This is a genomic window from Vibrio sp. Isolate24 (genome assembly GCF_022398215.1).
GTDB lineage: Bacteria > Pseudomonadota > Gammaproteobacteria > Enterobacterales > Vibrionaceae > Vibrio > Vibrio coralliilyticus_A.
The window spans coordinates 1-55,721 of sequence record NZ_JAKEUU010000010.1 but is presented as its reverse complement, the minus strand read 5'-3'; the positions used below and the strand labels follow the sequence as shown (position 1 = coordinate 55,721).

The following is a 55,721-nucleotide window of genomic DNA, read 5'->3' as shown; positions in this document are numbered from 1 at the left end:
TGCTGCCAGTAATTTTGAAATAAGAGAGATAGAAAGATGACAGTTAAAGTCGGAATTAACGGTTTTGGTCGTATTGGACGTTTAGCGCTACGGGCGGCGTTTGATTGGGAAGAGCTGGAGTTTGTCCAAATCAATGATGTGGCGGGTGATGCCGCAACACTCGCACACCTGCTGGAGTTTGATTCAGTTCAAGGACGTTGGAATCACGAAGTCAAAGCGGAAGGCGATAACATTTTGATTAACGGTCAGGTTATCAAAACGACGCAAGAGAAAGACATCGATGCTATCGACTGGTCTGGTTGTGACGTCGTGATCGAAGCGACCGGCAAACACCGTAAAACCTCGCTTCTTAACAAGTATCTAGCTCAAGGTGTGAAACGAGTCGTGGTTTCTGCGCCGGTTAAAGAGGAAGGTGTGGCGAACATTGTGGTGGGTGTGAATGATCATATTTTTGACCCAGCAGTGCATCAGATTGTTACGGCAGCGTCTTGTACGACTAACTGTATTGCGCCAGTGGTTAAAGTGATTCATGAGAAATTAGGTATCGCGCAGTCTTCTTTTACCACTATCCATGACCTGACCAACACGCAAACTATTCTTGATGCGCCACATAAAGATTTGCGCCGTGCGCGTGCGTGTGGCATGAGCCTTATCCCGACAACGACCGGCAGTGCAACAGCGATTGTGGAGATCTTCCCAGATCTGAAAGGCAAGATTAACGGCCATGCGGTGCGCGTTCCTCTGGCTAACGCGTCACTCACAGACATCATCTTTGATGTGAAACGTGATACCACAGCGGAAGAAGTGAATGCGTTGCTTAAAGAGGCATCACAAGGTGAATTGAACGGTATTCTTGGTTTTGAAGAGCGTCCATTGGTTTCGATTGACTATAAAGGCGACCAACGTTCAACCATCGTTGATGCCCAGTCGACTATGGTGGTAGGTAACCGCATGGTGAAAATCTACGCTTGGTACGACAATGAAATGGGCTACGCAACACGTACCGCTGAGTTGGTACGTAAAGTGGGCTTGGCATAAGGAGTAATTGAGATGACACATCCGACTTGGCAATTGGACCTTGAGCAAGGTGCGTTAGTACTTACTCCTTGTCCGGGTACTAAAGGTATTGATCTGAAAGCTTCGCTTGTGCAGCTAAAAGAGCAAGGTGTTGAAGCGATAGTGACGGCGCTGGATAACACAGAATTGGAGAACAAAAGTGTCGCTCAGCTTGGTGAAGCGACAGAAAAACTAGGTATGCAGTGGTTTCAGATTGAAATTGAAGATGACTGCGCACCGGGTGATGACTTTGCCGTGAAATGGCAGCAAGCCAGCTCTGCGCTGCATCAGGTTGTCGATAATGGCGGTAAAGTTGCGATGCATTGCATGGGCGGGTCAGGTCGTACGGGCCTGCTGGCCGCACATCTACTGTTAGAAAAACAGTGGCCGTTGAGCGACATTGTCAAAGAGGTGCAGGCGCTACGTCCGGGTGCTTTTACCAAACCTGTTCAGGTCGATTACATCAACGCAGTCGCGGCGAAATAATCCCTTGAGGGGCTTTTGGATCATAGGTGTCCAAAAGCTCTCATCGCTGTACATAAGAGAAAATTGGGTACTCTATGATCGCAAATCTGAGTAAGAGTGTACGTCAATATATGCTGGTGACGTTCAATTACTGGAACTTCACCATTACTGACGGCGCATTGAGAATGCTGGTGGTGCTGTATTTCCATGATCTGGGCTACAGTACATTAGAAATCGCATCCTTGTTCTTGTTCTACGAGTTCTTTGGCGTGGTAACCAACCTGATTGGTGGTTGGCTTGGCGCGAGGCTTGGCTTAAACAAAACCATGAACCTTGGACTGGCGATGCAGATAGTGGCACTGGCGATGCTCGCAGTTCCCAATATCTGGCTGACCATACCTTGGGTGATGCTGGCTCAGGCGTTGTCTGGTATTGCCAAAGACCTTAATAAGATGAGTGCCAAAAGTTCCATTAAGGCACTGGTGCCTGATGAGCAGCAAGGCGCACTGTATAAGTGGGTTGCGATTCTGACGGGGTCAAAAAATGCCCTTAAAGGTGTCGGCTTCTTCATCGGTGGCCTATTGCTGTCTCTGATTGGCTTTAAGTACGCGGTGCTGCTGATGGCGGGTGTATTAACACTGGTTCTGACCGGCAGCTTAATCGGCCTTGAAAGTGATTTGGGGAAAGCCAAAAACAAGCCTAAATTCAGCCAAATCTTTTCTAAGTCGAGTTCAATCAATATCTTGTCTGCGGCACGTATGTTCCTGTTTGGGGCACGAGATGTTTGGTTTGTTGTCGCTCTACCTATCTATCTGGGCAGCGTGTTTGGCTGGGATCATCTTTGGGTTGGTGGCTTCTTAGCGACATGGGTGATTGCTTATGGTTTTGTCCAAGGCTTTGCCCCTAAGATCACCGGTAAAGCACAAGGTAAAGTCCCTGACGGCAGTGCAGCGCTGATGTGGGCTGGCTTGTTGGCGGTGATCACCTCGGGAATTGCTTACGCAGTGCAAATTGGCTGGCAACCTCAGTTGGTTATCGTGGTTGGACTCTTGATTTTTGGCGCGGTGTTTGCGGTGAATTCGTCCCTGCATTCCTATCTAATCGTCAGCTATGCCAAAGGGGATGGCGTATCACTGGATGTCGGCTTCTATTATATGGCGAATGCCATGGGGCGCTTAATTGGTACAGTGCTGTCAGGTTGGATATTCCAGGTTGCAGGTTTGGCTGCGTGCCTATGGGTTTCCTTCGCATTTCTTGCGCTGACTACCCTGATTTCCATCAAGCTACCTAAGGTGAACCAGACAGCAGCTGCTTAAATTAAGAACAATTCTATGGCTAAAAGTTGGCCAAGGTTACACCTTGGTCAACTTTTTTATTGCTACCTTTGCTCAACCAGTGTTGAGCAAAGGTAGTGGTATGAGAGATAGAGTGCTCATGTTCTTGCCTCTCGTTGTCAGCTAATCTCCACTGATTGGTGCTTGTCTGTGTTTCCAAACCGTAACCGATTAAATTAAAAAGGTTTATGTCTAAAACATGGCATGAATCTGCCTCAATCATCAGGTTAATTGTTATATTGAATACTTAATCGCTGTGAGGTGAGCGGTAATACTAGTTCAGGAAGGGAATATGAACAGAAAATGGTTAGCGAGCTTAATGTTGTCAGTAGCCCCATTTGCCTACGGGTATGACGGCGGTTTTAATGATGCCGAGATCCATTATGTTGATTTTTTTCAGCGTACCGATGGCATCAAATATCTGGTGCATAAGATGGATCAAAGCAACATTGAACATGCGTTTGTAATGGGTCTGCCGATTATGAAAAAGTGGAATGCTCACGATCCTGTCGCGCCACGTTATGAATTTGGCGATGACTCACCCGTCTATTACTACTCACGTACCGATGAGATTCTCTACCGAGCGTTGAAAGACTCGCCGCATCAAGAGCGACTGTTTCCTTTTATTACTGGCTTTAACCCTACGGATATGTTCGCAGCGGAACAAGTCGAACAGATGATTGAAAGCGACCCCGGTTTCTGGAAAGGAATTGGTGAGATTCTGACTCGTCATGATGGCTTGTCTGCGCTGACATTAGGCGAACAAGCCAGAGCCAATCATCCTGCTTTGATGAAGGTGTATCAGGTTGCGGCGAAGCACAAAATGCCGGTGATTCTACACACCAATATCACGTCTGAGCGAGAAACGCACCCGTTGTACAAGCATGAGCTGGTGGAGGCGTTAGAAGAAAACAGCAAAACCAACTTTATCTGGGCGCACGCGGGGACGAGTTCGACACTGCTACGACGTCAGAATTTGTCTTTTCTCATCGATGAAGTCAGCGAGCTGCTGGATGATTACGATAATCTCTACATCTTGGCATCTTGGAGCTTACGTGATGTGATACTGGCGAGCCCTGAATCAAAGAAAGAGTGGGTGGCGTTGATTAAAGAGTATCCCGATCGTTTCATGATTGGCTCTGATGTTGTAGGTCGCTTTAAAATTACGGGTGAATTGTTATCTCGTTGGGATGAAGTATTGGAAGCGCTGCCGGATGACGTGGCCGAAAGCATGGCGAAAAACAATATGCTCAAGATGGTGAAGCGCTAGGTTAGCGCTTCATGGCAAAATGGATAAATTTATCACCTTGGTAGGTCAGTGTGCCTTTATCACCAGGGTTTAAAGCGTGGAAATAATGAATGCCAACCTGAAACTCACGCTTTGGCCCTAAACGCCCTTTCTGTACGTAGATCCAATACTCCTGATCCTCTTGGCCTGGTTGAGTATCCTGAATATCTATAGACTGTTTATCCAGTACAGTCACATCTGCGGTTTGTTCTGGCGCATCTTCTCCTTGAATATGTCGACGATAGAATCGACTAAACGCCCAGCCGCTGGCTATAACAAACACGATAATAGCGATAAATAACGTTAATGGCATTGTCGCTCTCCCCAAAAAGCCGATGGGTTATTTTAGTGCTAATTTGGACTCAGGTTGGGGCTTTGAACACAACTGTGAGCCTCTGTTGTTGTCCTTTGTATCATTCTTCGAGACACATCACACGCTAGTAGTAATTTTGTCATTATGCTGATAAGGCTAGTCGTTGATTCCTTTACATTAATTTACTTGCAAAGGACAGTGAAAATGGGGCTATATAGTAGGTAATGAGACAGATTGTTATTGACTAAACTACTGGTTGGAAGAAGCCAGTTTCACCCCTTAGACTTACTAGTGATGGAGGGAAGCCATGTCTGATATCGAACAAGTGGTGACAAGGACACGTAAAATTGAAAAGCTGCTTCGCACGCAATATCACGCTGAAGGAAAGGGATTGCATCAGTTGATCACCAGCTGTGAAGAGCGATTACCGCATGATGTGATCGATAAGCTGCGCTATATCGCTACCATCCGAAATAAAATTGTACATGAAGAAGATTATAAATTAGAAAGCAGTCATGACTTTCTCTCTGTGTGTGATCAGTGTGAAAAAGAGCTCACGCCACGTAGTAGTCGCTTTATTTGGCGAGCTGCGATCACACTCATGACGCTGATTACCTTGGCTGCGCTATTTTTCTATTATGCGCACTGGGATATTTTGTCTAAACACTTATAACAAAAGCCTTAAAAGATAAGGTTTTAGCTAAATAGTTAAACTTATAAATCCGTTGGATTTATAAGCGGGTTTTGTGTGAAAAATCTGCTGGATAACAAAAAGGGACGCTAAAGCGTCCCTTTTTGTTTTTGTATGTATGACTTAGTACATCATCGGCAGTGTCATGAGTCCAACAACAACCGCGATCATTACAAGTCCTTGTTTTTGTGAAGAAGTAATCATAACTCTGCTCCTATTTAGTGATGCTTAACTGTATGTAATTTAGAATAGCAGTATTTTTGTGCTTTGATCAAGTTTTTATTTTTCTAAGCCTTAAAAGTTCAATTTGTAAATCGATAAAATGACGGTTTTTAGTGGTTTTTTTACTGTGATTTCTATGCTTTTCACTCTGATTTAAAAGTGTTCTATTCGTCGTTTTTTTGTTTTAAGTTATTGATTTTGAAGTGTTTAATTATTGTTTGTTGTTTGTTAATTTAAAGAGATTGTTGTTTTTACAATAAAATTGTATTGTAAGTGTCATTGTCGGGTTAAATTGATAGTTATAGGCTTGGTTTTTCTTAAGATGAGAGTGATTCTCTATTGGGCTAAGTCTTAGTCCCCTTTTATAGACCAAAACTTTTAAGCTTTAAATGGTTAACCTTATGGTTTTGTTTTTATCTGTTTGATTTTTTTGTGTTTTTTGTCTTTCTTTAAAGTGCTCTGTTAGTTTTTTTAGGTTTGTTGTTGGCTAGGTGTTCAATTTACTAAAAAGTCGGATTTCTATAACCTGAATGAGCAGCGAAGGCATAGAAGAATGGAGTGGTAGGTTTAAACCGCTAGTTTAATACTGGCAAAGTCAGTATTTCAGAAGCCAATCAAGATCCAAGTTTTGCTTTCCATTTCTGGACATCTTTATCTGCCTGCCTACACTGGCGACTCAGTTTAAAAGAGGTGGACCCATGTGGAGCTGGCTTTCAGTCGCGCTATCAGGATTTATTAGTATTTCTGCTAATGAAAGCAACCAGAACAAACAAGCGGTCGTGTTTAAAACATTGTCGTTAGCTATGCTCGTCGTCATGCTCTGGAGTCAGAGTGATGCGATTGGTATATCGGTCTGGTGGGTGACCCTGGGGTTGTTGGTATCCATGTTGGCTGATGGCCTTTATATCTATAAGCGACATCAAAAGCTGTGCTTTGCTGCGTTTGTCGGGGCTCAGCTTTGCTATAGCACCTCTTTTTGGCTCCAATTATCCGGTGAGATAGTCTGGTGGCTTCCTGCTATGCTTCTGGCGATTGGTATAGTGGTATTTTTCCTAATGCTACCTAAAATTGATCGTCTGATCTTTCCGGTTGTGATAATGGGCATGATGCTGTTGCAGCTCAACTGGGCTGCGGGTGAAGTCTGGTTATTGACTGGTACCTTGGCTAGCCTATTAGGTTTCTTTGGAACTCTGACACTTACTTTATCAGCAGGGCTTCTTGCCGTGCATGATTACAAACACTCCATTCACTATGGTCGGTATCTTATTTCGGGTAGCTATCTGTTGGCGCACTCACTGGTTACCGCTTCGTTGATTATTTGAAATCAAAGTTGACTTGATAGTCTCAGGTTATGCTCATTCCACTGATCATAAGTGGAGAAAGTTATGTCTAATGAAATACACGCACATCAAGTTCTAAACTTACTGCATGAACGACCAATGGCAATGCAGGAATTACGCGAGGCTGTTTGCGCTGCATTTGGTGAGCAAGCAAAGTTCCACACTTGTAAGCTGGATGGATTGGATCTGGACGCATTGATGGCCTTTTTTATCGAGCGAGAGAAAATTGTTGCGGTGGGTGATAAGTGGGCGTTGAACTTAGAGCGTGTTTGCAGCCATTAAAAACTCTGCTTTTGGCCTCCAAATTGTCCAACGGTGTTGATATACTTCGCCGACTTTTTGCTCTGCTGTTGAGAATCTTTGGCTTTGGAGGCTAATTCATGGAAATTCTTTCTGCCGCAACCATGTTGTTCCTTATCATGGATCCGCTTGGCAATCTTCCTATCGTCCTTTCTATTCTCAAGCATCTTGACCCAAAACGCAGACGTAAGGTGCTTGTTCGTGAGCTGTGTTTTGCGTTGATCATTCTCATGCTATTCCTATTTGCAGGTAAGGCGATTCTGAGCTTCCTTCATGTTGAACCAGAAACGCTGAGTATCTCTGGTGGCATCATTCTGTTCATCATTGCGATTAAGATGATCTTCCCAAGTGCGGGCAGCATTACAGGCCTTGCGGCGGGTGAAGAGCCATTTATTGTCCCTATGGCCATTCCTATGATCGCTGGACCATCGGTGATTGCTGCATTGCTACTTCTGTCGACCCAGCACCCGGACAAATTGCTTGAGCTGTCTGGCGCTGTCTTGCTGGCGTGGGGAGCGACCTTCTTTATTTTGATGTTTTATAACTTTTTCCATCGTATTTTAGGTGAGCGTGGTCTGAAGGCGATAGAACGCTTGATGGGGCTGCTGCTAGTGATGATTTCCACCCAGATGTTCCTAAACGGAGTTAAGGGTTACCTGAGTTAAAACAAGAACGCCGCTTATTATGAGCGGCGTTCTTATATTAGAGATGGTGATCTTACATCATGTACTTGCGACGAATATCGAGCAGGGCGAAAATGCCGAAAATTAGAATCGACCATTTTTCCCAACTGGTCATCTTAATCTTGTCACCAAACGCGCCGATAAAGATGGCTGATTGCAGGCCATGCATGATGAACAGGAAAGCCGTCATGATGTAAAGCGCAATCGCCGCTTTGCCCGGAAAGGGCATAAAGAAGTTCAGGATCAGGATGAACCACACAAAGCCAATCGCGGCTTTGGCCAGTAAAAGTAGAGCTTTCATGAGACTTCCTTTTTAGTCTTGTTGTCTTTCAAATAATCGGTAACTGACTTGACCTGCCGTTTTTTCTCGGTGTAGGTGCCAGTTGGTTGGAATGCCTTCCAACTCAAGTTCTTTCTCAGTTTCAATGTAAATCATGGCATCGTTGCCCAACCAGCCATTACTTTCCAGCAAAGTGACGGTTTGTTCCAGCAAGCCTTTACGAAATGGTGGATCGATAAATACCACATGATGCGGTGTCCCAGCTTGTTGGAGAAAGCTTAACGCATCGCTGTTAATCGCGGTCAGGTTATCTGAATTAAGAGCCGCAATGTTTTTTTCTAACTGCTTGAATGCATTTGGGTTGAGCTCAATCATGGTGACACTATCAGCCTGACGCGAAGCCGCTTCAAAGCCTAATCCGCCGGAACCGGCAAACAAGTCGAGGCATTTTGCTTGAGGCACATCCTGAGCCAACCAGTTGAAAAGGGTTTCTTTTACACGATCGGTTGTCGGGCGCAGCCCTTCTGCATCATGAACAGGCAGTTTTCTCCCTCTCCATAAGCCGCTAATAATTCGAACAAAGCCTGTTGAAGGCTTTTTTTGTGATGTGTTTTGCTGGCGACGCCGTACCATAGATTTTTTGACCGCTAATAAAGTGATACTATACCCAGTCGCTCAGTGAGTTCATCCTGAGTACAGCCCAAATTTTGTTGATGACAAAGTGTATACCATCGTTATAACGCTGGAAACTTTTCACTCTGTTGTCATGTTTCTTTTCTTAACCGGGGCAATACCTCGGCGAAAAGTGTCAGAATAAATTAAGACAATCTAGGATATCCCCAGATGACGGAAAAAAAGAAGCGCGGATTACTTTCTTGGCTTGGCTTCGGTGACGAGGAGCAACAGGCTAAGCAAGCTGCTGAAGAAACCCAATCGGACATTGTTGAGGAAGTCGCAGCAGAGGCGCAAACCGTTGACGAAGCACAGTCAGAACCTCAGGCTGACCTAGCAGAAGCAGAAGCAGAAGCAGAAGCAGAAGCAGAAGCAGAAGCAGAAGCAGAAGCAGAAGCAGAACCGCCACAAGAACCTCGTGTGAGTGAGCAAGACAAGCCAAGCGAAAGCTTTTTTGCTCGCTTAAAGCGCAGCTTGGCGCGCACCAAAGCGAATATTGGGGCGGGCTTCTTTGGTCTATTCAAAGGCAAACAAATTGATGATGAGCTGTTCGAAGAACTGGAAGAGCAGTTATTGATTGCGGATGTCGGTATGGATACCACGATGAAAATCATCGACAGCCTGACTGAAAAAGCTTCGCGTCAGGATTTGAAAGACGGTGAAGCACTGTATGGCCTGTTAAAAGAGGAGATGGCAGGCATTCTCTCGACCGTTGAAAAACCGCTTGAAATTGATACCAATAAAACCCCTTACGTTATCCTGATGGTTGGCGTGAATGGTGTTGGTAAAACGACAACGATCGGTAAGCTGGCTAAGCAATTCCAATCACAAGGTAAAAAAGTCATGCTGGCTGCAGGTGATACCTTCCGTGCTGCGGCTGTCGAACAGCTTCAAGTATGGGGTGATCGCAACCAGGTACCTGTTGTGGCGCAGCATACAGGTGCAGACAGTGCATCGGTTATTTATGACGCCATTGAGTCTGCAAAAGCCAAAGGTGTTGATGTGGTGATTGCCGATACTGCGGGGCGCCTACAAAACAAAGCCAACCTGATGGAAGAGCTGCGCAAGATTGTCCGTGTTATGAAGAAAGTGGATGACTCAGCACCGCATGAAATCATGCTGACACTGGATGCGGGCACTGGCCAAAATGCGATTAGTCAGGCAAAACTGTTCAGTGACGTAGCGCCACTGACTGGCATTACCTTAACCAAGCTTGATGGTACCGCAAAAGGTGGCGTTATCTTTGCCTTGGCCGATCAGTTCCAGATCCCAATCCGTTATATTGGGGTGGGTGAAGGTATTGACGATCTGCGCCCATTTGAAACTCAGGAATTTATTGACGCATTATTCAGCCGCGAAGACTAATCAGTAGCTCAGGTAAGAGGAACGACGAGTGATAAAGTTTCAGCAAGTAAGTAAAGCGTACCGCGGCGGCAAGCAGGCGCTGCAAAAGGTGGACTTCCACCTACGTCGAGGAGAGATGGCCTTTCTCGGTGGCCACTCTGGGGCGGGGAAAAGTACTTTGCTCAAGTTGATTTGTGCTATTGAGCGTCCGACGGATGGCAAAATCAGCTTCAACGATCACGATATCACTCGTATTCCAAATAAAGACATTCCTTTTTTGCGTCGCAACATAGGCATTGTTTTTCAGGACCACCGCTTACTTATGGATCGCTCGGTATTTGATAATGTCGCGTTGCCAATGCGCATTGAATCCATCTCTGAGAATGAAATTAAACGACGTGTATCTGCGGCACTGGACAAGACAGGGTTATTGGACAAAGCAAAGTGTTTACCGAGTCAGCTATCTGGTGGTGAGCAGCAACGTGTTGGCATTGCTCGAGCCGTAGTGAACCGGCCAACGCTGCTGTTGGCGGATGAACCCACGGGTAACTTGGATCCGGATCTATCAAACCGAGTGATTAAATTATTTGAAGAGTTTAACCGAGCGGGTGTCACCATTTTACTGGCAACGCACGATATTGGGTTGGTTAATACTCGCCCGCAATATCGTCATCTAGAGCTGAACCAAGGCTTCCTGAGCGAGGTAGAAGATTATGGCTGCTAACGTGCGTAATAAGAAGGCGACTAAAAGTCGTCCCCAGAATCGAGTGAAGCGCGATAGTTTTTTTACCGTGCATTTCAAACAGGCGAAAGCTTCGTTCTCGATGATGTGGTCTCGTCCTTTAGGGAATATTCTTACTTTAGCAGTGATCTCCATGGCATTAGCTATGCCAGCGGTCATGTATTTGCTGGGAAAAAATTTGGCCGTGGCTTCTACTAATGTTACCAGTCCATCAAAAGTGAGTGGCTATATTGAGGAGCAAACGCCGGAAGCACGCGTTATGGTGCTCAAAGACCAGCTAGAAAGTATGGATGAGGTGGCCAAGGTGGAATACATTTCTCCCCAGCAAGGTCTGGAAGATTTAAGCCAATACTCAGGATTTAACCATGCCCTTTCACTCTTAGACGACTATGCGCTACCGGGTGTGTTGATCATCACGCCAAGTGTTGAAGATAACGAGAAGATCAAGCAATTGGCGGCGACGATTGCCAAGGAAGAAGAAGTGACGGACGTTCGTCTTGATGAAGATTGGTTAACCCGCTTAGATGCAATCAAGAATTTAGTCAGTGGTATTGTGATCACTCTGTCTGTACTGATGCTGGGATCGGTGTTTCTCATTGTGGGCAACACGTTGCGCTTTAACGTGCTTGCGAATAAAGAAGAAATTCAGACCATGAAACTGATCGGTGCGACTAACCGCTTTATTTTACGCCCTTATCTTTATTCTGGGATGTGGTTTGGCTTATTGGGCGCATTCACTGCTTGGGTCATGACCGCTATTATTACCGTAGTTCTGAACAGTAGCGTCGAACAACTGGCTCTGCTGTACGATAGTCGTTTCCGCCTGATTGGACTAAGCTGGGATGAAAGTTTGTTGCTATTGATGCTTGGTACATTCCTTGGATGCTTGGCTGCGAAAGTGTCAGCGCAGCGCCACTTGAAAGAAATTGAACCTGTCTAAATAGCAAATGTCTTACTCTTACTTGAAAAAGTACACGCTACCGTGTACTTTTTTACTTGTATAGCTGAAAGGTTTATGCATAATAACTTTCCCTGCTTGAATCTTGTTCATTTTAGGTTCAAGATTGTTGGGTTAAAACTTACTCCAGATCAGATATTGATGAGGAATTGAATGACTAACCAAGCGTATCCAATGGCTGTAGTGACACAAGATAGCTTAGATAGCTATATCCGCACAGTGAATGGCTATCCAATGCTAACCGCTGAAGAGGAACGTGAACTGGCTGAGCGACTACACTATGATGGCGAAATTGAAGCGGCAAAAGGCCTGATTCTTTCGCATTTACGTTTTGTAGTGCACGTAGCTCGTGGTTACTCTGGCTATGGTCTGCCCATGGCGGATCTGGTACAGGAAGGTAATATCGGCTTGATGAAAGCAGTAAAACGCTTTAATCCAGAAGTCGGCGTACGTTTGGTCTCATTTGCAGTGCACTGGATTAAGGCTGAAATTCATGAATACGTACTGCGTAACTGGCGTATTGTGAAAATAGCGACCACCAAAGCGCAACGTAAATTGTTCTTCAATCTACGTAAGTCTAAAAAGCGTCTTGGTTGGTTCAATAACGGTGAAGTGGAAACTGTTGCAAAAGAGCTGGGTGTGGAGCCATCTGAAGTGCGCGAGATGGAATCTCGTCTAGCCGCTCAAGATGCCGCTTTCGAAATGCAGAACGATGATGATGATTCAGGCGTATCTTACTCGGCACCTATGCTATACCTCGAAGATAAAGCCTCGGATGTGGCTGACAATGTTGAGGCAGCTAACTGGGAAGCTCATACCAATAACCGTTTAAGCTTAGCATTATCTAGCCTTGACGAACGCAGCCAGCATATTGTTCGTTCTCGTTGGCTGGAAGATAACAAGTCTACGTTACAGGAGTTGGCAGAAACCTACAGTGTGTCAGCAGAACGTATCCGCCAGTTAGAAAAGAATGCCATGAAAAAACTCAAAGCGGCAGTCGGCGACTTCTAACTTTTAGTTAAAGCAAAAATTCAAAAAGCCGAGATCGAATGATCTCGGCTTTTTCTGTCTCTGGGATCCAGAAATTATCTATTTCTCTCTTTTTATGGATCGAATTTTGCCGTGTTGCCTGTGGGTAACTCTGTGATAAATTTCTTTGCTATATGTCAGAAAGGCGGGTGAATAAAGGTGTCAGGAGTAATGAGCCTATGGGGATACTTCTACTTTTACACACAAAAAAATAAGGATCATCACTACATATTGTGGATCCAGAATTGTAAAACTACTTTATCAACGTAATTCACAGCTTTATCCACAAACGGTGAATAAATGATCGCAAGTGGATAACCCTACAGCTGCGGTGTACTTGTTAACCACTGGATAGGTTACAATGACAATCAACAATGATTCTTTTCAAGAGACAGCAAATGGACCAGTTTCAACACATTGATGTCACAGGGGCGCAGGCATTGCTGGAGCAAGGTGACGCTCGCCTTGTCGACATTCGCGATCCGCAGTCTTTCGCTGTGGCTCACCCACAGGCTGCATACCATCTAACGAATGACACGATTGTTCAACTTATGGATGAAGTGAAGTTTGAGCAACCTATTCTAGTGATGTGCTACCACGGCATTAGCAGCCAAGGCGCAGCACAATATTTGGTTAACCAAGGCTTTGAGCAGGTGTATAGTGTGGATGGAGGCTTTGAAGCTTGGCAACGCGCTGATTTGCCTATTGAATCTCACATGCCATAGGAGCCGCTATGATAAGACTGATTTCGATTTCCAATCCGCGCATGGCACAAGCGTTCATTGATTATATGGCCTCGCGCCGTATTGATGTGAAAATGATGCCGGAAGGAAGTGGTCAGTTTGCACTGTGGCTCAGCGACTCTCAACATCAGGTGGAAGTCGAGGCTGAGCTACAGCACTTCCTCGATAATCCAAGTGATAGCAAATATCAAGCTGCTTCGTGGGAGATGGCAGAGACGCGCACCAGCCAATTTAGCTACCAGTCGCCGAGTATGTTGTCGATGGTCAAAGCCAAAGCAGGTCCGATAACATTAGCAGTTATGTTGATCAGTGTTGTGATTTTTACCTTGCAGCAGTTTGGCGCAGGGCAAGCAGTGTTTTCAGCGTTGCACTTTCCCGCACTCGCTGGACAAGAATGGCAGTTATGGCGCTGGGTCAGTCATGCGGTTTTGCATTTTTCTGTCGTACACATAGCGTTTAACTTGTTATGGTGGTGGCAGCTTGGCGGTGATATTGAACAACGCCTAGGAGCGAAAAAGCTTTTACAGCTATTTTTGGTGTCGGCAGCGCTTTCTGGAGCGGGGCAATACTGGGTTGAAGGTGCAAACTTTGGTGGATTATCAGGTGTCGTGTATGCCTTGGTTGGGTATTTATGGATGCTCGGATACAAAGCTCCTCAGCTTGGCTTGAACATACCTAAACCGGTTATTGGTTTCATGTTAGTGTGGCTGGTGTTGGGGTTTGTTCAGCCGTTTATGGCAATTGCTAATACCGCTCACCTGGTGGGGTTACTTTCTGGAGTTGTATTGGGCTTGGTTGATGCCAGCCGAGCCAGAACATAAAAAAGCGGCTTCGGCCGCTTTTTTGCTCGTCAGGTTATTGATAGAGGTACTTGGTAAACAACAAGTCAGCAATAATGGTGCGCCCTGTTTCGGGTAGTAGAATCGAGTTCAATTGCTCGACTAAGTTTTTACGTAAGTCTTCACGACCAGCTAAAGAGGTGATCGTATCTGAAGACTGCTTGCCAAGTAGCTCGATCACCGCATCTCGAATCAAAGGCTGGTGAAGCTCGATGATTGCTAAGTCACTTTCGTTGGCCACCATGATATCAATACGAACCTGAATGTAGCCCAGCTTTTTGCCTTGGGTATAGAAATTAGTGGTGAGATCTGGCTCAAGAGTAAAGTACGCCAGTTTCGGCTCTCCGCTTTCTTCTGCCATGGATGGAAAACTGGTCAAGACGCACAAGGCGACAAATATTTGGACTAAGTAACGTTTAATCATATTTCTGTCTTTTCTTTCTTCTAATCACGATACTCGAATCGCCTGAGTCTTGTTACAATAGAGCATCTATTTGTAATAATTATGCGTTAAACACTCGATGAGTGGTTAACAACAAAGATCAAAGCTTTATTGTACGATGATAAGGCTACTTATTGAATACTAGTATGAATCAATCTACTTCGCTTTATTTATCTGCCCTTCGTCAGGTTGAATGGCAAGATCCTGATAAGTTTAGCTTTCCTACACAGAGTGCGGAAAATTGGTTGTTAGAACAGGGCTCATTGTCACGTTTATTGGAGTCCCACTGCCAAACGTTAAGTGTCGACTTATTGCACAACAAAGTGGTTAAAGCTAAGAAGCTCACGCCACAGGAGATTCAGTTACTGGCAAAAGAAGAATGTTTGCTGCGTAAAGTGGTCTTGAAAGGCGATAAGCAACCTTGGGTGTTGGGCAGAACCTTGATCCCACAGTCATCAATGGATGGTCAACAGTATGATCTGACCCGTCAGGGAGAGATCCCTCTGGGGCTCACGGTGTTTAATGCCGAAAATGTCCAGCGTGATGCACTCCAAGTGGGCTGGGCAAAAACGCCCGATGGTGAGTTTCTTGCTCGTCGCTCTCGTTTATGGATGAACCACAAACCTATGTTAGTGGCAGAGCTGTTTTTGCCTACTGCACCAATGTACTCAAAGGAGAGCGTGTAAATGACGACGGCCACTAAAGCTCAGGCGTATTGGCAGTTGATGCGCATGGATAAGCCAATTGGCACCTTGCTGCTACTTTGGCCAACCATGTGGTCGTTAGTGATCGCGGCACAAGGCGTGCCTGATCCCATCGTGCTGGTTGTGTTTGCCCTTGGAGTGTTGTTTATGCGTTCAGCGGGGTGTGTGATCAATGACTTTGCGGATCGTAAAGTGGATGGCCACGTTAAGCGTACCAGTGCGCGACCTCTGCCTTCTGGGCGTGTAACATCAAAAGAGGCTCTCGGCTTGTTTTTGGTGTTATCGGTGGCGTCGTTCTTATTAGTGCTGACGATGAACGCATTGACCATTCAGCTCTCTTTTGTTGGGTTATTTCTCGCCTTTATTTATCCTTTTATGAAGCGTTATACGCACTTACCTCAGTTGTTCTTGGGGTTAGCTTTTAGTTGGTCGATTCCGATGGCTTGGGCTGCTCAAGCGAATGAACTACCTACGATGGTGTGGTTTATCTTCGCGATCAATGCGTTGTGGACGATAGCCTATGACACGCAATATGCGATGGTTGATCGAGATGATGATTTGAAAATTGGTGTTAAATCGACAGCGATTCTATTTGGCCGCTACGACAAAATGATCATAGGAGCATTGCAGCTGGTGACGATGGCGATGTTAATTACGCTGGGTAATTGGTATCAACTGGGAGCGAGTTACTACTGGAGCCTATTGGTTGCGGGCGCTTTGTTTGTTTTTCAGCAGCACCTTATCCGTCATCGTCAGCGAGATTTGTGCTTCCAGGCATTTCTCAACAATAACTACGTTGGGATGGTTATTACTATCGGATTGTTGACGGCATTCTGGTAAGCAAAAAGGAAGGGCATCCAATGAGGATGCCCTTTTTATGTGTCTTACTCAGTGATCACACGGCTTCACTTACCTGACAAATACTTTCTTTTATTGTCAACCGCACTTCGGGATAAAGCATCGAATAAAGAAGATCGGCAAGTATCTGACTTTTATCCTGATCGCAATTGCCTTCATTGTCCAAATACGCTTGCTGTTTGAGAGTGGTAAACATGGACGAGAAGACACCTTTATCGAAAAACTCAGGTGCGTTGATACCATGCAAACGTCCCAAACGTTGTGCGATTTCTTGGCTCTTTTGCTCTAGATCCGCTTTACCCAACTCAGGGTTGGCTGTCAGCAAGTTGAGAGTGATTGAGTAACGTTGCAAAGTTTCTGTGATCGTGCGGCCTAGCAGCATCAGCACCTGAGTATTCCCCTGCTTAAGTGACACGTTTTGCTCCGTATCAATCACCACCAAACCAAGACGAGCAATCTCTTCGATGTAGGCTTCGGTAACATCGCCAAGCTGCTCTTCTTCAATACTCAGGAACAACTCTTGTTTTAAGAATGGGTAAACCAAGGCCACATTGGCTTTGATTTTTTCCAGATTCAGTTGCTGATGACGGATCAGCATTTGTGCGATGAGAGATGGAATTGCGAACAAATGAATAATGTTGTTGCGATAGTAAGTCATCAGAATGGACTGATTGCGATCAAGAGAGACAATGTCGCCCATGGTATCTGACTCAATCACAAACTTATCGAGTGACTCGGCATGTTTGACTAGCGCTTCTGCATCCTCACTTGGCACTGTATACGTGGATGAATATGGCACGTTCTTGAGTAAAGAGAGGTAACATTCGATTTGTTTCACTAAGCTGTCGCGAGACAACGCGCGTTGACGTGAAGCCAGCAGCGCGGTAGCACACAAAGTTAATGCGTTAGTTGCAGCGGCATCATTGATGTGCGTCATCATCTTAATCGCAAGGTCATTGACCACAGGGTTTAGCCATTGTGGCTTAGTTGTGCCCATTGGGTCTATGTCTTGTGTCCATTCTGGCGCGTTCTCATTGAGATATTGATTCAGAGGGATAGGTTCACCAAAGTTCACGTAGCCCTGGCCGAAGTTACGTAGCTTACGAATTGTTCGTAGGACCAGCCCAGCGTTTTCTTTTTCTTTACGCTTACCACGCAGTTCCTTGGCGTAGGTGCTGACTTCCATTACGTGTTCATAACCAATGTATACTGGCACCAGTGTCACTGGGCGGTTGAGACCACGTAACATGGCTTGAATAGTCATCGCCAGCATGCCAGTTTTTGCCTGCAGCAGTCGGCCAGTACGTGAGCGTCCGCCTTCACTGAAGTACTCTACCGAGTAACCTTTTGAGAACAGTTCTGCGAGGTATTCACGGAAAATGGTCGAATAGAGTTTATTGCCTTTAAAGCTCCGGCGAATAAAGAACGCCCCACCGCGACGGAATAGTGGTCCGGCTGGGAAGAAATTGAGGTTAATACCTGCTGCGATATGCGGAGGTACCATGCCTTCATGGTACAAGACGTAAGACAGCAGTAAGTAATCCATATGACTGCGATGACATGGAACATAAACAATCTCGTGGCCGTCTTGAGCTAGCTTACGCACGGTTGAGGCATTGTTTATGTTTAAGCCCTGATAGATACGGTTCCACAGCCAGCTTAGTAGTCGATCGCCATTTCTGACCAAAGAGTAGGAAAAATCAGCAGCAATTTCATCCATGATGTTGTGAGCTTCTTGGCGCGCTTTATCAAGAGATATTCCCTTCGCTTTCGCCTCATCTTCAATTACTTTCTCAATCGCTTTGGACTTCATAAGACGATTAAATAGCGCTTGACGATTGGGTAAGTTAGGGCCAGAGGCCGCAAGCTTTTGCCGCGAGAAATGGATACGTGCGACGCGGGCTAACTTGTGCGCTATCGCCGTGTCGGTGCCGTGTGAGTCTGCCATATAACGTAAAGACACTACGGGGCTGATACGTACCAAGCAATCTCGACCTGATCTTAATACAGCTAACGCTTTTTCGGGGCCATTGAGTGACTGCAAGTAAGGCGTTTGCTGTGACTCTTTTCCTGGTTTCCGACCCCATAACACGGTGGTAGGAAGGACTTGAACGTCCAGTTCACGGTCAAATTTGTGCTGTTCTAGTAAATCAGAGAAGAGCGCAATGGATTCGTTAGGAACACCTTGGTCGCTATTCATCACAGTTTGACGTGAAGAGGTAAAGACATAACGCTGGAACGACTTACCATTGATCTCGACGGGTTCAAGTGGATCTGGTAAGCCTAAGCGAATGACCTGCATTTGTAGCGTGATTAAATCGACACTTGAGCGATAAGGCAGGGCATAGATAATGGGTTTGTTTACATCAATGCTATGATCTTCAATAGGATTTGAAGGAATCGCGGTTCCTTTGACCATCACCGACAAAGGCAGCTTTAGTAAGGAACTCGATAGTGGTTGTCCGGAAGACATAAGGTTCTTGGCCTCAAAAAAACAGATAAATCGCAAAAGCCGTGTTCCATCTTCTTTATTGTAGAAGCAGACGCTGTACTTAAGCTGATATTTTCAAGGCTGCAAGGATATCAGAAACTGGTCGAACCTTTTACTGTAAATTGAACACGAAAACGCCAGTTTCACCAAACTCAAATCATCTATTTAATAATTCAAGAGAAAATGCTGTGCCGCAAAAAACACTTCATGGTTTTAAACGTATTAAAAATGCCACCCGTTACTCATGCCAAGGCTTAAAGGCCGCGTTTCAAAATGAACCTGCATTTCGAGAGGAAGTGGTACTTGCCGCGGTGATGATTCCCACGGCATTTTGGCTAGATGTCTCTCAAAGTGAACGCATATTGCTGATTGCGACTGTGATGCTGGTTTTGATTGCTGAGTTATTTAATAGTGCGATTGAAGCTGTTGTTGATCGTATAGGTCAAGAGCAGCATGAGTTGGCTGGTAGAGCGAAAGATATTGGATCAGCTGCGGTTATGATCACTATGCTATTGACTGGTTACGTGTGGGTGGAAGTATTGTTTTTCTAGTCAAAAGTTTAACTCTATCAAAAAACCAGCAATTGGCTTTTCATTTAAACCATTACTGGATATACTCACAGTTAACTGTATAAAAAGACAGGTGACTTATGAAGCCGCTAACGCCACGCCAGCAACAAGTATTTGATCTGATAAAGAGTAAAATTGATGACACAGGCATGCCTCCAACGCGTGCCGAAATTGCCCGCGAGTTGGGTTTCCGCTCTGCGAATGCTGCTGAAGAGCATCTGAAAGCTCTCGCGCGTAAGCAAGCCATTGAGATTATCCCTGGTGCCTCCCGTGGGATTCGTATCTTGCTAGAAGAGGCGGCTAATGATGGCTTGCCTTTGATTGGTCAGGTTGCCGCAGGTGAACCCATTTTGGCTCAGGAACATGTCGAGGCGCACTATCAGGTTGACCCTGCTATGTTCAAACCACAAGCAGACTTTCTACTGCGTGTGAACGGCGAAAGTATGAAAGATATTGGCATTATGGACGGGGACTTGCTTGCCGTGCATAAGACACAAGATGTTCATGACGGACAGGTTGTGGTCGCTCGGGTAGATGAAGATGTGACAGTGAAGCGATTGGAGCGTAAAGGTTCAACCGTGTTGCTGCATGCTGAAAATGAAGAGTTTGAGCCGATTAAAGTTGACCTAACTTGTCAGCACCTTGCAATTGAGGGCTTGGCGGTAGGTATTATCCGCAATACAGATTGGATGTAATACCCGTTAGTTATTGGCCGTAACGGTAGTTGTTTTCAACGTTAGTAATTAGAGTTACTGACGTTGAACGACTGATGACAGAAAAAATATCACAGTGACTCAGCCTTTTAGACTGAATTGAGATCAATTCTCAATATCTTGCCTTTGTAATTGATATTCATTATCATCTTTATTCTGGTATGGAAGGAAGATGATCATGACTGCTAAGCAAAAAGCATCAACTCATCGCTATCAAATCCCGGCCAATCTGCTGCAGCCTCTCTGGTTTCGCAGCAGAGAAAGCTTGGTAGATGATGGCTTAGTATACGACCCGATCGCGGCAAGTGCATGTCAGCGCTGTCAGCTTGCGCCGGAATGTTTATCCGGTGACGTCGATCAGAAACAACTCCTTCACGCTACCCTGACTCAAATTTGTGATGAGCAGGTCAACCATTTTATCTCTCGTAATCCTGATGGTTGGATAATTAACGTTGGTGCTGGATTGGATACACGCTTTTACCGTGTTGATAACGGACGCTGCCACTGGCTTGAACTGGACGTGACGGAGAATTTACTCTGGCGGCAAAAACTCTTCCATAAAAGTGAGCGTTACCAGCATATGTGTGGCAACGTTGACGACTTATCTTGGCTAGATAATTTACCTGTCCCAGAAAAATCCCCTGTTTTGATCGTTTGTGAGCATGCTTTGCTTGATTGCACCGAAAAGCAGGTAGGCAAATTCATACAGGCGTTGGGTTGCCACTTCGATTCAGCCAGAGCGTGTGTAGTGCTTGCTGGTGATTTAACGGCCAGTAAGTTAGGCCAAAAGACGGGAGCAGGCCGTTACAACCATGGCTACGTTTCTCCCGGAGATGTAACACTGAATTATCTGCCTTGGGCTCGCTGGGCGAAAACCTTCTCACCGCTTGATAAACACTGTGGGCGCTGGAAATTGTGGCAACGCTGGCTGACTAAATTCACTTCTCTGAAGCACAGACTCACTCCCGTAGTAGTTCAGCTTCGTTGGTAATCCGGTTACACTTTGCACTCTTCTTTTATGACGAGTGCAAACGTGCCATTACTTCAAACTCTTTCCGATAAAGCACTGCATAAGCAGGTTCTCCTGCTGGCGATTCCTATGGTGCTCTCCAACATTACCGTCCCTTTACTTGGGCTTGTTGACGCCGCGGTGATAGGGCACCTCGAACATGCTTGGTACTTGGGTGGCGTTGCCCTTGGCAGTACCATGATCAGCGTGACTTTTTGGGTGCTTGGTTTTTTGCGAATGTCGACAACAGGTTTGGCGGCGCAGGCCTACGGTGCTAAGGACGACAAGCAGCTCGGCTTAGTATTTGCTCAAGGCGTTGTGATGGCGCTAGGTTTTGCCTTAGTTTTTCTTATTTTTCACAAACTGATTGCTGATGTGGTATTTGGGTTAAGTCATGCCAGTGATGAAGTTAAGCATTATGGAGATCTGTACTTTTCTGTCAGAGCTTGGAGTGCCCCTGCCGCGCTGGTGAATTTTGTTTTACTCGGATGGTTGTTGGGTACACAGAATGCACGAGATCCCATGTGGATGGTGATCATTGCTAACGTCACGAACATCTTTCTTGATGTCTTATTAGTGATAGGCTTTGGTTGGAAAGTTGAAGGCGCAGCCTTGGCGTCGGTGATTGCCGATTACAGTGGTATGAGTTTTGGCCTTTGGTGTGTATGGCGTACTTGGCATAAGCGTCAGCTACCGTCACTGGTCTCATTGTTGAAGGAAACTACCCACGGATTAAGTCGTTTTGTCAAACTCAACCGAGACATCTTTCTTCGTTCATTGTGTTTGCAAGCTACCTTTACGTTTATGACCTTTCAAGGGGCAAGCTTTGGTGATGATATTGTTGCGGCTAATGCGGTATTAATGAGCTTTTTGATGATCATTTCCTATGGCATGGATGGTTTTGCTTATGCGATGGAGGCTATGGTTGGCAAAGCCATTGGGGCTAGGGACAAACATCAGCTTAGTGCATCACTGGTAGGGACTTTTTTCTGGAGCTTGATCATTTGTTTGGGATTAACCCTTATATTTGGCTTTGCTGGATCAACCCTGATCGGCATGATCACTGATATTCCTAGCGTCCATTATACTGCATTGGAGTTTCTGCCGTGGCTGATGGCAATGCCATTGGTCTCGATGTGGTGCTTCTTGTTGGATGGGATATTCATCGGGGCCACGAAGGGCAGGGAAATGCGCAACAGCATGTTTTTCGCCATGTGTGTGTTCTTTGGTGTTTTTTTCGCGCTAGCTAGCTTAGGTAACCATGCATTGTGGTTGGCGATGTTGAGCTTTATGGGGATGAGAGGTGTGACACTGGCGTTAATTTTTTATCAGCAGTGGCGCAGCGAACGTTTCTTTACCGCTTGAGATAAAGCCGCAGCGAAACTGCGGCTTTAGTCATATCTCGAATTAGAACAATCGGTTGAGACCATTCAGTGCTGCGACACGATATGCTTCGGCCATGGTTGGATAGTTAAAGGTCGTATTAACGAAGTACTCAATCGTATTGGCTTCGCCTTTTTGCTCCATGATCGCTTGCCCGATATGGATGATTTCCGCGGCACGTTCGCCAAAGCAGTGAATACCGAGAATTTCTTTGGTTTCGCGGTGGAAGAGAATTTTTAAGCTGCCGATATCTTTGCCTGCAATCTGCGCACGTGCCAGATGTTTGAAAGAAGAACGACCGACTTCATAAGGGATTTTCGCCGCCGTCAGCTCTTGCTCTGTTTTACCTACTGAGCTGATTTCTGGGATGGTATAAATACCCGTTGGAATATCTTCAATCAAACGGCCGTCAGCTTGACCCTTGTTGATCGCTTGGGCAACAAATCGACCCTGGTCATAAGCTGCGCTCGCTAGACTAGGGTAACCGATCACATCACCAACCGCGTAGATATGTTCAACTTCTGTTTGGTAATTACTGTCGACTTTTAACTGGCCTCGAGAATCCGCATTGAGCCCCAACGCAGATAAGTTGAGCTTGTCGGTGTTACCAGTACGCCCATTGGCGTAAAGAATACAGTCAGCACGCATTTTTTTGCCCGACTCTAGGTGGATGATCACTCCATCTTCAGTGCCTTCAATTTTCTCATAAGTTTCGTCGTTGCGGATCACGACACCACTGTTCCAGAAGTGGTAGGAAAGCGCATCGGATACTTCGTTATCGAGAAAAGACAGCAATCGATCTCGGGTGTTGATAAGGTCAGTTTTCACACCTAAGCCACGGAAAATCGATGCATACTCACAGCCGATAACACCGGCACCATAAATGATGATATGACGAGGATCGTGCTTCAGGCTCAAGATAGAATCGCTGTCGTAGATGCGTTCATGCATAAAGTCGACATCTGCTGGCTGGTATGGGCGTGAGCCCGTTGCAATCACAAATCGATCAGCGCTGTAGAGTTCTTCGGTGCCATCTGCTTGAGTGACGGCAATGGTGTATTTGTCCGTAAAGCGTGCAGTACCGAAAATCAATGAACACTGATTACGGTCATAGAAGCCTTGTCGTAGACGAGTCTGTTTATCAATCACAGACTTTGCGTGGCCCAGTATATTAGAAAAGGTCGAATGTAGGCTGGTGTTGTTATGGCAAAACAGCGGGTTGTTATTGAATTCGATAATCCGACTAACTGCATGACGCAGTGCTTTTGAAGGGATAGTTCCCCAGTGAGTGCATCCGCCACCGACGCTGCTCTCTTTTTCCACTATGGCGACATTGAGTCCCGCTTTGGTTAGCCCCATTGCTGCCCCTTCACCACCAGGGCCACTACCAATAACGATCACGTCAAAGTGGTTACTTTCCGCCATAACTTTTCCTTTGTTATATTGTCTTAACATTGCTTTAGCGAGATTTTAACTGATTTCACGATAGAGCACACGGTTGGCATACTAGAGAGTGGAAGTGATCACGCAGAAACTTACCAATCTGACTTTGGTGCGGTGGTATGTCTCTAAACCAATGTTAAGTGGTTGAAAAAGATAGCAGGCTGAGTTTAATTGTCACGCGGTAGTCAAAGGTGACGATTTTGGCTTATGTCCTTAAGGCAATCGTTGTATATTAACTGCTATAAACAAATAAGTAGAAAACAGATGAAATCCATGGGAATCCGTGCACAGCAAAAAGAAAAAACGCGCCGTTCATTAATTGATGCTGCGTTTAGCCAGCTTAGCGCTGATCGAAGCTTTTCGAATTTAAGCCTGCGAGAAGTGGCTCGGGAAGCAGGGATTGCCCCGACCTCATTCTATCGTCATTTTAAGGACATGGATGAATTAGGGCTGACCATGGTTGACGAGGGAGGTTTACTGCTTCGTCAGTTGATGCGCCAAGCGCGGCAACGAATAGTCAAAGAGGGCAGTGTGATCCGCACGTCTATTGAGACGTTTATGGAGTTCATTGACAACAACCCCAATGTGTTTCGTCTATTATTGCGAGAGCGTTCGGGAACATCGTTTGACTTTCGTACTGCGGTTGCGAGAGAAATTCAGCATTTTGCCGCTGAACTGACCGAGTATTTGATCAGCACCGGAATGTCGCGTGATGAAGCCTATACTCAGGCAGAAGCGTCAGTAACTCTGGTATTTAGCTCGGGCGCTGAAGCATTAGATTTGAATCGACGTGAGCGCGATGAGCTTGCGGAACGATTGATTATGCAATTGCGAATGATAGCCAAAGGGGCTTTATGGTATCGCAAAGAACGTGAACGTAACCGATTAAAAGGTGGGATTGATTAATGTCGAATGAAGTAAACCAAATTAATCGTGGTTCAGAGAAGAAAACCCTAGTATTGGCCTTAGTTGCTGGTATGTGTGGTGACGCTTTATTGTCTTGGCTGACAATGAGCGAAGTGTCTTTCTCTATTTTTCCACTGATTGCGCTTGTGCTGTCTGTGCAGGCGTTGTACCAAGAGTATCTACGTAACCCGGTCTCCGAAGACATTCCGCTGGTTGGCTTAGCGTGTTTCTTCGTTGGCGCATTTGGCCATTCTGCTTTTGTTAAAGCGCAGCATCCGGATGCGGGGTCTAACTTCTTTGCCATTATAGTATCGCTACTACTGCTGCTATGGATTGGTAAGAAGCTCGGCTTTATGGGCCGTTCCGCTAGCGCTGAGTAGTGCTACTTCGAATACAAAAAACGAGCCAAATGGCTCGTTTTTTGTATTTGCTTATCAAGCTACGCTTTGCGTTCCAGTAGCACACCTGCTTCCATATGGTGGGTAAATAGAGTCTTTAGTCCGCCAAAGTCTACAGAGTTATATTCTTTAGCTGTAAGGCTATGATTTATAGTATTTTTTGTGAGCTTATTGTCCGTTGAAGTCCAAAGTCGTACAATAGAAACTCGATGTTTCCCGTACCCCACGCCGTACCCAGAGCCGTACCCAAAAATGCAGAGGTTTTCCAACGATGACGAAACGAATCAGTACCAATGCCACGTTGCAAGCATTGAAGCCACAGGATAAGGAATACTCGATCCCTGATAAGAAGGTCGAAGGATTGAACATTCGAGTTCGTCCAACAGGCACAATGACTTGGACCTTTCGTTTTCAAATAGGTAAGAAACACGAAAAAATCTCTATGGGTCGATACATTAAGATCAAACCAGAGCGTGGGATGACATTGGATCAGGCGCGAAAGGAAGCTGGCCGTTATCGAAGTTGGTTGGAGAATGGTAAGAACCCAAAGGTTGAATTGGATATAGAGAAACGAGCGCAAGATGAAGCGAAGACCTTTGATGATGCGTTTATTAGCTTCGATGAGAAACGGCTTTCAAAACAGCTACGGGGTGACCAGTCGAGGACCATTTACAATCGAGATATCAAGCCAATTCTCGGTAACATCAAATTGGCAAATTTAAGCATATATGACCTCAATAAGGTTTTTGATGCGAAGGTTGATAAAGACGGTAAGCGTATGGCGGGGGCTATTGGGGTTTGCCATAAAATCATTAATCAAGTGATTAACCATGCCCTAGCACTAAATATGCTTGATACTCATCCTGCACCACAACTGAAAGCAAAAGACGTTGGTGGCGGCTTTAAAGTCACAAAACGTAATTTAAGCTTTTCAGAGTTAAAGATTTTGTTAACGAGTATGCCGTCATGGCGTACAGATTCCTCGAATATCCGTTTAATGCAGTTCTTACTTGGTTGTGGACAGCGTATAAGTGCCGTACTTGAAATGCGTTGGAGTGAGTTAGATTTTGATGAGGGAATTTGGCTATTGCCAGCCAGCTCAGAAGAGCGACACACTAAAAGCCAAGATGCACGTAAAGTGCCTTTAAGTGGCTACTTGCTTGCACTTCTAAAAGAGCAGCGTGAAAGTGTGCCAAGTAAGTGGAAGTTGGTATGGCCTCAGCTAACAGTCGATAAAGTGCAAGAGCCTGCGGCAGTACGGGCATTGATAAAACGTAATTTACCTACCGATTTTGAGCGATTTTCACCTCATGACTTGCGCCGTACCTTTATCAGCCGTTGCAGTGAAATGGGTTTAGATATCGTAGCGATTGAAAAGGCAGTCGGTCACCAGCTGCCAGGTATGCTCAGAGTCTATAACCATCATGATTATATCGATGAGCAGTTGAAGGTTCTGGAGGCATGGGGCAATAAGTTGCAATCGCTAATGGAAGCGAACGTCCACCCATTACCCTCTGCTAAGATGGCTTAACTTGCATACCATAGAGTAAGTGTTGTGTTTCAGTAATAGTGCGTGTCCTTTTAATTCGTTGGCATGGATAACCGTTTGTGTGGATTTGTTCTGTAGATTAGCAGTAGTGGTTACTATTGCTATCAGTAGGAGGATCCTAATCCCTCATGTGCGGGTAGTGTTATTCCTTGTCTTGGCTAGTTGAGTTCTGTCCAGTGTCGTCACAGTGGCTTCGTAACTCATTCCGAGTTATCAATGCATCACGCACTGTGCGTGATGCAACTTACTCAATGAACTCATTAATTTGTCCATTGTTTGTTGAATCGCCAAGTACAATAAAAGGCTTTCAAGGTCTTCTATCAGATAGCACTCATGTGAGAGGTCAATCATACTAGCTATCAATATGAACTTTTGATAGAGGAACTTCGGAGCGGTCATATGAACATGCTCAAAATTATTCATAAAGAGAAATGCTCATGGTCAACCTAACTGAAATCCATGGCAGGATACTGGCTTTCACTCCAACGCTAGAGGTTCCTGAAGTTAATCTTCAGGCCAATATGTTTTAGTCCTCTGCTACAGAAATATAGATTCTGTCAGCATTCCATAATTCTATTATCTTTCTAGTCTTCTGAGCATTCCAGAAGCATTTCCCGAATAGGATCAATCCAGCACCTTCCAGATCTCGTTTCTCTGCGATATTGAATTGTTTAAGAATCGAATTCTTGTGGCGTTTGATAGGAATACCAACATCGCCACAATCAGCGGGATTCAACCATTCTATCTCTGTATCTGAGTGAGAAAGCGTTCCCCAATACATTTTTGGTTTTGCTTCTTTTGGTGAGTCAGCCGCTTCAGCATCAGAGAATTTAACAAATAGATTCTTTGCTTTGTATTTGTATCCTTCATCTATCTCAATCAACGATTCTGATTCTGCTAGATTGCTTCCACGCAATAAACTATTTAAAGCCTTTTCAAACCCAAGAACTTTCTTTCGGACTTGGGTCGGGCTTTGTGAGTGCGACTTAGTAGTGCCTGATGAGACAGGTTTATCTTTCTTAAGGCGAGATGTATCATTAGAGTCGGATACCTTTGATTCTTTAGCAAAGAAATCGAAAACGACCTCATGTTGTTCTGAAAGAATTTGGTTAACTTCTACAGCATGCCTTACTTCTCGTTCTTTTTGGGGAGATGAGCGACCTTCGTTACATCCTTCAGCATGGTAACGTGAGCCAAAACAAGCCGCTTTACCATCTACGCTTCTCTTACGATAGTAGGCTTGTCCACCACATTCAGGGCATTCGAGATGCTGCCTATACTTTTCGATCTCTGAGTCAGAAAGGTTCTGAAAAACGAGAATTGAATACGTTTTTCTAGTATTCGCGTAGGTGCATATGGCATCAATCATTCCGATAACCTCAGAGTTAGTGTAACCTATTGCTTTTTCTCTTATTCGCAGAATTGATGCAATCGATTTGTACCATGAATGATACAAAAACTTGAACTAAATCAATTGACAGACAAAAAGAGGTCATATTCAGTTGCGCTCAGTGCTTTCGGTAGCATAGATTCACAAGTGATTGGAGTATTATCGTGATTAGTTTGAACAAAGATCAAAATCTTGCTTGGTGTCATGCCGCATTGATTCTTACAAAAAAAGTGTCGGCAGGTAGTGTCACATCCAACAAAAAATTGAGGGAAATGCTGACGAATATAGGGTCTTTAGAAGACATCTATAATCAGCACTTCGGGATGATTCCGATAGAGGAAAAAATCGAATCTCAATTGGATAAGGCATACAGCAAAATCGATTTTGATTTTAAAGTCATTACGATTAATGATCCCGAATATCCAGAGAAGTTGAAGTCTGTCGAGGGTGCAACACCAGTACTTTACTGCCGTGGTGATACGAGCCTATTACATTTGGATAAAACCATTTCGTTTGTAGGCACTCGTGAACTATATAACCCAGAACATGTACGCCATGGTGATGCGGTAATAGCAAGAATGCTTAGCGCTGGCTATCAGGCAATTGTCAGTGGCCTTGCTGCTGGCTCTGATACATTAGGGCACCAAGCGGCAATCAAGCATGGCGGTAGAACAATTGCCGTTCTAGGTACGCCTTTAGACCAATACTTTCCTAAAGATAATAAGGAACTCCAAGACGAAATTGCCAAGAATCATCTTTTGGTTTCTGAGTATCCGATAGGAATTCGCAGTTTTGGTTCTTTCTTTGCAAACAGGAATAGAACCACCGTAGGGCTATCGAGCGAAGGTGTGGTTGTTGCTCGTGCTGGTGACAGAAGTGGAACTCAATACGCAATAAGGCATTGCGTAGAACAAGGGAAACAACTGTATGCACTAGAAAACAACATCTATGAGCCTGAGTATCAATGGGTTCACAAATACAAAGATAATCTAAAAGTGATCAGGTAATAGGTTCATTGTTTTTGCAGAGGTCTGCACATGAAACTATTGATTTTTGATCTGGACTTTACACTGGTTAATACTACCACTTGCCAAGATTACTTAAAAACTCGAGCCGGAAGAGAAGCCATTGTAGAAAAGCTGGATTCTGGCGAAGTCGTCACTGAACTTTATTTCGCTGATACGGTTGAGTACGTCAATTCACTTGTTGAGCGCTTCAATTCTGGTGAGTCTGATACTCTACCTATTATCCTTTCTGATTCCCCTCATTTGTACTGTGAGAAAGTCCTAGAGAAGCAGGGCTTTAAGATTCAACCTGATTTCATTTACGGTAATGCGCACAAGCCTTGTACTGATTGGGAAACATTGATCGAAGATGTCAAACGATATGAGTTGGTTGAAGAGAACGTTGTATCAGATTTCCTTGTTGTAGGCGATAGCCCACGAGATATCTTTTTTGGTCATGAAAGTGAAAGCCCTTCAGTATGGGCAAAATGGGGCTATAATGCTGACGATCATATGTTTCCTTTCCATACATGTAAGCCTACTAGAACAGCCACCACACTAGACGAACTAAAGGGTTATGTTGAGGAATTCATTGAAGGTGGAGAAGAGGCTTTTGATTATGAAAAGCCAAACTTTCAAGACGATTGGGATATTCAAACGATTGATCTTGAGAACTACCAAGTTCATGAAGTAGAAGCCATTGGCCACGCTCGTGAGTACGTACCGGAATTCCATGAGTTCGATAATCCTAACTATACCGCTAACTTCTTTGAAGTTAACTGGATGCTGAAGCCAGCAAAGGATGTTCCTGAAAGTGACTTGTGGAAGAAAGTTCCACAACGTTTCTATAAGCAAGGCGGAGGTTTTGCTGAAGCGAAGCATTTGATTCAGAAGGCTGGTGGCTACAAGTTTTTCTTTAAACGTTGGCTGGAAGAACAGGGTGTCACAGGTAAAGTATTGTTAGTGCCAGTACCTAGCAGTGTTCCCGCAGAGTGCAATAAAACTCACACTGTGAAGTTAATAGCAACATGGTGGGAGCAATGGCTTAACAAAGAAAAAGATATCAACTTTAAATTGATTCATGAAAATCTTCTGATTGAACGATTCCAACCGAAAATGCCTACCCATGCTCAGAAAGGTAAGCGTTGTATTGAAGACCAATTAAAGACTATGGGATTGTTTAGAGGCGTATTAGGACATTTACCTGATGATATCTCAGCGGTAGTGTTCTTGGATGATGTAACGACTTCTGGACAGAGTATTAATGCTATGGCAACAATCTTCAGAGAGTTGGAAGTAGTACCTGAGCATATACCATTATATGGTTACGTCTGGTTCAAGACGCATCATCCAGAACCAGACTTCGATTTTGACAAGTTGATTGAACTTGCTGATAACGTAGCGGCAGACAATTAGTAACCGTAGTTGCATCTAAAGTACTCCATTTGCTGTGAATTACAGTCGCTAGGAGTGGCACAATGTTGATCAAAACATTCAATCTATAATGCTATAAATAATTGAATATTATGATTATTATTTATTGGCATTAGACTGGCGTGTATCGAGAGTGCGAATCTAAAAAAGGAGGTCGATATGATCTCCTTTTTTATTTTTATCAGAGTTGCCTCTAACTCATAAATGTCCAAAATCGGTTTGAGGCATACTATAGAAGATGTGATAACCAAGTGATTCTGTCGAATCATCTCGTAACATTAATGGCTTAGGATATGTTTCTGATTGCTCCCACTAGGCACGTTAACTCGTTTCATAAGTGCGCCACCTTCCGTTGAATAAGCATCAGCAGACACTTTCCATAGGACGTGTGTGGTGATGTAATAGGTGCCATCCGGGATATTGCCAAATTCAAATTCGCCTTGAGCGTCACACACTGTTTCACGAATGTAGCCATAAAAACGAGGGTCAGGATTTGCAATGGTCTTGTTAGAAAACAGTGAAGATTGATTGAATCCACGCACCAAGTTGCCATACAAATATTGAATGCGTTCAGCTGAATAGGAGGAGTGTGGTATCAGACGGACTGGATTACCAGCACACGTTTTTACGTCGCCAGCAACGGTCTTTAAGAATGCTTGACCAGAAAGTACTCCCGCCCCGGATGCATCAGCCCACTCTAACTCACTCGGATTAAATCGTTTTGTTGGAGTAAAAGGTTTGGAAGCGCATCCTGTTAAGCTCAAAGTAACCAATAGAACTGTTGTTATTTTTAACATTACCCACACCATCATTTTCAAAGAAACATACAATGAGTGTGGTTCATATTCCTAATGTGGCAATAACAATAATTGCCTATTGATGCTCCACGTCAATTGTGGTTCTGGGACATTATATTAATATCTTGATTTTTTTTAATTTTTGTTGGGAGGCAATAGTTTGAGCTGTTACATGTAACGTGATCTTGATAAAGGTTGAACATTTTTGGTGAAATCAAGTCAATCGGGGGGAATGGATAAGGTAAATTGGCCACTACATTGAAAGCTTTACAATATCTCAGATATTCCGTTAGATGCTAATATAGCGAAGAACGTAACACTCTTTTGTTCAGCAACATTTCTAGCCCAAGCTGAACATTGCTTAGTTGCGTTGTGAACACTATGATGAGTACTCTTCTTGCTGCTCTAGATTACATTCACTCTAAAACCTTAAAGATCTGCTGTAAAACTACTGGTGGTATTGGTTCCTCGCTATTTACGATGAAGCTCTTTAAGTCCAGTCGTAGATTGCTCAAACTTTGCAAAAATTGGAAATAGCGCTTCTCAGGAGGCTCTTGCGATTGATACTCAGAACTCTGTTTTTGCTTTTTCTCTGACTTTTCCTCGAGCTCTTTAGGGGGCAAAAATTGTGACGAAAAAGCCTCTGTTACCTGTATAAAAGTGCCAAGACTTAACTTCCCTCGTCTGGCTTTTTCTGTGTGTCGTACCGCATAACCGAGTTGCTCAAGTCGTTTTAAAGTATCCGATACTCGGCGAACACTCATTCCCAATACGATCGCAATCTTGGTTTGGCTTATCCCTAAACCATGGGTATTGCGATCAATATTTTTGGCTAAAAACGAGCAAACCAGAATCAATGCTTCCGCAACATCATAATGCAGTTCGGGTTCGCTTTTCCAAAAGGTGTTGATGATGTTTGTTCGATTAATCTCTCTTTCAGAATAGGTTTCTGTCGGCACATGGCTTCTTGAAATTGAAGAATACGGTAGCAGAATAATCCGCTTTTGGTTTTTTAGAAATGGGTGCTCTTTGAATAGGCGAGTCTCATTGAGTTGCTTCATGGTTTGAGCTTCTGCTAACTCTTTCATGAGATTGACTCTCTTTCTATCATCTGGCCGAAGAAGTGTCGAAACCAGTTTTTCTTCTCCTTCATGGTAAAGATAACAGTTCCCTTTAACATCGAAAGAGTTAATGAAATTGATGATTTCCACTTTAGCGTTCGGATCGAGTGTTGGTTTTTCCTTCATGGTTGCTACTTCTGATGAATTGACTTCATCTTTGTCAGTATGTGTCATGTTTTCACTTGTCTCTAATTTTAAATGGTCGTAATCCGATGATATATAGTTATTTTATTTTCACTTTTTATGTGAGTAAACTCCAGAAGAAAAAATGCATGAACCATGATTTTTGATAAAAAATGAAGGTTGCTGGATGGATTTTGCCGATGTGAAGGTTTAGTAATCACCTAAAAACAGTGGGGGAGTAAATCGAGGTGGATCGGTAATTAATAATATATATACCTACCCATCTACTAACCTAATCCCACACCTCAACCAACGACCTCATCACTTGATATCTTGGTAGGGAAACCCATCCCCTACCCGAAAAATAACGTCACTCTCAGTACCTATGTCAGAAGCAAAACATAGGTCATCATCATGTCTAAGAATCTAACCATCACACACGAATCCACTTTCAACGGAAACAAGATATACATCGACAAGGAGGGCTTGGTCGTTGAATACCTAGAAGGGATAGAGTCAGCCCTTGAGAAAGCTCTAGAGCAATATGCGAGACTTTTTATCGTTCGAGTGGACCTCAACTTACCAGCAGACTTTAGAGGGGATGATTCAGCAGTAATTACGCGTTTCTTTCGATCTCTGAAATCTCAGATAGCGGCATATCGAAGACGTAGTGCTCGGTTAAATGGCAAACCCTATCGTGAAACCACCATTCGGTATGTGTGGGCGAAAGAGTGTGATACCTCAACAAGCAACCACTACCATGTTGCACTTATCTTTGACAGAAACGTCTTTCGTTCCCTAGGGGATTTTGGTGAATATCAGCAAAGTTTGGCTAACCGTATCCGTAATGCTTGGAAGCGCTCTGTGAATGCTATCTACTCAGGCAAAGAGAAACCCGCTATCCATTTCTCCAAACAAGGCCAGTATCACTTACTACGTAACTCTGAGGAATTTGAGGAGGTGTTTCAGTCCGTCTTTTATCGACTAAGCTATCTAGCGAAGAGAAGAACGAAGCACTTTGGAAAACGAATGAACAATTTCGACCATAGCCGTAAATAGCTTAATAATTACGGTAGTCACAGTTCCTGTGGGATTAACAACAAACTACAGGAACTCATCATGCCAAATCACCCTAACGTTGCTCACACGCCTAACCACCTCACCATCACCCATGACCGAACGTTTAATGGGAAGCCGCTCTACTACCACAAGGATGGTCTTGTCCTTGAGTACTTGGAGGGAATCGACCGAGTGCTGACTGAAGCGCTATGCCAATACCCTAAACTTTGTGTCGCTCACTTTACTGTACGTCTACCAAGTGACTTTGATGGAAACCATTCTGAGGTATTCAGTCGTTTCTTTCGTACCTTGAAGTTGGAAACCAATGAGTTGTGCCTAATGAAGTACAGGCGTAGGCCTCACCAATATCACCAAACGGTAATTCGCCATGTTTGGTTCAAGGCGTGTGAGTCCACCAGCCAGTACCACCTTGTCTTGTTCTTTGATAAACGGCTTTATCTTTGGTTGGGTAAAAGTGGGGGCGAGAGGAGTCGCTATCTGTCTAGAGTTAGAAAAGCATGGGATAGAGCAGTCGAAACCGACTACGGTAGAAGATGCTCAGGACTGGCGTATTCTCCATCTGATGACGTGTACGAACTTCTAAAAGGGGATGAAGCGTTTCCATTACAGTTAAATGAACTCTTCTATCGAATAAGTCGTCTCGCGAAGCCCACCACCGAACACGCCGATAATCGGAACTTTGGTTGCAGTCACGACTCACCTTAAAAAATACAGCGCGAGTAATACCTATGTCATTCACACACTCAGAGGTATTACTCATGTCTAACAATACTTACCTTCCCAACATTACCCATTCAAACACGTTCAACGACTACCCCGTGTTTTTCAGTGACAAGGGGTTATACGAATCTGCCTTAACCAGAATGACTGAAGTCTTTGAACAAGCAACGGAGGCGTTTGACGCGGCCTTGGCTACGCGCTTGGATTTGTTTCTACCAGAAGACCATCAAGATACCGACCTCAGCATCATTAACGATTACTTTACGCTGCTTAAAGAAAAGCTCGATACGGAGTCTGTGTTCTATGTATGGCGTAAGCGAGAGGACAAGGTGCCGTCCCACAATTATCGGGTGATGCTGTTTACTGACTACAGCCAGCATTTTGGCCCCGCTATTTGTTGGGATAAACGCAACGAATTGGTTGAGCACCTTAAAGAGGCTTGGCAAGAAGCGATAGAAAAGCACTACAGCGGCAAAGCGCGCTCATTAGTGTTTCTCAATGACCGAGGCAACTATGGCTTGGGGACACGCTGTAGGGAGCAGGACAAGAACATCAAACGCTGTGTTTTTCACCGCATGAGCAGTCTTGCTGAAGCATGGAATGAGCAGCGTTACTTCTTTGGCTCTAGTTCAGAGTAGATGACTGCACTTTTTTACAGTGGCGGCTTATCTCATGGGTATATACAAAGCAGGAGACGATTCCCAATGACAATGAGATTTCTACGAATCCAAGACGTGATGTCACTAACAGGGCTAGGCCGTTCCACTATTTATAAGTTCATGGCTGATGAAACCGACTTCCCAAAGAGTGTGCCACTCGGTGGACGAGCGGTGGCTTGGGTAGAAAGTGAAATCGAAGAATGGATGGAGTCGCGTCTGAGTATGCGAGACAACCAAGAATCCTTTCACTAACACAAACATCAAATTACACCATCAACAGGGCGTTGGCTAAGTAAAGACATGCGCCCTTTTTCAATGAGAGAGATAAAAAATGAGTTATTCAATTTACGTAGACGGCGCAGCACCAAACAACCAACACGGATGTACGCGAGGAGGCATCGGGCTGGTGGTCATGGATGAAGACAATGAGATTGTTCATGAAGAGAGCTTCACCATCAATCGGAAAACCGACAATGCTGAGCTGGAACTATTGGCCTTAATCGAAGCCTTGGAATACGCAGAGGATGAGGATGTTATCTATTCAGACAGTGATTATTGTGTAAAAGGTTTCAACATCTGGATGGACGATTGGAAAGACCGAGGTTGGCGACGCGCGGACAAGAAACCCGTCAAAAACCGACAACTGTGGCAACAAGTGGATGAGTTGAGTTCTAGGAAGTATGTCGAGGTACTTAAAGTCAAAGCTCACTCTGGTATCGAAGGGAATGAGAGAGCGGATTTGTTAGCGGTTGAAGCCGCTACCCTATAACAACCAATGAAACGCAGCTTGTGGGATGTACTCCACAAGCTGCTATTCTCATTTGTCTTTAGGATTGATGGTGTCGATGGTTTCTCTTAACGTGCGGGTATTTCCTGATGACCTAATGACTCCTAATGCCCAATGAAAAGATTAAAATACCCATCATCAAACTGGGTAACCCGTTTCTGCCTTCACCTGATGAAGTCTCAGAATTTCTGGGGCTTCCTGTCTCGCCCAGAGAAAAAATAAAGTGGTTAAATGCGTCAGTGGTAAAGAGTACGCTGCCGACAGACCGTACGCTGGATAACATTAGCAAGGATGGAATACGCTGGGCATCGATACGTCAGTTTGCTTGGCAATTAGAGAAAGTATTTGTTCGAAAAGGATTGACCTTCAACGTATCTCTCTCCAGTGGTGGTATTCATAAAGCAGACTTATCTTTTTGGTGGTCTCACACTCTTAAAGGCATTCAACAAGGGTTGTCTTCGGCTTTTAGTGAGATAAATGCCGGTCTCTTGGTCAGCTATATTGATGGACGTTGCGCCGCCTATCAAAGACAGTTGGCTTTTATTCAGGATGCTCCTGATATTAATGAGTGCAACCAAAGTGAGTTAATCTCAGGCTATTACCTGCCCGTTCTCGATTTTACGTTGCTCAGTGAGCCAGAAAAGGTGCTTGTGAAAAGCTGGCTCAAATCGCCAAGTGAATCTGCCTCACAAGAAACTGAGCAGGCTATGCTGTGTTTCAAGCATGATTTTTGGTTGTCCTTAATGTCGGTCATTGATGCAATGTTTCTTGAAGATTGGGATAAACACCATGAAGAGTACACTCCTAGTTCGTATGCCCGACAATACGGGGTGTTCGGGCAGGTTTTTAAGCGAGAAGAGAACACATTCCTTGGCAAGTTTTTTGGCCTATTAAAAGAGCAGACTAATCAGACTTATGCTCAGTTATCGGAGTATGTAGCCTTACCTTTCAGTGAGCATGAGCGAAATGGAGAGCTCAAGAACAAGGTTCAAAAAGAGCGTTTTAAAGAGTGGCGTAGCGGAAAAAGCCTTCCTTCTGTAAAAGCCTTGGGTGCATTTTTTGACAACATGGAAGCTGGGCGACAAGGTGCGGACTTGTTGATATACGCACTGTTTATGAGAGCGCTTGATAAGGAGGGTTGCTGTGCGTTACCGGATATCTATACGACAAATCGTTACCAGCGTTACTACCAACACCATGCATACTAGGCTGCACTAAAGCAGCCTAGGTCCGCTTTTACTTTTTGCTTGGTGGGTTATTGGTGCGACCTCCACCTGATGGATTCGAGGTGCCATTTTTAGTCGGCCATAGCGGGGCGTTGTTTCCTGATTGTTGTTTATTTCTCATGGACTGCTCCTTTTTGTTGAGGTTGCTGACGAATATTCGTCGACAACCATCATGCATGAATACGGAGAGTTATCGGGAGGGGGGAAAGAGCGAAAGTTACTGGGAGTGGCTAAGTGCTTTTTCGTTGATCTCTAATGTAGATATGTACCGCCCCTGCTTGAGTCTGCCTTTTGTCTATTTCAAACAGTTCAGTCGCCTCAATGAGTTGGCTCAGAGTGTTGAACCCGTAGTTTTTTGAACTGAAGTCCGGGTATTGTCTTTTGATTAGGCCACCACATTGGCCCAGAAAAGACCAGCCGTCCTCGTCTTGGTATTCACTGGCAGCGCCTCGTAGGATATTCAACAGTTTCGTATCACCTCGTAGTTTATTGCGAGTCTCGCGAGGCTCTGCTTTCTTGGGTTTCTCTGAAATGACGGCAGTGACTTCTTCTTTTGGCGCGTATCGCTCTTTAAGGACTTCAGTGTAAATAAAGTCATCACATGCATTACGAAAGGCGATTGGTGTTTTCTTCTCACCGACACCAAAGACATAAATTTGAGACTCTTTGAGGCGTGAAGCCAACTTGGTGAAATCACTGTCGCTACTGATGAGAGCAAAAGCGTCATACTTATTTGAGTAGAGCAAATCCATGGCATCAATGATCATGGCAGCATCAGAGGAATTTTTGCCCTGAGTGTACGAAAACTGCTGAATAGGATTGATTGCCAACTCATTGAGTGGTTGTTTCCAGTTCTTTAAACATTCTGAACTCCAGTCACCATACGCTTTTTTTACCAGAATATGCCCGTGTTTGGAGAGCTCTTTGAGCACAAAATCTAAAACTGCATATTGTGCGTTTTCAGCGTCAATTAAGACGGCAATTTTCTTTTCAGAGTCTATATCAATCAAATCCATGTCCTTATGAGCAAGCGGCGAATTAAAGGTGAGAACACCTAGGTGTAGTTCAATGATGCTGCGTGTAAGGCTGGGAAGCAACGAGTACAGCTACAGAGTTATCTATTTGAGTGTTGATGCACGAAAGAGATAAAACCTATTGATGAGTGAATTACTAACATAAGAAGCTGAAGGAACAACGGTCACACTCTAGCGCATTGCTGAGAACAAATAGAGGTTATCAGTCCTGCTCCCTTTATGGATTGAGTAGAATAGGCCTCATTAAAAAGTGGCGGTGGAATTAACAGTGAGTTATAGAGTGGTACGGCTAACGGAGCTGATGACGCATGAGTTCGGTCAAGTCGAAGGGGATATAGAAAGGTTAACGGAAAGGGCACTGAGTTCTGCAATCCCCCATGGCATGAGTTTCTCTCGCTTTATGGACAAACTCAAAAGTGGTGAGTTGGCTCTGTTGACGGACACGCCATCTAAGCCAGTGATGCTTAGAAATGGAATGAGTAAATCGTGGAGCTTGTCTACTGAAGGGCAAGAGGCCTTATCGCCAGAGGCAAAAAACGCCTTTCTCTCTAGAGCGAAAATATCTCGTGGAGCGGTAAGTAGAGCAGCGTCAAGTCAAAGTCGTGCGGCATACGCTCCAAGAAGGGCAAGAGGCCTTATCGCCAGAGGCAAAAAACGCCTTTCTCTCTAGAGCGAAAATATCTCGTGGAGCGGTAAGTAGAGCAGCGTCAAGTCAAAGTCGTGCGGCATACGCTCCAAGTATCGAAGAGACCTATGTCCCTGAGCCCATTAAGCCTGATACTTCTGATGCACCACCTAAGCTCAAATATGAATATTGTTTTGAGGTCGCTTGTTCCGATGAAACGTTAAGAAAAAGTGTGGGCTGTGCGTTTCAACTGGGCAAGACCAAACAAGAAGCCATGATTGGTCGCTGGCAAACCGAGCCCACTGAACACGGTACTAAATACACCGCCCATACTGCCTTTGATGAGCCGAAAAAATTGTTTGCTAAAGTGGCAGACAGCTCAATGGGTATCAGTGTGCCTGAAAGTGTGCAGGTCAAGCCGATAGGCTCAGGTGTAGTGAGGGAGGCTTTTATTCCAGTTATCCCATCAGTGCAGCTAGGGGAGCGTTTAGGGCTGCCGACGGAAGGTTATTATTACCACTTTCATAATGGCCGTTTGGTTCAAGAATACAAGCTGCTGGGTGAGGGCAAGTGGGCGTTCTATGCCACATGCTCCACTCATGAGCAACTGAATGATGAGCAAGGCTACAATCGCCTTCAAAATGCTATCTTAGTGTACTGGAAACTTGCAGGCCAAGACGTTGAAAACCAGAGCCTTGTTTACCTTGAACAGCAAATCACCCGAGAAGAGCTCGATAACCTCAATGACGACTGGGTGGCTCAGCACGGTATCAAGCTTAATATCAGTGAGCTTCTTGCAGCACCAAAACAATCTATCGTTAAACGGCCAGTAGCAAACTCTGCGGAGACGATAAAGTCAGATAAAGAAACCGCATTGCCGCCGCTGCCACCTTGTACCTATAGCTGTATAGCGAACACCCATTACGACTATTCAGATATATTCATTGCAGAAACCCAGTTCAAAGCGATCAATAGTGATCGTTTATTTGGGCCAGAACTTCCTGTCACGAACTTAGCCACAATCACAACGGCTTCAAGAGCCACTGATTATGGTAAAGCAGCACTACTTGCTATTCCCGCGAAATCTGCGGTGACGAACCTTGGGATTCTGAGTACCAATACGACCAATACGATTGGGACATGGTCGATTTCAGGAGAAGCGCTAGCGGGCTTTGCTCGAATGGGCGGTTTTCTAGTTGCGGCCTTATGGCCTTCTCAGCTTGGTGATGGAACCTTAGAAGGTAATTCTGACGTCTCTATCAATGACACCACTACGATGCGCGTACGTTTCAATATGTACACGGACGAAAATGGCAAACAGCAAGTGGTTGGTATCAAAACGGGTGAAGGCAGTCCATATGGTGATCTAGTGGCTAAGCGTCAGGCTGTGCAACAAGGACAAAACTTTGTTGCGGAGTTAGACAGCGGTATTACTATAACGTGGACGCCCGATGGTTCAACAGATGTGCTGACACCCGATACAGTATTACCCGAAAATGATCAGCTTGATGTTCACAATATCTGGGTCCGCCCGATTGAAGAGCATGAACAAGAGATCGGCACGGTTCTCTATCCCGAGGAAGATCTTGCTGAGTATGTTGTGACTTTCCCTGCTGATGCGGGACTGTCGCCCTTGTACTTAGTATTTAATAAGCGTGGTGCTGGAATTACTAAGGTAAAACCATTGGAAGTGGGCACTTATGGAGACTTAGCGCCAAGAAGCAAAAAAGATGGAATGGATATAGATCATATTCCATCTCAGGCGGCACTGCTAAGGGCTGCGGAAGAAATGCTTGGACGCCCTTTAACTGCTGATGAAAAGAAAGAAATTATTAAATCAGGGGCTGGGGTTGCAATCCCGCGAGAGATACATCAAAAGTGTAGTGAAACATATGGCGGAAGAAATAAACTCGAAAAGCAGCAAGTTGATGCAGGTGATCTGGAGGCGGCAGTAAATTCGAACTTTGATGCGATTAAGACATGTTTAAAAGAAAATGGCTACACTGATGAGCAGCTCGAGGGTGCTAGAGAAGAGCTTCACCGCTTAAATAAAGCAAATGGATGGTATTAGATGAACTATTTAGATTTTATAGGCTGTACTTATCAAGAACTTGTTAAGAAACCCAAGTTTGCAGCATTAATAACAGGTAATGTGCCATCGACGATGGACGGTTATACTGATGAGTTTTACATTCGAGCTTTTGAGAGCGGGATGGAATTTCAATTTGACGCAAACAGCGGCGTGCTGAAATTAATCGTTGCTACGAATCCCAATTACTTTATGGGCGATTTAAAGAATATATCATCCAAGGAATTAGTTCATCAGATGATGGGTAAGCCTGTTGAGTCGATGAGAGAGAAAAAAGTACCAGTACTTGGTGTTGTCGGAGCTTGGGATAAGTACAAGTCTGCGAATGGTCATACGATTCAAGTCTTATATGAAGTTGGTTCTACCAAGGTCAAGAGTGTTTTTTACAGATAACATATACTTTCAAACTGATGCATTGAGACAAAAAAAGAATGGGGAGCGTAATTGCTCCCCATTGTCGTTTTTACCGTTGCTCGTGGTATCACTTTTCTTTGATTGCTTCACAGCCAGCAGGAACGGTTATAGTCGATGCGTCCATACCTGCCTGTTGCGCTGCTTTCACATCTATTTTGTATTGAGTGCATTTGCCAATACTGACGTTGACTGCACCAGTTTCTGCGGCTGGATTGCCTCCTAATGCTCCCCCTCCCTGAGCGAAAACAAAAGGTGTAATTAGGGTTGCAAGTAGAACGAGAATATTCGTTGTAGTGTGACTCATGGTGCTTCCTTATTGGGTAAAGTTGGATTTGTCGAAAGTTAGAAGGTGTAGACAAAGGTGCCAGCACTGGAAGTGACTTCGATTTCTTTCACGCTGTCTACGGTGCAGTTGTTACTGTATCCGGTGTAGGTTTCACCGAATTGCAATGAAACGTTTCTAGAAAGTTCTGAGCTTGTTCCAGCGGGCAGGCGGCAGTTACCTCGGTTGACAATGACATTGCTTACTACTGTGCTGTCAGTGATAGCTTGAATATCAAAGGTCAATGTTCCCCAATGTGGATTGGTGGATATCGACACTTCAATATCGGCGGTGACGGTTTGCGCTTCTTCCTGTTCGCTGCAAGCGGTGACTCCGAGGGTAAGCATGCTCATCATGATGGTTCGAATGAGGGTGTTCATAGGTATCTCTCCGTAGTGGTGAGTTAAATTTGGGATGCACGGATTTCAGCGTGTTCACGCATGAACTGCTCTAGGTTGAAATCCGTGGGATAGATAAAAGAAAACGTCGATACGCTAGCCTCATCAATCAAAGGAAGAGCTAGGGTGCGTATCGTGGGTTGACCGGATAATCGAAAAAGCAGCAAGAGCGCGTCACATTGAACCGAGAGTCCCAGTGGTTCGATGAGCGCTTTCTCTTGCTGCAAAACTTGACTCGATATCTTGAGCATGCGGTTGTTCAGTAATGCCGTGTGTACCGCATTCAATGCTTGCCGCTGCTCGTCATTCCACTCACGAATATTGGGCAGTGCTACATGGATTTTGGCTAACCATGCTTGCTCTTTTGAATACGCTGAACCCTTGTGGGGTAAGGATTTGTCTCTCTCCGAGGAGCGACCTTGCCCATAATTCAGAGCATCAGGAACAAGCGGCAGTAAGTACTTATTCGTCAACTGCCAATAGAGCATCTCCTGCTTGTTGAGCTTCAGTAATTGCTCTGAAGTTTTCCGATAAACATGGGGCATGCTCATCGAATCACACTCCACGTTAAACACCTCTACAATAACTTCATCAAGGTAGCGTTTAATGCTGCGCGTGGTGCGGTGGATATCGAGTAGGGCTAACTGTTGCTGCAACTCCCTAACGGTAATCCAACTATGTTGAGGAATAAGCATCAGCGTGTGCAGCAAAGCGGATAACCCTTCAATGCTGGTTCTATTGCTCATGACTACGCTCTCAATACATCAAAGCTCCAAGACCGGAGGTGGACATTTAATGTCAGGAGAGTAGAGGTGAGTCAGACACATAATGTCCAACGGTGAAAACAGCATCAATCGGCAATACGAAAGCGTGAGCCGATTAACATTAACGAGGCTTATGCTTATCACTGAGCTCGGCAATCGCTACCAATAATCCAATCAACAGCACCACCAGAAAACCTAACGTCGTCAGAGTTCCGATAGCGCCAAAGAAAGGAGAGAGGGTAAACAAAGCAATAAGAGCGGTGACAAGCTTAATGGTGTTAAGGAGAAGGGAAGTCATGAGCTATTGTGGGATGACGGCTATCTCGTTGTAGGCGTCCATGTCGACATAGGCAAGAAAGTTACACTCCCACAATCGATAGAGATCTTTGGCATCAGGGCTACCTTGTATTGGTAGCCAACCACAATAGGCCACAAAGAACTGTCCAACCCGAAAATCAAAATCTAAGTTGCGCTCTAGTTCAGGGTGATGGTTCCCCATATAGGCAAAGTCAGTGATGTACTCAATGCTCCATTCTCCTGTTGAGGTGTGGCAAATCGCAATCTCAACCGGATGGAAGCCGCCTTCATCCGCGCTGTAACTTTTATCGCGAAAGCTAAATACCAGATAACGGCTGGTGGCGAGAGTTTCATTGCCCAGCAAATGAGTAGTGAACAGCTTACTAAGCAGTTGATGCAGAGTGCTAGAGACAGGCAGTGTGGACGCAGTAAAGGTTAATTGAGACATAGTGAGTCCTCCTTGTTTCAGGATTCAAATAAGAAATACAGAGTGAGAATTATTGGAACGTGCCGACCATCGTCAGTTGCACGTCATCAAAGACGTTTCTGGAAAGGTGGCGAGCAAAGGCTTTCATCCATACCGATAGTAGCTCTGTTACCTCTGGGTGGGATAAATCCGTGCTCCCCACATCAGGTTGATAGCACCAGCGATTAGCAAGGTGAAAGTACAACTCAGGCTCAACAGTTGTGCTGGTGTCATCGGGATAAGAGAAGCTAGCAAAGAATACCACCAGCCAAGGACTTGATACAGATTCTCGTTTAAGCTTTACCTCTATCGGATGCAAACCTTGTCGATGTCGGTAGTAACTCATCTGACGGCAGTTCAGTACGAGTCGCTCTGCGCTCTCTGGGATATCGCACCGATTAAGAAGTACTTCCAGTGACGAATGTAAAGCGTCATCAATGCACAGCTCTCCGTAATGTTGTTCAATCATAACCACCCTCTTTCAGCAAATGAGGTGCAGGTTTCACCTGTTACGATATGGTCAAGTACGCGAACATCCACCAGTGCGAGCGCGTCTTTGAGTCTTTCGGTAATGCGCCTATCGGCTTGGGAGGGTGTGGAATCTCCAGATGGGTGGTTGTGCGCGAATATCACCGCTACGGCATTCACATCTAGCACCGCTTTCACGACTTCACGTGGGTAGACGCTGGCTGCGTCCACTGTTCCTTGAAACAGCTCTTTAAACTCAATCAATCGGTTTTGGTTGTCCAGTAGCAACAAGGCAAACACCTCTCGCTCATTGCTGCCTAGCTTACAGCGAACGTACTCTTTAGTCGCTTCAGGTTTGGTTAGGGCATCACCACGCACATAGCGTGTTGCCAGTATCTCAGCCGCATGCTCTAGGATTTCATTTTCCTGATAACGTTGCTGCTTTTGGTAATCGGAAGTTTTAGGATTCATTTCAGGCTCCTGTCGGAATCAATGATGGGATTTCACATTGATGACATATGCCTGAATATTTTTGGATTGAGTAGAGCGTTAGATACTGTAAGGTCTAGAAGGCAAATGGTATAGCTTTTTAAGCATTAGCCTTTGAGTAATGGCTGCTTAGAACAAGATAAATGTCCATTACTGTTGATTTGTCGACGTTGGGTGGTTATGGGTTCAATATGGCAAAACTATCGCATGTTGTATCGAAAACTACGCCATATTGTTTATGGAGCGACTTCCCACATCAAAATTCGTCAGCTTTTCCTTCGCAGCGTACAGAGGCGATTGCCCACTTTGTGTTTTCAGCTTCACTACATTGAATATTGCTTAACAAAACACCAGATTTATATCCTTTTTCTCGACATTTAGCGTTGATTTCGTATTCAAAGCTAGGAGCCATTTGGCTGCATCTTTTCCCTGCCAGAGGTAATTTCAATATATTCCCATACATATTTGAGGGCAGTTTAGAGCTACACGAGATATCACCATAAGCATTAGGATGTTCCCGGTTCTCATTGCAATTACAATTTTTAGCTTCTCCTTGAGCATATCCTCTACTCATGCACAAACCCACAGCATTATCTCTAAAAACTGAACACATAAAAGAGCACCTATCATGTTTACCAAAGCTCATTGATTCCTTTATGGTGTTTGCATAAGAGACTTCCGCTGAAAACAATATTCCAAGAATCAAAGCTATTACACTTTTCATGTGTATCTCCCTAAGTTAGTTAAAAATGAATCATAGACTATTGCCCAAAATACCAACAATCGGACACGCTTAAACAATAGCATATGGATTCTTGGGTAATGTTTTCAGGAGGAGTCAAACACCGATTAAGGAGCTGTAAATAAAGTTGTTATAACTAGGACTTTTACTTAATTTTTATGACTTATTTGTTGTTATGCTAGCTCTCCTATACGTACTGGGGCTTTTCTCATGAGGTTTAATACCTTAAATACCTGAGTGAGGAAGGAGTGGACATGATTTAACTTGCCAGGTGGCTATCGCGTTAGACCTTAGATTGAGGAGAGGGCGTGTTAGATAAGAAGGCAAAGAAATGTAAGTTCTTAATCTAGCTTTAGTATCTGATTTGTAAATGTATTAGTGTAATCTCAATAAGTCATATTGAACTGTGGTGATATACGGGTGGATACGATAGAGAAACATAGCCTTTGGGAGTTGGAGGTTGAGAATTTTGATCGAGTAGTACTAGCGAGTGAGCTAATAGATTTCATGAGCTCTGAGACTTCCGATACAGATGTTTCTCAATCTATTTTGAAGAGCTTTATTGCCAAGAGTCTTGCTGAAAGTGGTGTTTACGCAAAGTGCAGCAATTGTGGATGTCCTGTACATTTTATTGCTCGTAATGCGACCACAGAAGCGTATTTCCGACACATACCCAGTCGTGCTCCATCTATAGAAAAAATGCAGCGATGTTCTTTCTATTCAAACTCAGAGACTTTTTTTGGCAAAGGACAAATTTACAAGGGTGAAGGGAAATGGCACTTCGAGACAAAGCACTTCCTTGCGGAACATTTAAAAAACATTGGCTACAAACACGTTTATGTTGAGAAGTTTATCTTTTCTAAAGATCCTGAAGCTGATAAAAGACGCAAACCTGATATCAGCTTTGTGGATGTAGAGGGAAATCGCTTTGTCATTGAGTTAACCCGCTGGTGGATGAGCCCTGAAGTTGTTTACGAACGAGAAAAATTCTTTAGAACGGAAGGGTATAACCTCATTTGGTTATTCAGTCCTAATTGCGAAGAAGCCAACCCCGTAACGTTAAATATGATTCTGTATGGCTCCGCAGCATCTAGAGAAGAAGCATCTGCCGATGTGCTGTCAAAGGTTGAGTGTAACGCTTTTATACTGTCTGATGAAGCAATACGTAGAATGAAAGTGCATCGTAATCTGACATTCGAAGTGATGTATCCTGTCCCTACGTATAACCCTACCTTACAGCACATTGATATCGATAAGCACAGTCAGTGGGCTCTTTTGGAAGAGCTTAATCTAGATCCTAAACGCAGACTTCCCTTCGCTGTGAAAACTTCCAAGAGCTTTAACGATGCCATGGATGAAAAACGGTTTAGTGAACGTAATGCTCTCGCAGAAAAGATAATACAGCTTAGAAAATGGGCCCTTGCCGAACCGACCCTTGCAAGCGAAGGTGAGTATGATGCTAAGATGCAGCAAGTTCGTAGCATGCCAAGTTATAAAGGTAATGTGCGATGTACTCAGCGTTTAGTGGCATATGAGCAAATGGCGATTAAGAATCTTGGCATTGCTCACGCGAAATTCATAGTAAGTAAAACGCGTAGTCAAGCGGCAAAAGAGATTCGTTTTGTTCGTAGCGCAATCAGGGAGCACTTGCTTGATATCGCACACCTTCAATCGGAGAGCTTTCTTCAAGCTCGATATAACCGAATATCAAACTTAGCAGATAGCGTGACGCAATATCAATCTATACAGTTAGTTGCGTTTATCAGTAAATCTCTTGCTAAAGTGGAAAGCCAGTTACAGGAGATCAGAGCAAAACGCACGGCAGTTACGCGATCCGAACAGGCCAGTAAGCAGAAATCACTTGATAATCACATAAACGAACGAGAGATATTTATAGAGGAATTGAGAATCGGTTTCTCTGACATTCCAGAAGACCTGTCGGTGCTTCGAATGAAAAAAGATCGTATTGTACGCAAGGCGAAGGAGCATGGATTTTTGGGTAGGGCGGATGATTTAGAGCTGACATTCAATACAGCAGTTAACAATGCTTACCATGATTATTGGAAGAAATATTATCCCAAGATGTCAAAGGGGTGGGTGTCTGAACAGAGATATAAAACCGAGCTAGATGCGGCTTTTACTCTATGCATGAAGACGCTACACAAAAGAGACCCTCAAAAGAAAAAAGTGGATGCATATCAGCAAGCGACGCGAGTGCTACTTTCTCAGTTTAGAATTAGCTTGAACGAACAGATAGGGCGTTTTTATCAAGATCTACAATGTGCAGATCAACCTACCTTTGCTTCATTGCTAACAAAGAATGCAGCAACCGTGAACCGGATGAAAGAGTGCTTTGCTTATATGCAGTCCCATGGGTATCGGAGCGATAGTGCTATACAAATGCAGTTGGATATTATGTGTGAATCTATAGAGCACTTTCATCGAGGAGGTGATCTTCGTACGATAGTGAGACTTTTTTCTGATGCAAACCGGAAGTATTTTGGCTTAGGCGAATAGGCAGATGTTGAAGCCTTAAATTGTAATAGATGAGCTCACGTGAGCTCATCTATTTTTAACCTACTTAACAAGGGAGAGTTGTGCAGTACTTTTTCGGTCTGGTTCTATTGAATTCTGACTAACAATGGATAGATTGAAAAAGGTATTATTGAATGTCAGGCTAGATATTTCGTCAAGAGGGAGTGCAAGTTCTCTGGCTATATCATTGCGCCGAACTCCCTTTTCTTTGAGGGAGGCGAATACTTTTTCAAGGAGAAGAGATTGTTCTCGTTTCTCTAGTCCAATTGGTTCACTAGAGCGATAACCTTCTTTGTTTGCTTGTATTGTCAGTTGTCGGTATTGCCATTCTGTTAAGCAGTTCAAGTCATATAGGCGTCGAATCATTGCCATTGCAGATACATGCCAGTTCTTTTTAAGATCAATAATATCAGTTAAAGAGGCATTGCCATTTGGGCGAACTTTTGAAAGTACACTCCCTCTAGGTATGAGAAATGCTGAAGCAAATCTATCGGCTTCTAACTCCGCTTCACGTCCTTTGTTTTGGCTACTATGCTTATGAAGAATTAAGTGTGCAAGTTCATGAGCTGCATCAAATCTACTTCTTTCTGGCGTTTTAAATTGATTAAGAATGACAAATGGCTTTCCACCTTTCCAAAAAGAAAAGGCGTCAACTTCTTTGCAATCCTCAGATAGTGAAAATACTCTAACCCCTTTGGACTCCAGAAGGTGGACTAGATTTTTTATGGCAAGTTCACCTAGCCCCCACATATCACGTAGCTCAGAAGCTGCGGCTTCAGGATCATGTCGATTGTCGTGAGAGTAATCCGGTAAGTCTACTTTAGGGAGCTTACTAAATTTACTATCAATCCACTCTGAGAGTTCAAAGGCATTGATACTGGCAGACTCTGTCGCCAGTTTCAGTTTACTAGAAAGAGTTGTAACTGCCCTGTAGCTGATTGATTCAGAACTAATAATCTCTGTAGATTTTTTATAAAAAAACTCAACGGGATATCCAAGGCATTGTGCGAAGCTCTCAATTGTCTCCTCTTGCAGCTCGAATAAAGGTTGACTACTTTCGTACACCGAAATGGTTTTTGAGCTTACTCCTACTAAATCAGCAAATGCTTTCTTGGTAAGTTTGCGACGCTCTCGTGCTTGTTTTAAACGTAATGGGTTAAACATGGTTAGTTAAATGAAATATCGAGATCAATATCTTCGGAGAATCCACTCTCAGGGCTCTCATCTGTGTCAATCAATAAGCCTGAATTGAAGTCGGTCATGTCTATCATGAAACGTTTGCTAAACCCATTTACAAACCCTTTTTGGGAACAAAAGATAGGCTTAGAAAGCTCAGCTTTGACAATCAGACCCTCATCTTTAGATTTTTCGACATTGAGCAATAAGAACCATACATCATATGGACATAAGTTGTTTGAGGAATAGTTTGGTAGCTCGTTGGCGAACATATCAATTTGATTGATATCAGCAGTTGCCAACCCAAAATATTCTTGGGATCGAGGTCCTTTAGGTCTCAGCGTGGAAGGATAACCGGATGGTAATCCGGCTTGCTCGTCACCACGGCAAATATGAATTGCAAATTTATTATCATTATTTGCTGTTAATTCAATGTTATATGGAGATTCTTTTTGAAATCCCAAAGGCTTTAAAGACTGCCGTAAAGCCAAGGTGGCTTTAGCCGAAATTGTGTAGCCTCTGTAACCTGCTGGTTCATCACTAGTGGTGTTATTGTAGTGAGCAATACCTTGCTGAATTGCATGTTTGACTTGTTGGATGGACAAGTTTTTTTCATTCAGAAACATTTCTAATGTTTCTGGATTTGTATCTAGGGTTACAGAGTTTAAATTTGTCATTATAAGTCTCTTTTTGTTTCACTTCCTATATCTTAAACTCATTTGAGGCGAAATAAAAGGAAGTGAACTAAAGATTTACTTAGTTTTTATTACTAACACTACAGCTAGCAATAGAATATAAAGTATAAACTTCCCGTACCCAGAGCCGTACCCAGAAGAGTTTGATATAGGTTTAAAATCTCTTGTAATCCTTATTTATTAAGCTCCAGTAGTACTCCTGCTTCCATATGGTGAGTATAAGGGAACTGATCAAACAGAGCAAAACGTGTGATGTTGTGTGTTTCGCTTAATACATCAAGGTTGTCCTTGAGCGTCTCTGGGTTACAGGAGATGTATAGGATGCGATCATAGCCCTGAACCATCTTACAGGTATCGATATCCATACCTGCGCGAGGAGGGTCGACAAAAATCGTATTACAGTTGTAGCTTTTCAAATCCACACCCGCGTCTTTTAGACGGCGGAATTCACGTTTACCTTCGATTGCCTGAGTGAATTCTTCCGCGGATAGACGCAGGATCTGCACGTTATCAATGTTATTGGCTGCAATATTGTACTGCGCAGATTCGACAGAAGGTTTTGCCAGTTCGGTCGCTAGAACGCGGTTAAAGTTTTGTGCTAGTGCCAGTGAGAAGTTACCGTTACCACAATAGAGTTCCAGCAAATCGCCTTGGCTTTCGTTGGTACAGTCGATTGCCCACTCCAGCATCTTTTCAGCCACTTTACCGTTGGGTTGCGTAAAGCTGTTCTCGACTTGTTGATAAACGTACGGCTGACCATTGACGTCGAGTTTTTCAATCACGTAGTCGCGATCGAGAACAATCTTCATTTTTCGTGCACGACCGATTAGGTTCAGGTTGAATCCTTCATCGTTCAGACGTTGCTTGAGCGCTTTTGCGTTCTTCGTCCACTCATCATCCAATTGACGGTGGTACAAAAGAGACACCAGAATCTCACCGCTCAGTGTTGATAGAAAATCCACTTGGAACAGTTTACGTCGCAGAGAGTCGTTGTCTTTCATTGCATCAATCAGCAATGGCATTAGATCGTTGATCAGGCGGCTCGCCGCAGGGAACTGGTCAACGCGGTACTTTTCACGCGTCTCTTGATTGAACATGATGTAATAAAGGTCTTCCCCTTCATGCCAAACACGGAACTCAGCGCGCATACGATAATGTTGATCTGGAGACTCAAACACTTCCAGTTCTGGAACGTGGTAGGGTGCAAACATCTGATTGAGACGTTCGACCTTTTCCGCCAGTTGTTCTTGGTAGCGCTGTGGATTTACTTCAAGAGTCGCCATGTTTATTACCTTTCAGGTGCTGAGTGCGTTTATTTTAGGAGCGCAGATTTTATTCAATATCTGCGACATGTCCAGCTTTGTCACTCTCCTCGGTTCAACATCGTGTGTAAACATGTTTCCATGTGAGAGTGATAAAGCCATTGGTTATATAAAAGCACAATATTGGCTGGACAAAGGAATGATAGCTGAATAACATTTGCGCCTAGCTGGTGCTATCTAGCAGTATAGATGGCTGAAAAGGGAATCTGGTGGAAATCCAGAACTGACGCGCAGCGGTAAAAGAGAACGAAAGCTCAAATGACACTGCATAGAGATTTATGTGGGAAGTCGAGTGATTAGGTGGTGATACAGAGCTCTTGAGTCCGAATACCTGCCAGCAGCTGAGCCAATCAATGGAAGCAAGTGCTCCAAGCTCGGTAGGATTTACGCGATTTAGGATTATAAAAATGAACCGTTCTATTCTGGCGATAGCAGTGGCATCGCTACTTCCGCACGCCTCCCTTTCATATGCCCAAGAAGTCTCAGCCGATGAGACTATGGTGGTGACGGCGAACCGTTTTGAGCAGTCAGAAGCAAGTGTCTTAGCTTCGGTTACTACAATTACACGAGAAGAAATAGACATTCTTCAAGCAAAATCTTTAACAGAGGTTTTTAAGTACGTCCCAGGCTTTCAGCTCGGGGAGAGTGGCGACTCCTTTCACACGACTTCTATTTTTATTCGGGGCTCTGAAAGTAAACACTCGCTTATTCTTTTGAATGGCGTAAAAGTAAATAGCGCGTCTCAAGGGGGCTTTGACCTTTCTTTGTTGCCTGTTGAAATCATCGAGAGAATTGAAATTATTCGCGGGCCTCGAGCTGCAGTTTACGGTGCCGACGCTATTGGTGGTGTTATCAACTTCATCACTCATCAGACAGGTGATTCACTGCATCAGATTAAGACGAGTATGGGAAGTGATAGTTATTATCAGACGTCGTGGCAATCTCGTGGACAACTAAATGAAAAAACTTATGGGACGTTTTTTGTAAATTACAAAGAGACGGACGGATATAACATTAAAGCTGGCACATCAGCAGATATTGGTGGTGAATACGGCGGGGAGTCGAAAGACTTTACCGCTTCACTTTTTCATGAAATTTCTTCTCAGGTTCAGTTGAATCTAGATGTGTTCTACAGTGATAGTTTATCTGAATTCAATGGTAGCAATAGTTCATTTGCAACAACTCTAAATGAACGAGATGCAGATTTCTTCCAAGTAAGCGGTGGCGCATTATATAGTAATGATGTGTTGTCTAGTCGCCTCAGCCTTTCAAAATCTATCCAAGAAAGTACCTCCTACCCTGTAAGTGAACGAGAGCACGTATCAACCTATAAGACGAATCGTACCTCTCTAAATTGGCTGAATTCATTTATCGTTGAAGATGGCTTCAAAGTGAATGCTGGTTTAGATGTGGTAAATGAGGATGTTTCTAGTGGTACGGTTGACTATGTAAAAAAAGACAGGACGAATACAGGTGTATTTGTTACTTCAACCAAAGAGCTAGGTCAGTTTACGTTAGATGGTAGTGTAAGATTCGATGATGATACAAGTTTTGATAATTTCACAACTTGGTCTGCTGCGGTTGCATATAATTTCAATGAAAAGTTGAGGGCATATGGTAGCTATGGGACAGCGTTTAAAGCACCTTCTTTTTATGATTTATATGAGCCAACTTCAGGCAACCCAAACCTGAAAGTTGAAGAATCTGCTTCAACTGAGATTGGCTTAATTGGTCAGTTCGAAGTGATTGATTGGAGATTAAGTGCTTACGCTTCTGAATTGGAAGATATGATCATTTACTATGAGCATTTAAACTGGGCCCCAACAAATACTGATGCAGACATTTCCGGTATAGAATTTGAAGGTAGTTTTGATACCGGCCCTGTTTACCATACTATTGGTCTTGCTTACATGAACCCTAAGGATTCTGAAGGAAAGCAGTTGGCCCGAAGAGCAAAAGAAACCGCATCTTGGATTGGAACATTTACCCAAGACTCGTGGGATCTGTCTTTAAGTATGGTGTATCAAGGTGATCGTTATGATGACTATAGTAACAATAATAAGTTAGAAGCTTACTCACTATGGAACCTATCAACAAATTACTATGTGACGTCGAATATCACCTTGTCTGGAAAAGTGAACAATCTGTTTGATGAAGATTACCAGACAGCGAAAGAATACTTAACACCGGAACGTAGCTACTACCTCAGTGCTTCATACCAATTCTAATTACCTAAACCGCCTTCGGGCGGTTTTTTCTTATCTATAGGCAGTAGCAATGAAAAAGAATGTCATTATCAGCTGGTCGAGCGGTAAAGATTCGACTTTGACCTTAGAAAGGTTGATTGAAAGCGAAGAGTATCAAGTGGTCGGTCTATACACGACTTATGTCAAAGATGAAGTCCCATTTCAAGCCACACCTGTTGAAGTGCTCGACATGCAGGCTACCTTACTTGGTTTGCCTCTAATAAAGATTGAAATGCCGGAAACATTTCCGCCTAATGGTGTTTATCAGTCGGCCATTATTGATGCACTAAAGAACAGTGCGCTCGATATTCAAGCTGTGGCTTTTGGTGACATGTTTTGTAATGGGATTGAAGCCTATCGCCGCAGCTATATTGAACCTGCTGGTTGGGAGTGTGTTTTTCCTCTCATTGGACAACACAGCCAAGACCTTGCGGATGAGATATTAGAGCGTGGCATTAAAACCTTGGTGGTAACGACGGATGGTCAGGCTCTTGACCCAACTTATTGCGGGCGATGGTATGACCGAACCTTCATTGATTCTCTACCGCGCGGCGTGGATCCATGCGGTGAGGATGGAGAGTTTCATACGTTAGTCACACAAACCCGTAGCTATCAAGGCAAGATAGAGTTGAGCTTAACTACCCTTGACGTCGGAGAGCGTTTCTCTCATCAACGTTACCAAGCGAAGATATTGCCAAACTAATTTGTGTGAGTATGATTGCCACATCGAAATGCGTGGGTATATCAAGTGTCACAACAACCAAAAGTATTAATTTTTGACTCAGGCGTCGGTGGGCTTTCTGTTTTCCAAGAGATAGAAAAAAAGCTCCCTCAGCTTGATTATATATACCTGTTCGATAACGCTGCCTATCCCTACGGTGAGCTGAATCATGAAACTTTAGTTTCTCGAGTGGAAGCGTTGGTTTCGCAGTATGTCGCTGAGTACCAAGTTGATTTAGTTGTGATTGCATGTAATACCGCAAGCACTATTGTACTACCTTCATTGAGAACGTTGCTCTCCATTCCGGTTGTCGGTGTCGTACCTGCGATTAAGCCAGCTTCCAATTTAGCGAATAAAGCGGTTGGCCTGATAGCAACCCCTGCGACGGTGACACGTCAATACACGCAGGAATTGATTCGCGACTTCTCGCAAAGCAAACCCGTTGAATTGTTGGGCTCTACTCGACTGGTTGATATGGCAGAAGAAAAGCTTCGTGGTATCCCAATCTCTACTCAAGAACTGACGGATGTTTTATCCCCCATGATTGGTAAAGTAGATGTTGCCGTACTCGGGTGTACACACTTTCCGCTTATTAGGAAAGAAATTCAGTCGGTGCTGAGTGAGCAGGTTGTATTGATAGACTCGGGAGAAGCCATTGCACGCCGTGTGCAGGAGCTACTGAATCTTGAAAGGATAAGAGAAGAGAAGGGGAAACGAGAGATTTTCTCAACGGCTCCCCCTTATGAAGAAGGAGCGTTGAATCAAGCATTACAAGTTTTAGGGTTTAATCCAGTTCGGCTTGAGATTTTGGATCGTTAGCAATACGTACTTTTAACGTACGCTGCATATAATCCTTGTCATTTAATCCTTCTATGGCACCGGCAGCATCGGTCGCTGCCATTACAACAAAACCAAATCCTCTTCTTTTACCTGTGCGTTTGTCTTTCATCAAACGTACAGCGAAAACTTCCCCATGTTTGGCAAATAATTCTTTTACGTGTGACTCATTTGCTTTGTAAGGAAGGTTGCCGACATAAAGAGTTTTGGTCGCGGGTTCATTAACGGTTGCTGGCTCAGTTGAGGTGTTTGAAAATTTAAAAACAAAAGCAGAAGCAAAAACACCGATAACAAAGCTGAGCGCAGGAGAAATAGCAACCTGCGAAAAGATGATTCCACCCAATACCGCTAGGGCGATAATCATTAAGGTTGATTTATTTGAACTCATATTCGAATACAACTTTGTAGTTTAAGAAAAAATGTCTAGATGTTAACAAAATAGACACACGGATCTTACGTATATGGTTGTTGTTTTTCCAACCTATTGATGTGACATGATTCAAATGTTGAAATTTTATTCTATTTTCAGCCCTTTGTTTTCTTTTTAACCAAACAGAAAGTAATTTCTAAAAAATACTTGTCATCTTCTCAGACCTCCCTATAATGCCGCCTCACCGACACGGAGTGAGACGAGAGTCACAAACCGAATCGGAATTTAAAGAGGAAAGAAAGTTAAATAAAACGCTTGACTCTTTAAGCGGGAAGCGTAAGATACGCACCCCTAGCCAAGAGGTATTAAATATCGATTTGGTTAGCATAGCTCTTTAACAATATAAACCTATCAATCTGTGTGGGCACTCGTTGATGATAATCCAAATAGTTTCTTAGGAAACAATTTAGGTTTCAATGATACGAAGTGACCATTCGAATTGGGAAGCAGCCTTGAGCTGTTTTGTTTTACTTTTTCAAAAGTGAAAACCAATAAGAGCACAGTCAATTCAAACATTACTTTATGTAATGTTCAGTATTCATTGAG

60 protein-coding genes, 1 pseudogene and 1 riboswitch (1 of these 62 running past the window's edge) are annotated in these 55,721 nt (G+C 44.1%); of the genes and pseudogenes, 39 read left to right on the top strand and 22 right to left on the bottom strand.

What is annotated here, in order from left to right; genetic code table 11:
- The 5 genes from L1D23_RS20615 to L1D23_RS20595 form a co-directional block, all read left to right on the top strand.
- A protein-coding gene (locus tag L1D23_RS20615) for a metalloregulator ArsR/SmtB family transcription factor (RefSeq protein ID WP_239838985.1) crosses the window boundary here: on the top strand, positions 1-12 show its 3' portion. It extends 330 nt beyond the left edge of the window; only the last 12 of its 342 coding nucleotides appear in the window; the start codon falls outside the window, past its left edge; the stop codon is at positions 10-12.
- A 24-nt stretch (positions 13-36) separates the two neighbouring features.
- A complete protein-coding gene (locus L1D23_RS20610; RefSeq protein ID WP_239871238.1) occupies positions 37-1,038 on the top strand; it encodes an ArsJ-associated glyceraldehyde-3-phosphate dehydrogenase in 1,002 nt (333 codons plus the stop codon).
- Positions 1,039-1,050: 12 nt separating this feature from the next.
- On the top strand, positions 1,051-1,542 hold the full coding sequence (locus L1D23_RS20605; protein WP_239871235.1) for a cyclin-dependent kinase inhibitor 3 family protein: 492 nt from the start codon (positions 1,051-1,053) through the stop codon (positions 1,540-1,542).
- A 74-nt stretch (positions 1,543-1,616) separates the two neighbouring features.
- Complete coding sequence (arsJ, locus tag L1D23_RS20600) at positions 1,617-2,837, top strand: organoarsenical effux MFS transporter ArsJ (protein WP_239871230.1); 1,221 nt, start codon at positions 1,617-1,619, stop codon at positions 2,835-2,837.
- 310 nt (positions 2,838-3,147) lie between these two features.
- Positions 3,148-4,125 (top strand): amidohydrolase family protein, encoded by a 978-nt coding sequence (locus L1D23_RS20595; protein ID WP_239871227.1) that lies wholly within the window; start codon positions 3,148-3,150, stop codon positions 4,123-4,125.
- Position 4,126: 1 nt separating this feature from the next.
- Here the strand turns inward: L1D23_RS20595 and L1D23_RS20590 are convergent, their stop codons facing one another.
- The gene (locus L1D23_RS20590) at positions 4,127-4,456 is read right to left on the bottom strand and encodes a DUF2500 domain-containing protein (protein WP_239838991.1); all 330 of its coding nucleotides are present in this window, start codon (positions 4,454-4,456) and stop codon (positions 4,127-4,129) included.
- Positions 4,457-4,763: 307 nt separating this feature from the next.
- Between L1D23_RS20590 and L1D23_RS20585 the strand changes: the two genes are divergently transcribed.
- The 4 genes from L1D23_RS20585 to L1D23_RS20570 all read left to right on the top strand — a co-directional run bounded on the left by L1D23_RS20585 (position 4,764) and on the right by L1D23_RS20570 (position 7,674).
- The gene (locus tag L1D23_RS20585; RefSeq protein ID WP_239838992.1) at positions 4,764-5,129 is read left to right on the top strand and encodes a DUF4145 domain-containing protein; all 366 of its coding nucleotides are present in this window, start codon (positions 4,764-4,766) and stop codon (positions 5,127-5,129) included.
- A gap of 938 nt (positions 5,130-6,067) precedes the next feature.
- Positions 6,068-6,691, top strand: coding sequence for a lysoplasmalogenase (locus L1D23_RS20580; RefSeq protein WP_239871223.1), 624 nt, complete (start codon positions 6,068-6,070; stop codon positions 6,689-6,691).
- Between the two features lie 63 nt (positions 6,692-6,754).
- Positions 6,755-6,991, top strand: coding sequence for a YecH family metal-binding protein (locus L1D23_RS20575; protein ID WP_239871220.1), 237 nt, complete (start codon positions 6,755-6,757; stop codon positions 6,989-6,991).
- Positions 6,992-7,089: 98 nt separating this feature from the next.
- Complete coding sequence (locus L1D23_RS20570) at positions 7,090-7,674, top strand: YhgN family NAAT transporter (RefSeq protein ID WP_239871217.1); 585 nt, start codon at positions 7,090-7,092, stop codon at positions 7,672-7,674.
- 52 nt (positions 7,675-7,726) lie between these two features.
- On the opposite strand, the gene L1D23_RS20565 is transcribed toward L1D23_RS20570, so the two are convergent.
- Both L1D23_RS20565 and rsmD read right to left on the bottom strand, forming a co-directional pair.
- Complete coding sequence (locus L1D23_RS20565) at positions 7,727-7,993, bottom strand: DUF1145 domain-containing protein (RefSeq protein WP_239871214.1); 267 nt, start codon at positions 7,991-7,993, stop codon at positions 7,727-7,729.
- A 12-nt stretch (positions 7,994-8,005) separates the two neighbouring features.
- On the bottom strand, positions 8,006-8,605 hold the full coding sequence (gene rsmD, locus L1D23_RS20560; protein ID WP_239871211.1) for a 16S rRNA (guanine(966)-N(2))-methyltransferase RsmD: 600 nt from the start codon (positions 8,603-8,605) through the stop codon (positions 8,006-8,008).
- A 210-nt stretch (positions 8,606-8,815) separates the two neighbouring features.
- On the opposite strand from rsmD, the gene ftsY reads away from it, so the two are divergent.
- From ftsY to glpG, 6 genes are all read left to right on the top strand, one after another.
- A complete protein-coding gene (gene ftsY / locus L1D23_RS20555; protein WP_239871208.1) occupies positions 8,816-10,009 on the top strand; it encodes a signal recognition particle-docking protein FtsY in 1,194 nt (397 codons plus the stop codon).
- Positions 10,010-10,037: 28 nt separating this feature from the next.
- Positions 10,038-10,712 (top strand): cell division ATP-binding protein FtsE, encoded by a 675-nt coding sequence (ftsE, locus tag L1D23_RS20550; RefSeq protein WP_239871204.1) that lies wholly within the window; start codon positions 10,038-10,040, stop codon positions 10,710-10,712.
- Positions 10,702-11,670: a permease-like cell division protein FtsX gene (gene ftsX, locus L1D23_RS20545; RefSeq protein ID WP_239839000.1), complete on the top strand. Its 969-nt coding sequence runs from the start codon at positions 10,702-10,704 to the stop codon at positions 11,668-11,670. Before ftsE ends, ftsX begins: the two co-directional genes overlap by 11 nt.
- A 171-nt stretch (positions 11,671-11,841) precedes the next feature.
- Positions 11,842-12,699: an RNA polymerase sigma factor RpoH gene (gene rpoH / locus L1D23_RS20540; RefSeq protein WP_239839001.1), complete on the top strand. Its 858-nt coding sequence runs from the start codon at positions 11,842-11,844 to the stop codon at positions 12,697-12,699.
- Positions 12,700-13,115: 416 nt separating this feature from the next.
- On the top strand, positions 13,116-13,442 hold the full coding sequence (gene glpE, locus L1D23_RS20535) for a thiosulfate sulfurtransferase GlpE (RefSeq protein ID WP_239871201.1): 327 nt from the start codon (positions 13,116-13,118) through the stop codon (positions 13,440-13,442).
- A gap of 8 nt (positions 13,443-13,450) precedes the next feature.
- Positions 13,451-14,281, top strand: coding sequence for a rhomboid family intramembrane serine protease GlpG (gene glpG, locus L1D23_RS20530; protein WP_239871199.1), 831 nt, complete (start codon positions 13,451-13,453; stop codon positions 14,279-14,281).
- Between the two features lie 34 nt (positions 14,282-14,315).
- Here glpG and L1D23_RS20525 read toward each other — a convergent pair whose 3' ends face one another.
- Entirely contained in the window at positions 14,316-14,723 is a 408-nt protein-coding gene (locus L1D23_RS20525) for a flagellar basal body-associated protein FliL (protein ID WP_239871197.1), read from the bottom strand.
- Positions 14,724-14,887: 164 nt separating this feature from the next.
- On the opposite strand from L1D23_RS20525, the gene L1D23_RS20520 reads away from it, so the two are divergent.
- Positions 14,888-15,427 (top strand): chorismate lyase, encoded by a 540-nt coding sequence (locus L1D23_RS20520; RefSeq protein WP_239871194.1) that lies wholly within the window; start codon positions 14,888-14,890, stop codon positions 15,425-15,427.
- Positions 15,428-16,285, top strand: a complete 858-nt coding sequence (gene ubiA / locus L1D23_RS20515; RefSeq protein ID WP_239871191.1) for a 4-hydroxybenzoate octaprenyltransferase — start codon at positions 15,428-15,430, stop codon at positions 16,283-16,285. It abuts the gene before it with no gap.
- Positions 16,286-16,340: 55 nt separating this feature from the next.
- On the opposite strand, the gene plsB is transcribed toward ubiA, so the two are convergent.
- Complete coding sequence (plsB, locus tag L1D23_RS20510; protein WP_239871188.1) at positions 16,341-18,776, bottom strand: glycerol-3-phosphate 1-O-acyltransferase PlsB; 2,436 nt, start codon at positions 18,774-18,776, stop codon at positions 16,341-16,343.
- A gap of 206 nt (positions 18,777-18,982) precedes the next feature.
- Here plsB and L1D23_RS20505 point away from each other — a divergent pair, with 206 nt between their 5' ends.
- The 4 genes from L1D23_RS20505 (at position 18,983) to dinF (ending at position 22,450) form a co-directional block, all read left to right on the top strand.
- A complete protein-coding gene (locus L1D23_RS20505) occupies positions 18,983-19,345 on the top strand; it encodes a diacylglycerol kinase (RefSeq protein ID WP_239871185.1) in 363 nt (120 codons plus the stop codon).
- Between the two features lie 98 nt (positions 19,346-19,443).
- Positions 19,444-20,058 (top strand): transcriptional repressor LexA, encoded by a 615-nt coding sequence (gene lexA, locus L1D23_RS20500; protein WP_239839009.1) that lies wholly within the window; start codon positions 19,444-19,446, stop codon positions 20,056-20,058.
- 190 nt (positions 20,059-20,248) lie between these two features.
- Positions 20,249-21,067: a class I SAM-dependent methyltransferase gene (locus tag L1D23_RS20495; RefSeq protein ID WP_239871182.1), complete on the top strand. Its 819-nt coding sequence runs from the start codon at positions 20,249-20,251 to the stop codon at positions 21,065-21,067.
- Between the two features lie 27 nt (positions 21,068-21,094).
- Positions 21,095-22,450 (top strand): MATE family efflux transporter DinF, encoded by a 1,356-nt coding sequence (dinF, locus tag L1D23_RS20490; protein ID WP_239871180.1) that lies wholly within the window; start codon positions 21,095-21,097, stop codon positions 22,448-22,450.
- A gap of 42 nt (positions 22,451-22,492) precedes the next feature.
- Here dinF and sthA read toward each other — a convergent pair whose 3' ends face one another.
- Complete coding sequence (sthA, locus tag L1D23_RS20485; RefSeq protein ID WP_275667391.1) at positions 22,493-23,923, bottom strand: Si-specific NAD(P)(+) transhydrogenase; 1,431 nt, start codon at positions 23,921-23,923, stop codon at positions 22,493-22,495.
- A 252-nt stretch (positions 23,924-24,175) separates the two neighbouring features.
- On the opposite strand from sthA, the gene fabR reads away from it, so the two are divergent.
- The 3 genes from fabR (at position 24,176) to L1D23_RS20470 (ending at position 26,746) form a co-directional block, all read left to right on the top strand.
- On the top strand, positions 24,176-24,817 hold the full coding sequence (gene fabR / locus L1D23_RS20480; protein WP_239871174.1) for an HTH-type transcriptional repressor FabR: 642 nt from the start codon (positions 24,176-24,178) through the stop codon (positions 24,815-24,817).
- Entirely contained in the window at positions 24,817-25,197 is a 381-nt protein-coding gene (locus tag L1D23_RS20475; protein WP_239839014.1) for a YijD family membrane protein, read from the top strand. The genes fabR and L1D23_RS20475 overlap by 1 nt, the downstream gene beginning before the upstream one ends.
- Positions 25,198-25,486: 289 nt before the next feature.
- Positions 25,487-26,746, top strand: coding sequence for a site-specific integrase (locus L1D23_RS20470; protein WP_239871171.1), 1,260 nt, complete (start codon positions 25,487-25,489; stop codon positions 26,744-26,746).
- A 544-nt stretch (positions 26,747-27,290) separates the two neighbouring features.
- Here L1D23_RS20470 and L1D23_RS20465 read toward each other — a convergent pair.
- Positions 27,291-28,133, bottom strand: a complete 843-nt coding sequence (locus tag L1D23_RS20465; RefSeq protein ID WP_239871169.1) for a hypothetical protein — start codon at positions 28,131-28,133, stop codon at positions 27,291-27,293.
- A 185-nt stretch (positions 28,134-28,318) separates the two neighbouring features.
- Here L1D23_RS20465 and L1D23_RS20460 point away from each other — a divergent pair, with 185 nt between their 5' ends.
- Both L1D23_RS20460 and L1D23_RS20455 read left to right on the top strand, forming a co-directional pair.
- Positions 28,319-29,161, top strand: a complete 843-nt coding sequence (locus L1D23_RS20460) for a DNA-processing protein DprA (RefSeq protein WP_239871165.1) — start codon at positions 28,319-28,321, stop codon at positions 29,159-29,161.
- Between the two features lie 30 nt (positions 29,162-29,191).
- The gene (locus tag L1D23_RS20455; protein ID WP_021707178.1) at positions 29,192-30,574 is read left to right on the top strand and encodes an HAD family hydrolase; all 1,383 of its coding nucleotides are present in this window, start codon (positions 29,192-29,194) and stop codon (positions 30,572-30,574) included.
- 296 nt (positions 30,575-30,870) lie between these two features.
- Here L1D23_RS20455 and L1D23_RS20450 read toward each other — a convergent pair whose 3' ends face one another.
- Both L1D23_RS20450 and L1D23_RS20445 read right to left on the bottom strand, forming a co-directional pair.
- Positions 30,871-31,389, bottom strand: a complete 519-nt coding sequence (locus L1D23_RS20450) for a hypothetical protein (RefSeq protein ID WP_239871162.1) — start codon at positions 31,387-31,389, stop codon at positions 30,871-30,873.
- Between the two features lie 416 nt (positions 31,390-31,805).
- Positions 31,806-32,684 (bottom strand): MarR family transcriptional regulator, encoded by an 879-nt coding sequence (locus L1D23_RS20445; protein ID WP_239871159.1) that lies wholly within the window; start codon positions 32,682-32,684, stop codon positions 31,806-31,808.
- Positions 32,685-33,047: 363 nt separating this feature from the next.
- Between L1D23_RS20445 and L1D23_RS20440 the strand changes: the two genes are divergently transcribed.
- The 6 genes from L1D23_RS20440 to L1D23_RS20415 all read left to right on the top strand — a co-directional run bounded on the left by L1D23_RS20440 (position 33,048) and on the right by L1D23_RS20415 (position 37,087).
- Positions 33,048-33,692 (top strand): inovirus Gp2 family protein, encoded by a 645-nt coding sequence (locus L1D23_RS20440; RefSeq protein WP_239871156.1) that lies wholly within the window; start codon positions 33,048-33,050, stop codon positions 33,690-33,692.
- A gap of 60 nt (positions 33,693-33,752) precedes the next feature.
- On the top strand, positions 33,753-34,418 hold the full coding sequence (locus tag L1D23_RS20435; protein ID WP_239871154.1) for an inovirus-type Gp2 protein: 666 nt from the start codon (positions 33,753-33,755) through the stop codon (positions 34,416-34,418).
- Between the two features lie 53 nt (positions 34,419-34,471).
- On the top strand, positions 34,472-35,071 hold the full coding sequence (locus tag L1D23_RS20430) for an inovirus Gp2 family protein (protein WP_095666091.1): 600 nt from the start codon (positions 34,472-34,474) through the stop codon (positions 35,069-35,071).
- A 72-nt stretch (positions 35,072-35,143) separates the two neighbouring features.
- The gene (locus L1D23_RS20425) at positions 35,144-35,344 is read left to right on the top strand and encodes an AlpA family transcriptional regulator (protein ID WP_239871282.1); all 201 of its coding nucleotides are present in this window, start codon (positions 35,144-35,146) and stop codon (positions 35,342-35,344) included.
- A 79-nt stretch (positions 35,345-35,423) separates the two neighbouring features.
- The gene (locus tag L1D23_RS20420) at positions 35,424-35,861 is read left to right on the top strand and encodes a ribonuclease HI (protein WP_064488584.1); all 438 of its coding nucleotides are present in this window, start codon (positions 35,424-35,426) and stop codon (positions 35,859-35,861) included.
- 125 nt (positions 35,862-35,986) lie between these two features.
- Entirely contained in the window at positions 35,987-37,087 is a 1,101-nt protein-coding gene (locus L1D23_RS20415) for a hypothetical protein (protein WP_239871151.1), read from the top strand.
- Positions 37,088-37,335: 248 nt separating this feature from the next.
- On the opposite strand, the gene L1D23_RS20410 is transcribed toward L1D23_RS20415, so the two are convergent.
- A complete protein-coding gene (locus tag L1D23_RS20410) occupies positions 37,336-38,115 on the bottom strand; it encodes an NYN domain-containing protein (RefSeq protein WP_345779112.1) in 780 nt (259 codons plus the stop codon).
- Positions 38,116-38,395: 280 nt separating this feature from the next.
- Here L1D23_RS20410 and L1D23_RS20405 point away from each other — a divergent pair.
- The 3 genes and pseudogenes from L1D23_RS20405 to L1D23_RS20395 all read left to right on the top strand — a co-directional run.
- Positions 38,396-38,758, top strand: a pseudogene (locus L1D23_RS20405) (S-type Pyocin domain-containing protein); the annotation flags it as partial.
- Positions 38,742-40,835 (top strand): S-type pyocin domain-containing protein, encoded by a 2,094-nt coding sequence (locus L1D23_RS20400; RefSeq protein WP_239871146.1) that lies wholly within the window; start codon positions 38,742-38,744, stop codon positions 40,833-40,835. The pseudogene L1D23_RS20405 and the gene L1D23_RS20400, both read left to right, overlap by 17 nt.
- Entirely contained in the window at positions 40,836-41,246 is a 411-nt protein-coding gene (locus L1D23_RS20395; protein WP_239871143.1) for a hypothetical protein, read from the top strand.
- An 88-nt stretch (positions 41,247-41,334) separates the two neighbouring features.
- Here the strand turns inward: L1D23_RS20395 and L1D23_RS20390 are convergent, their stop codons facing one another.
- The 8 genes from L1D23_RS20390 to L1D23_RS20355 form a co-directional block, all read right to left on the bottom strand.
- On the bottom strand, positions 41,335-41,571 hold the full coding sequence (locus L1D23_RS20390; protein ID WP_239871140.1) for a hypothetical protein: 237 nt from the start codon (positions 41,569-41,571) through the stop codon (positions 41,335-41,337).
- Between the two features lie 38 nt (positions 41,572-41,609).
- On the bottom strand, positions 41,610-41,969 hold the full coding sequence (locus L1D23_RS20385; RefSeq protein WP_239871137.1) for a hypothetical protein: 360 nt from the start codon (positions 41,967-41,969) through the stop codon (positions 41,610-41,612).
- A gap of 23 nt (positions 41,970-41,992) precedes the next feature.
- Positions 41,993-42,733: a transcriptional regulator gene (locus tag L1D23_RS20380; RefSeq protein ID WP_239871135.1), complete on the bottom strand. Its 741-nt coding sequence runs from the start codon at positions 42,731-42,733 to the stop codon at positions 41,993-41,995.
- 139 nt (positions 42,734-42,872) lie between these two features.
- Positions 42,873-43,049: a hypothetical protein gene (locus L1D23_RS20375; RefSeq protein ID WP_239871132.1), complete on the bottom strand. Its 177-nt coding sequence runs from the start codon at positions 43,047-43,049 to the stop codon at positions 42,873-42,875.
- Positions 43,050-43,052: 3 nt separating this feature from the next.
- Positions 43,053-43,496 carry a DUF2787 domain-containing protein gene (locus L1D23_RS20370; RefSeq protein ID WP_239871129.1) on the bottom strand — a complete coding sequence of 148 codons (444 nt, stop codon included), beginning with the start codon at positions 43,494-43,496 and terminating at the stop codon, positions 43,053-43,055.
- Positions 43,497-43,545: 49 nt separating this feature from the next.
- Positions 43,546-43,983, bottom strand: a complete 438-nt coding sequence (locus L1D23_RS20365) for a DUF2787 domain-containing protein (RefSeq protein ID WP_239871127.1) — start codon at positions 43,981-43,983, stop codon at positions 43,546-43,548.
- Positions 43,980-44,453, bottom strand: a complete 474-nt coding sequence (gene radC, locus L1D23_RS20360) for a DNA repair protein RadC (protein WP_239871124.1) — start codon at positions 44,451-44,453, stop codon at positions 43,980-43,982. Before radC ends, L1D23_RS20365 begins: the two co-directional genes overlap by 4 nt.
- Before the next feature lie 274 nt (positions 44,454-44,727).
- Positions 44,728-45,195 (bottom strand): hypothetical protein, encoded by a 468-nt coding sequence (locus L1D23_RS20355; protein WP_239871121.1) that lies wholly within the window; start codon positions 45,193-45,195, stop codon positions 44,728-44,730.
- A gap of 525 nt (positions 45,196-45,720) precedes the next feature.
- On the opposite strand from L1D23_RS20355, the gene L1D23_RS20350 reads away from it, so the two are divergent.
- Positions 45,721-47,730 (top strand): hypothetical protein, encoded by a 2,010-nt coding sequence (locus L1D23_RS20350; RefSeq protein WP_239871119.1) that lies wholly within the window; start codon positions 45,721-45,723, stop codon positions 47,728-47,730.
- A 60-nt stretch (positions 47,731-47,790) separates the two neighbouring features.
- On the opposite strand, the gene L1D23_RS20345 is transcribed toward L1D23_RS20350, so the two are convergent.
- From L1D23_RS20345 to trmA, 3 genes are all read right to left on the bottom strand, one after another.
- On the bottom strand, positions 47,791-48,912 hold the full coding sequence (locus tag L1D23_RS20345) for an XRE family transcriptional regulator (RefSeq protein ID WP_239871116.1): 1,122 nt from the start codon (positions 48,910-48,912) through the stop codon (positions 47,791-47,793).
- Between the two features lie 2 nt (positions 48,913-48,914).
- On the bottom strand, positions 48,915-49,601 hold the full coding sequence (locus L1D23_RS20340) for a hypothetical protein (RefSeq protein WP_239827222.1): 687 nt from the start codon (positions 49,599-49,601) through the stop codon (positions 48,915-48,917).
- Positions 49,602-49,792: 191 nt separating this feature from the next.
- Entirely contained in the window at positions 49,793-50,902 is a 1,110-nt protein-coding gene (gene trmA / locus L1D23_RS20335) for a tRNA (uridine(54)-C5)-methyltransferase TrmA (protein ID WP_239871113.1), read from the bottom strand.
- A 190-nt stretch (positions 50,903-51,092) separates the two neighbouring features.
- Positions 51,093-51,295, top strand: a riboswitch (cobalamin riboswitch).
- 53 nt (positions 51,296-51,348) lie between these two features.
- On the opposite strand from trmA, the gene L1D23_RS20330 reads away from it, so the two are divergent.
- The 3 genes from L1D23_RS20330 to murI are packed head-to-tail and all read left to right on the top strand — an operon-like array spanning position 51,349 to position 54,727.
- Positions 51,349-53,169, top strand: coding sequence for a TonB-dependent receptor (locus L1D23_RS20330; protein WP_239871110.1), 1,821 nt, complete (start codon positions 51,349-51,351; stop codon positions 53,167-53,169).
- A gap of 49 nt (positions 53,170-53,218) precedes the next feature.
- Positions 53,219-53,890, top strand: a complete 672-nt coding sequence (locus L1D23_RS20325) for an adenine nucleotide alpha hydrolase (protein WP_239871106.1) — start codon at positions 53,219-53,221, stop codon at positions 53,888-53,890.
- 45 nt (positions 53,891-53,935) lie between these two features.
- A complete protein-coding gene (gene murI, locus L1D23_RS20320; protein WP_239871104.1) occupies positions 53,936-54,727 on the top strand; it encodes a glutamate racemase in 792 nt (263 codons plus the stop codon).
- Here the strand turns inward: murI and L1D23_RS20315 are convergent.
- On the bottom strand, positions 54,693-55,133 hold the full coding sequence (locus tag L1D23_RS20315; protein WP_239871100.1) for an RNA-binding protein: 441 nt from the start codon (positions 55,131-55,133) through the stop codon (positions 54,693-54,695). The two genes, murI and L1D23_RS20315, sit on opposite strands and share 35 nt — an antisense overlap.
- Between the last annotated feature and the right edge of the window lie 588 nt (positions 55,134-55,721).

Excerpts from the sequence above, each read along its gene's own strand:
- L1D23_RS20610 (WP_239871238.1), top strand. The coding sequence starts at position 37 with ATGACAGTTAAAGTCGGAATTAACGGTTTTGGTCGTATTGGACGTTTA.
- L1D23_RS20605 (WP_239871235.1), top strand. The coding sequence starts at position 1,051 with ATGACACATCCGACTTGGCAATTGGACCTTGAGCAAGGTGCGTTAGTA.
- arsJ (WP_239871230.1), top strand. The coding sequence starts at position 1,617 with ATGATCGCAAATCTGAGTAAGAGTGTACGTCAATATATGCTGGTGACG.
- L1D23_RS20595 (WP_239871227.1), top strand. The coding sequence starts at position 3,148 with ATGAACAGAAAATGGTTAGCGAGCTTAATGTTGTCAGTAGCCCCATTT.
- L1D23_RS20590 (WP_239838991.1), bottom strand. The coding sequence starts at position 4,456 with ATGCCATTAACGTTATTTATCGCTATTATCGTGTTTGTTATAGCCAGC.
- L1D23_RS20585 (WP_239838992.1), top strand. The coding sequence starts at position 4,764 with ATGTCTGATATCGAACAAGTGGTGACAAGGACACGTAAAATTGAAAAG.
- L1D23_RS20580 (WP_239871223.1), top strand. The coding sequence starts at position 6,068 with ATGTGGAGCTGGCTTTCAGTCGCGCTATCAGGATTTATTAGTATTTCT.
- L1D23_RS20575 (WP_239871220.1), top strand. The coding sequence starts at position 6,755 with ATGTCTAATGAAATACACGCACATCAAGTTCTAAACTTACTGCATGAA.
- L1D23_RS20570 (WP_239871217.1), top strand. The coding sequence starts at position 7,090 with ATGGAAATTCTTTCTGCCGCAACCATGTTGTTCCTTATCATGGATCCG.
- L1D23_RS20565 (WP_239871214.1), bottom strand. The coding sequence starts at position 7,993 with ATGAAAGCTCTACTTTTACTGGCCAAAGCCGCGATTGGCTTTGTGTGG.
- rsmD (WP_239871211.1), bottom strand. The coding sequence starts at position 8,605 with ATGGTACGGCGTCGCCAGCAAAACACATCACAAAAAAAGCCTTCAACA.
- ftsY (WP_239871208.1), top strand. The coding sequence starts at position 8,816 with ATGACGGAAAAAAAGAAGCGCGGATTACTTTCTTGGCTTGGCTTCGGT.
- ftsX (WP_239839000.1), top strand. The coding sequence starts at position 10,702 with ATGGCTGCTAACGTGCGTAATAAGAAGGCGACTAAAAGTCGTCCCCAG.
- rpoH (WP_239839001.1), top strand. The coding sequence starts at position 11,842 with ATGACTAACCAAGCGTATCCAATGGCTGTAGTGACACAAGATAGCTTA.
- glpE (WP_239871201.1), top strand. The coding sequence starts at position 13,116 with ATGGACCAGTTTCAACACATTGATGTCACAGGGGCGCAGGCATTGCTG.
- glpG (WP_239871199.1), top strand. The coding sequence starts at position 13,451 with ATGATAAGACTGATTTCGATTTCCAATCCGCGCATGGCACAAGCGTTC.
- L1D23_RS20525 (WP_239871197.1), bottom strand. The coding sequence starts at position 14,723 with ATGATTAAACGTTACTTAGTCCAAATATTTGTCGCCTTGTGCGTCTTG.
- L1D23_RS20520 (WP_239871194.1), top strand. The coding sequence starts at position 14,888 with ATGAATCAATCTACTTCGCTTTATTTATCTGCCCTTCGTCAGGTTGAA.
- ubiA (WP_239871191.1), top strand. The coding sequence starts at position 15,428 with ATGACGACGGCCACTAAAGCTCAGGCGTATTGGCAGTTGATGCGCATG.
- plsB (WP_239871188.1), bottom strand. The coding sequence starts at position 18,776 with ATGTCTTCCGGACAACCACTATCGAGTTCCTTACTAAAGCTGCCTTTG.
- lexA (WP_239839009.1), top strand. The coding sequence starts at position 19,444 with ATGAAGCCGCTAACGCCACGCCAGCAACAAGTATTTGATCTGATAAAG.
- L1D23_RS20495 (WP_239871182.1), top strand. The coding sequence starts at position 20,249 with ATGATCATGACTGCTAAGCAAAAAGCATCAACTCATCGCTATCAAATC.
- dinF (WP_239871180.1), top strand. The coding sequence starts at position 21,095 with ATGACGAGTGCAAACGTGCCATTACTTCAAACTCTTTCCGATAAAGCA.
- sthA (WP_275667391.1), bottom strand. The coding sequence starts at position 23,923 with ATGTTAAGACAATATAACAAAGGAAAAGTTATGGCGGAAAGTAACCAC.
- fabR (WP_239871174.1), top strand. The coding sequence starts at position 24,176 with ATGAAATCCATGGGAATCCGTGCACAGCAAAAAGAAAAAACGCGCCGT.
- L1D23_RS20475 (WP_239839014.1), top strand. The coding sequence starts at position 24,817 with ATGTCGAATGAAGTAAACCAAATTAATCGTGGTTCAGAGAAGAAAACC.
- L1D23_RS20470 (WP_239871171.1), top strand. The coding sequence starts at position 25,487 with ATGACGAAACGAATCAGTACCAATGCCACGTTGCAAGCATTGAAGCCA.
- L1D23_RS20465 (WP_239871169.1), bottom strand. The coding sequence starts at position 28,133 with ATGATTGATGCCATATGCACCTACGCGAATACTAGAAAAACGTATTCA.
- L1D23_RS20455 (WP_021707178.1), top strand. The coding sequence starts at position 29,192 with ATGAAACTATTGATTTTTGATCTGGACTTTACACTGGTTAATACTACC.
- L1D23_RS20450 (WP_239871162.1), bottom strand. The coding sequence starts at position 31,389 with ATGTTAAAAATAACAACAGTTCTATTGGTTACTTTGAGCTTAACAGGA.
- L1D23_RS20445 (WP_239871159.1), bottom strand. The coding sequence starts at position 32,684 with ATGACACATACTGACAAAGATGAAGTCAATTCATCAGAAGTAGCAACC.
- L1D23_RS20440 (WP_239871156.1), top strand. The coding sequence starts at position 33,048 with ATGTCTAAGAATCTAACCATCACACACGAATCCACTTTCAACGGAAAC.
- L1D23_RS20435 (WP_239871154.1), top strand. The coding sequence starts at position 33,753 with ATGCCAAATCACCCTAACGTTGCTCACACGCCTAACCACCTCACCATC.
- L1D23_RS20430 (WP_095666091.1), top strand. The coding sequence starts at position 34,472 with ATGTCTAACAATACTTACCTTCCCAACATTACCCATTCAAACACGTTC.
- L1D23_RS20425 (WP_239871282.1), top strand. The coding sequence starts at position 35,144 with ATGAGATTTCTACGAATCCAAGACGTGATGTCACTAACAGGGCTAGGC.
- L1D23_RS20420 (WP_064488584.1), top strand. The coding sequence starts at position 35,424 with ATGAGTTATTCAATTTACGTAGACGGCGCAGCACCAAACAACCAACAC.
- L1D23_RS20415 (WP_239871151.1), top strand. The coding sequence starts at position 35,987 with ATGCCCAATGAAAAGATTAAAATACCCATCATCAAACTGGGTAACCCG.
- L1D23_RS20395 (WP_239871143.1), top strand. The coding sequence starts at position 40,836 with ATGAACTATTTAGATTTTATAGGCTGTACTTATCAAGAACTTGTTAAG.
- L1D23_RS20390 (WP_239871140.1), bottom strand. The coding sequence starts at position 41,571 with ATGAGTCACACTACAACGAATATTCTCGTTCTACTTGCAACCCTAATT.
- L1D23_RS20385 (WP_239871137.1), bottom strand. The coding sequence starts at position 41,969 with ATGAACACCCTCATTCGAACCATCATGATGAGCATGCTTACCCTCGGA.
- L1D23_RS20380 (WP_239871135.1), bottom strand. The coding sequence starts at position 42,733 with ATGAGCAATAGAACCAGCATTGAAGGGTTATCCGCTTTGCTGCACACG.
- L1D23_RS20375 (WP_239871132.1), bottom strand. The coding sequence starts at position 43,049 with ATGACTTCCCTTCTCCTTAACACCATTAAGCTTGTCACCGCTCTTATT.
- L1D23_RS20370 (WP_239871129.1), bottom strand. The coding sequence starts at position 43,496 with ATGTCTCAATTAACCTTTACTGCGTCCACACTGCCTGTCTCTAGCACT.
- L1D23_RS20365 (WP_239871127.1), bottom strand. The coding sequence starts at position 43,983 with ATGATTGAACAACATTACGGAGAGCTGTGCATTGATGACGCTTTACAT.
- radC (WP_239871124.1), bottom strand. The coding sequence starts at position 44,453 with ATGAATCCTAAAACTTCCGATTACCAAAAGCAGCAACGTTATCAGGAA.
- L1D23_RS20355 (WP_239871121.1), bottom strand. The coding sequence starts at position 45,195 with ATGAAAAGTGTAATAGCTTTGATTCTTGGAATATTGTTTTCAGCGGAA.
- L1D23_RS20350 (WP_239871119.1), top strand. The coding sequence starts at position 45,721 with ATGAGCTCTGAGACTTCCGATACAGATGTTTCTCAATCTATTTTGAAG.
- L1D23_RS20345 (WP_239871116.1), bottom strand. The coding sequence starts at position 48,912 with ATGTTTAACCCATTACGTTTAAAACAAGCACGAGAGCGTCGCAAACTT.
- L1D23_RS20340 (WP_239827222.1), bottom strand. The coding sequence starts at position 49,601 with ATGACAAATTTAAACTCTGTAACCCTAGATACAAATCCAGAAACATTA.
- trmA (WP_239871113.1), bottom strand. The coding sequence starts at position 50,902 with ATGGCGACTCTTGAAGTAAATCCACAGCGCTACCAAGAACAACTGGCG.
- L1D23_RS20330 (WP_239871110.1), top strand. The coding sequence starts at position 51,349 with ATGAACCGTTCTATTCTGGCGATAGCAGTGGCATCGCTACTTCCGCAC.
- L1D23_RS20325 (WP_239871106.1), top strand. The coding sequence starts at position 53,219 with ATGAAAAAGAATGTCATTATCAGCTGGTCGAGCGGTAAAGATTCGACT.
- L1D23_RS20315 (WP_239871100.1), bottom strand. The coding sequence starts at position 55,133 with ATGAGTTCAAATAAATCAACCTTAATGATTATCGCCCTAGCGGTATTG.